This is a genomic window from Actinoplanes siamensis (assembly GCF_016862395.1).
Classification (GTDB): Bacteria; Actinomycetota; Actinomycetes; order Mycobacteriales; family Micromonosporaceae; genus Actinoplanes; species Actinoplanes siamensis.
Genome location: NZ_BOMW01000047.1, coordinates 1 through 53,932, shown reverse-complemented (window position 1 = coordinate 53,932; position 53,932 = coordinate 1). Strand labels below are relative to the sequence as shown.

55 protein-coding genes, 1 tRNA gene, 2 pseudogenes and 2 riboswitches are annotated in these 53,932 nt (G+C 72.0%); of the genes and pseudogenes, 22 read left to right on the top strand and 36 right to left on the bottom strand.

Features of this window, described 5'->3' with window-relative positions; genetic code table 11:
- Window positions 1-91: 91 nt before the first annotated feature.
- Window positions 92-469 (bottom strand): nuclear transport factor 2 family protein, encoded by a 378-nt coding sequence (locus tag Asi03nite_RS24390; protein WP_203682769.1) that lies wholly within the window; start codon window positions 467-469, stop codon window positions 92-94.
- Window positions 470-657: 188 nt separating this feature from the next.
- Here Asi03nite_RS24390 and Asi03nite_RS24385 point away from each other — a divergent pair, with 188 nt between their 5' ends.
- Window positions 658-1,206: a hypothetical protein gene (locus Asi03nite_RS24385; RefSeq protein ID WP_203682768.1), complete on the top strand. Its 549-nt coding sequence runs from the start codon at window positions 658-660 to the stop codon at window positions 1,204-1,206.
- On the opposite strand, the gene Asi03nite_RS24380 is transcribed toward Asi03nite_RS24385, so the two are convergent.
- A complete protein-coding gene (locus Asi03nite_RS24380) occupies window positions 1,196-1,672 on the bottom strand; it encodes a hypothetical protein (RefSeq protein WP_203682767.1) in 477 nt (158 codons plus the stop codon). The genes Asi03nite_RS24385 and Asi03nite_RS24380 overlap by 11 nt on opposite strands.
- A 74-nt stretch (window positions 1,673-1,746) precedes the next feature.
- Window positions 1,747-2,313, bottom strand: coding sequence for a hypothetical protein (locus Asi03nite_RS24375; protein WP_203682766.1), 567 nt, complete (start codon window positions 2,311-2,313; stop codon window positions 1,747-1,749).
- A 352-nt stretch (window positions 2,314-2,665) separates the two neighbouring features.
- Between Asi03nite_RS24375 and Asi03nite_RS24370 the strand changes: the two genes are divergently transcribed.
- Window positions 2,666-3,787, top strand: a complete 1,122-nt coding sequence (locus Asi03nite_RS24370) for a glutamate-cysteine ligase family protein (RefSeq protein WP_239102889.1) — start codon at window positions 2,666-2,668, stop codon at window positions 3,785-3,787.
- 237 nt (window positions 3,788-4,024) lie between these two features.
- Window positions 4,025-5,071, top strand: a complete 1,047-nt coding sequence (locus Asi03nite_RS38595; protein ID WP_203682765.1) for a DUF4190 domain-containing protein — start codon at window positions 4,025-4,027, stop codon at window positions 5,069-5,071.
- Between the two features lie 69 nt (window positions 5,072-5,140).
- Here the strand turns inward: Asi03nite_RS38595 and Asi03nite_RS24360 are convergent, their stop codons facing one another.
- From Asi03nite_RS24360 to Asi03nite_RS24345, 4 genes are all read right to left on the bottom strand, one after another.
- Complete coding sequence (locus Asi03nite_RS24360) at window positions 5,141-5,770, bottom strand: PilZ domain-containing protein (protein WP_203682764.1); 630 nt, start codon at window positions 5,768-5,770, stop codon at window positions 5,141-5,143.
- 94 nt (window positions 5,771-5,864) lie between these two features.
- A complete protein-coding gene (locus Asi03nite_RS24355) occupies window positions 5,865-6,746 on the bottom strand; it encodes a TIGR03560 family F420-dependent LLM class oxidoreductase (RefSeq protein WP_203682763.1) in 882 nt (293 codons plus the stop codon).
- 140 nt (window positions 6,747-6,886) lie between these two features.
- Window positions 6,887-7,507, bottom strand: coding sequence for a GNAT family N-acetyltransferase (locus tag Asi03nite_RS24350; protein ID WP_203682762.1), 621 nt, complete (start codon window positions 7,505-7,507; stop codon window positions 6,887-6,889).
- An 11-nt stretch (window positions 7,508-7,518) separates the two neighbouring features.
- Window positions 7,519-7,635: riboswitch (SAM riboswitch) on the bottom strand.
- A 27-nt stretch (window positions 7,636-7,662) separates the two neighbouring features.
- The gene (locus tag Asi03nite_RS24345) at window positions 7,663-7,839 is read right to left on the bottom strand and encodes a hypothetical protein (RefSeq protein ID WP_203682761.1); all 177 of its coding nucleotides are present in this window, start codon (window positions 7,837-7,839) and stop codon (window positions 7,663-7,665) included.
- 195 nt (window positions 7,840-8,034) lie between these two features.
- On the opposite strand from Asi03nite_RS24345, the gene Asi03nite_RS24340 reads away from it, so the two are divergent.
- A complete protein-coding gene (locus tag Asi03nite_RS24340; RefSeq protein ID WP_203682760.1) occupies window positions 8,035-8,376 on the top strand; it encodes an ArsR/SmtB family transcription factor in 342 nt (113 codons plus the stop codon).
- Window positions 8,373-8,846 carry an SRPBCC domain-containing protein gene (locus Asi03nite_RS24335; protein ID WP_203682759.1) on the top strand — a complete coding sequence of 158 codons (474 nt, stop codon included), beginning with the start codon at window positions 8,373-8,375 and terminating at the stop codon, window positions 8,844-8,846. The genes Asi03nite_RS24340 and Asi03nite_RS24335 overlap by 4 nt, the downstream gene beginning before the upstream one ends.
- A 46-nt stretch (window positions 8,847-8,892) precedes the next feature.
- Here the strand turns inward: Asi03nite_RS24335 and Asi03nite_RS24330 are convergent, their stop codons facing one another.
- From Asi03nite_RS24330 to Asi03nite_RS24320, 3 genes are all read right to left on the bottom strand, one after another.
- Window positions 8,893-10,143, bottom strand: coding sequence for a glycosyltransferase (locus Asi03nite_RS24330; protein WP_203682758.1), 1,251 nt, complete (start codon window positions 10,141-10,143; stop codon window positions 8,893-8,895).
- A 9-nt stretch (window positions 10,144-10,152) separates the two neighbouring features.
- A complete protein-coding gene (locus Asi03nite_RS24325) occupies window positions 10,153-12,372 on the bottom strand; it encodes a glycoside hydrolase domain-containing protein (protein ID WP_203682777.1) in 2,220 nt (739 codons plus the stop codon).
- A gap of 75 nt (window positions 12,373-12,447) precedes the next feature.
- A complete protein-coding gene (locus Asi03nite_RS24320) occupies window positions 12,448-13,641 on the bottom strand; it encodes an aminotransferase class V-fold PLP-dependent enzyme (RefSeq protein ID WP_239102891.1) in 1,194 nt (397 codons plus the stop codon).
- 48 nt (window positions 13,642-13,689) lie between these two features.
- Window positions 13,690-13,804, bottom strand: a riboswitch (SAM riboswitch).
- 72 nt (window positions 13,805-13,876) lie between these two features.
- On the opposite strand from Asi03nite_RS24320, the gene Asi03nite_RS24315 reads away from it, so the two are divergent.
- Both Asi03nite_RS24315 and Asi03nite_RS24310 read left to right on the top strand, forming a co-directional pair.
- On the top strand, window positions 13,877-14,650 hold the full coding sequence (locus tag Asi03nite_RS24315; protein ID WP_203682756.1) for a DUF1684 domain-containing protein: 774 nt from the start codon (window positions 13,877-13,879) through the stop codon (window positions 14,648-14,650).
- Between the two features lie 9 nt (window positions 14,651-14,659).
- Window positions 14,660-15,748 carry a M20 family metallopeptidase gene (locus Asi03nite_RS24310; RefSeq protein ID WP_203682755.1) on the top strand — a complete coding sequence of 363 codons (1,089 nt, stop codon included), beginning with the start codon at window positions 14,660-14,662 and terminating at the stop codon, window positions 15,746-15,748.
- Between the two features lie 179 nt (window positions 15,749-15,927).
- On the opposite strand, the gene Asi03nite_RS38020 is transcribed toward Asi03nite_RS24310, so the two are convergent.
- The 3 genes from Asi03nite_RS38020 to Asi03nite_RS24295 all read right to left on the bottom strand — a co-directional run bounded on the left by Asi03nite_RS38020 (window position 15,928) and on the right by Asi03nite_RS24295 (window position 18,354).
- Window positions 15,928-16,722 (bottom strand): HD domain-containing protein, encoded by a 795-nt coding sequence (locus tag Asi03nite_RS38020; protein ID WP_239102888.1) that lies wholly within the window; start codon window positions 16,720-16,722, stop codon window positions 15,928-15,930.
- A 104-nt stretch (window positions 16,723-16,826) separates the two neighbouring features.
- The gene (locus tag Asi03nite_RS24300; RefSeq protein WP_203682754.1) at window positions 16,827-18,059 is read right to left on the bottom strand and encodes an MFS transporter; all 1,233 of its coding nucleotides are present in this window, start codon (window positions 18,057-18,059) and stop codon (window positions 16,827-16,829) included.
- Between the two features lie 52 nt (window positions 18,060-18,111).
- Complete coding sequence (locus Asi03nite_RS24295) at window positions 18,112-18,354, bottom strand: hypothetical protein (RefSeq protein WP_203682753.1); 243 nt, start codon at window positions 18,352-18,354, stop codon at window positions 18,112-18,114.
- A 636-nt stretch (window positions 18,355-18,990) separates the two neighbouring features.
- Between Asi03nite_RS24295 and Asi03nite_RS24290 the strand changes: the two genes are divergently transcribed.
- Entirely contained in the window at window positions 18,991-19,311 is a 321-nt protein-coding gene (locus tag Asi03nite_RS24290) for a MerR family transcriptional regulator (protein WP_203682752.1), read from the top strand.
- A 92-nt stretch (window positions 19,312-19,403) separates the two neighbouring features.
- On the opposite strand, the gene Asi03nite_RS24285 is transcribed toward Asi03nite_RS24290, so the two are convergent.
- The 3 genes from Asi03nite_RS24285 to Asi03nite_RS24275 all read right to left on the bottom strand — a co-directional run bounded on the left by Asi03nite_RS24285 (window position 19,404) and on the right by Asi03nite_RS24275 (window position 23,193).
- Window positions 19,404-20,186, bottom strand: a complete 783-nt coding sequence (locus Asi03nite_RS24285) for a class I SAM-dependent methyltransferase (protein WP_203682751.1) — start codon at window positions 20,184-20,186, stop codon at window positions 19,404-19,406.
- Between the two features lie 138 nt (window positions 20,187-20,324).
- On the bottom strand, window positions 20,325-21,971 hold the full coding sequence (locus tag Asi03nite_RS24280) for a sensor histidine kinase (RefSeq protein ID WP_239102887.1): 1,647 nt from the start codon (window positions 21,969-21,971) through the stop codon (window positions 20,325-20,327).
- A gap of 7 nt (window positions 21,972-21,978) precedes the next feature.
- On the bottom strand, window positions 21,979-23,193 hold the full coding sequence (locus tag Asi03nite_RS24275) for a sensor histidine kinase (RefSeq protein ID WP_203682750.1): 1,215 nt from the start codon (window positions 23,191-23,193) through the stop codon (window positions 21,979-21,981).
- A gap of 52 nt (window positions 23,194-23,245) precedes the next feature.
- Here Asi03nite_RS24275 and Asi03nite_RS24270 point away from each other — a divergent pair, with 52 nt between their 5' ends.
- On the top strand, window positions 23,246-23,953 hold the full coding sequence (locus Asi03nite_RS24270) for a dienelactone hydrolase family protein (RefSeq protein ID WP_203682749.1): 708 nt from the start codon (window positions 23,246-23,248) through the stop codon (window positions 23,951-23,953).
- A 53-nt stretch (window positions 23,954-24,006) separates the two neighbouring features.
- Here the strand turns inward: Asi03nite_RS24270 and Asi03nite_RS24265 are convergent, their stop codons facing one another.
- The 6 genes from Asi03nite_RS24265 to Asi03nite_RS24240 form a co-directional block, all read right to left on the bottom strand.
- Window positions 24,007-25,758 (bottom strand): hypothetical protein, encoded by a 1,752-nt coding sequence (locus Asi03nite_RS24265; protein WP_203682748.1) that lies wholly within the window; start codon window positions 25,756-25,758, stop codon window positions 24,007-24,009.
- A 455-nt stretch (window positions 25,759-26,213) separates the two neighbouring features.
- A complete protein-coding gene (locus Asi03nite_RS24260) occupies window positions 26,214-28,547 on the bottom strand; it encodes a transglutaminase TgpA family protein (RefSeq protein WP_239102886.1) in 2,334 nt (777 codons plus the stop codon).
- Between the two features lie 131 nt (window positions 28,548-28,678).
- A complete protein-coding gene (locus Asi03nite_RS24255; protein WP_239102890.1) occupies window positions 28,679-29,770 on the bottom strand; it encodes a DUF58 domain-containing protein in 1,092 nt (363 codons plus the stop codon).
- A 158-nt stretch (window positions 29,771-29,928) separates the two neighbouring features.
- Window positions 29,929-30,903 carry an AAA family ATPase gene (locus tag Asi03nite_RS24250; protein ID WP_203682747.1) on the bottom strand — a complete coding sequence of 325 codons (975 nt, stop codon included), beginning with the start codon at window positions 30,901-30,903 and terminating at the stop codon, window positions 29,929-29,931.
- Between the two features lie 10 nt (window positions 30,904-30,913).
- The gene (locus Asi03nite_RS24245; RefSeq protein WP_203682746.1) at window positions 30,914-33,466 is read right to left on the bottom strand and encodes a fibronectin type III domain-containing protein; all 2,553 of its coding nucleotides are present in this window, start codon (window positions 33,464-33,466) and stop codon (window positions 30,914-30,916) included.
- Between the two features lie 184 nt (window positions 33,467-33,650).
- On the bottom strand, window positions 33,651-35,771 hold the full coding sequence (locus Asi03nite_RS24240) for a tetratricopeptide repeat protein (RefSeq protein ID WP_203682745.1): 2,121 nt from the start codon (window positions 35,769-35,771) through the stop codon (window positions 33,651-33,653).
- Window positions 35,772-35,970: 199 nt separating this feature from the next.
- Between Asi03nite_RS24240 and Asi03nite_RS24235 the strand changes: the two genes are divergently transcribed.
- The 3 genes from Asi03nite_RS24235 to Asi03nite_RS24225 all read left to right on the top strand — a co-directional run bounded on the left by Asi03nite_RS24235 (window position 35,971) and on the right by Asi03nite_RS24225 (window position 37,898).
- A tRNA-Leu gene (locus Asi03nite_RS24235) sits at window positions 35,971-36,053 on the top strand.
- 91 nt (window positions 36,054-36,144) lie between these two features.
- On the top strand, window positions 36,145-37,071 hold the full coding sequence (locus Asi03nite_RS24230) for an NAD(P)-binding domain-containing protein (protein WP_203682744.1): 927 nt from the start codon (window positions 36,145-36,147) through the stop codon (window positions 37,069-37,071).
- Entirely contained in the window at window positions 37,068-37,898 is an 831-nt protein-coding gene (locus tag Asi03nite_RS24225) for a bile acid:sodium symporter family protein (protein WP_203682743.1), read from the top strand. Before Asi03nite_RS24230 ends, Asi03nite_RS24225 begins: the two co-directional genes overlap by 4 nt.
- 11 nt (window positions 37,899-37,909) lie before the next feature.
- Here the strand turns inward: Asi03nite_RS24225 and Asi03nite_RS24220 are convergent, their stop codons facing one another.
- The 7 genes from Asi03nite_RS24220 to Asi03nite_RS24190 form a co-directional block, all read right to left on the bottom strand.
- Entirely contained in the window at window positions 37,910-39,181 is a 1,272-nt protein-coding gene (locus Asi03nite_RS24220; RefSeq protein ID WP_239102885.1) for an MFS transporter, read from the bottom strand.
- 5 nt (window positions 39,182-39,186) lie between these two features.
- Complete coding sequence (locus Asi03nite_RS24215; protein WP_203682742.1) at window positions 39,187-40,599, bottom strand: FAD-dependent oxidoreductase; 1,413 nt, start codon at window positions 40,597-40,599, stop codon at window positions 39,187-39,189.
- 72 nt (window positions 40,600-40,671) lie between these two features.
- Window positions 40,672-41,175 (bottom strand): GNAT family N-acetyltransferase, encoded by a 504-nt coding sequence (locus tag Asi03nite_RS24210; protein ID WP_203682741.1) that lies wholly within the window; start codon window positions 41,173-41,175, stop codon window positions 40,672-40,674.
- Window positions 41,172-41,501 (bottom strand): ArsR/SmtB family transcription factor, encoded by a 330-nt coding sequence (locus Asi03nite_RS24205; protein WP_203682740.1) that lies wholly within the window; start codon window positions 41,499-41,501, stop codon window positions 41,172-41,174. Before Asi03nite_RS24205 ends, Asi03nite_RS24210 begins: the two co-directional genes overlap by 4 nt.
- A 15-nt stretch (window positions 41,502-41,516) precedes the next feature.
- Window positions 41,517-42,593 (bottom strand): M28 family peptidase, encoded by a 1,077-nt coding sequence (locus Asi03nite_RS24200; RefSeq protein ID WP_203682739.1) that lies wholly within the window; start codon window positions 42,591-42,593, stop codon window positions 41,517-41,519.
- On the bottom strand, window positions 42,590-42,841 hold the full coding sequence (locus tag Asi03nite_RS24195; protein ID WP_203682738.1) for a hypothetical protein: 252 nt from the start codon (window positions 42,839-42,841) through the stop codon (window positions 42,590-42,592). The genes Asi03nite_RS24200 and Asi03nite_RS24195 overlap by 4 nt, the downstream gene beginning before the upstream one ends.
- A 34-nt stretch (window positions 42,842-42,875) precedes the next feature.
- Window positions 42,876-43,022, bottom strand: a complete 147-nt coding sequence (locus tag Asi03nite_RS24190) for a hypothetical protein (RefSeq protein ID WP_203682737.1) — start codon at window positions 43,020-43,022, stop codon at window positions 42,876-42,878.
- A gap of 96 nt (window positions 43,023-43,118) precedes the next feature.
- Between Asi03nite_RS24190 and Asi03nite_RS24185 the strand changes: the two genes are divergently transcribed.
- Both Asi03nite_RS24185 and Asi03nite_RS24180 read left to right on the top strand, forming a co-directional pair.
- Window positions 43,119-43,499 (top strand): ArsR/SmtB family transcription factor, encoded by a 381-nt coding sequence (locus Asi03nite_RS24185; protein WP_203682736.1) that lies wholly within the window; start codon window positions 43,119-43,121, stop codon window positions 43,497-43,499.
- A 38-nt stretch (window positions 43,500-43,537) separates the two neighbouring features.
- Window positions 43,538-43,750: pseudogene (locus Asi03nite_RS24180) on the top strand (cation transporter); the annotation flags it as partial.
- A gap of 87 nt (window positions 43,751-43,837) precedes the next feature.
- On the opposite strand, the gene Asi03nite_RS24175 reads toward Asi03nite_RS24180, so the two are convergent.
- From Asi03nite_RS24175 to Asi03nite_RS24160, 4 genes are read right to left on the bottom strand one after another with little or no spacing between them, the layout of a single operon-like run.
- Window positions 43,838-44,104, bottom strand: coding sequence for a hypothetical protein (locus Asi03nite_RS24175; RefSeq protein WP_203682779.1), 267 nt, complete (start codon window positions 44,102-44,104; stop codon window positions 43,838-43,840).
- Window positions 44,088-44,528 (bottom strand): MerR family transcriptional regulator, encoded by a 441-nt coding sequence (locus Asi03nite_RS24170; RefSeq protein WP_203682735.1) that lies wholly within the window; start codon window positions 44,526-44,528, stop codon window positions 44,088-44,090. The genes Asi03nite_RS24175 and Asi03nite_RS24170 overlap by 17 nt, the downstream gene beginning before the upstream one ends.
- Window positions 44,525-44,857 carry a hypothetical protein gene (locus Asi03nite_RS24165; RefSeq protein WP_203682734.1) on the bottom strand — a complete coding sequence of 111 codons (333 nt, stop codon included), beginning with the start codon at window positions 44,855-44,857 and terminating at the stop codon, window positions 44,525-44,527. The genes Asi03nite_RS24170 and Asi03nite_RS24165 overlap by 4 nt, the downstream gene beginning before the upstream one ends.
- Window positions 44,858-44,912: 55 nt before the next feature.
- Complete coding sequence (locus tag Asi03nite_RS24160) at window positions 44,913-45,719, bottom strand: sulfite exporter TauE/SafE family protein (RefSeq protein ID WP_239102884.1); 807 nt, start codon at window positions 45,717-45,719, stop codon at window positions 44,913-44,915.
- A gap of 106 nt (window positions 45,720-45,825) precedes the next feature.
- Here Asi03nite_RS24160 and Asi03nite_RS24155 point away from each other — a divergent pair, with 106 nt between their 5' ends.
- The 8 genes and pseudogenes from Asi03nite_RS24155 to Asi03nite_RS24120 all read left to right on the top strand — a co-directional run bounded on the left by Asi03nite_RS24155 (window position 45,826) and on the right by Asi03nite_RS24120 (window position 51,516).
- Window positions 45,826-46,515: an arsenate reductase/protein-tyrosine-phosphatase family protein gene (locus Asi03nite_RS24155; protein ID WP_203682733.1), complete on the top strand. Its 690-nt coding sequence runs from the start codon at window positions 45,826-45,828 to the stop codon at window positions 46,513-46,515.
- Window positions 46,508-47,167 carry an arsenate reductase ArsC gene (locus Asi03nite_RS24150; RefSeq protein WP_203682732.1) on the top strand — a complete coding sequence of 220 codons (660 nt, stop codon included), beginning with the start codon at window positions 46,508-46,510 and terminating at the stop codon, window positions 47,165-47,167. Before Asi03nite_RS24155 ends, Asi03nite_RS24150 begins: the two co-directional genes overlap by 8 nt.
- 60 nt (window positions 47,168-47,227) lie before the next feature.
- Window positions 47,228-47,968, top strand: coding sequence for an aquaporin (locus tag Asi03nite_RS24145; protein WP_203682731.1), 741 nt, complete (start codon window positions 47,228-47,230; stop codon window positions 47,966-47,968).
- A 49-nt stretch (window positions 47,969-48,017) separates the two neighbouring features.
- Complete coding sequence (locus tag Asi03nite_RS24140) at window positions 48,018-48,428, top strand: arsenate reductase ArsC (protein ID WP_203682730.1); 411 nt, start codon at window positions 48,018-48,020, stop codon at window positions 48,426-48,428.
- Window positions 48,428-49,387, top strand: a pseudogene (gene trxB, locus Asi03nite_RS24135) (thioredoxin-disulfide reductase). The gene Asi03nite_RS24140 and the pseudogene trxB overlap by 1 nt, the downstream one beginning before the upstream one ends.
- A gap of 295 nt (window positions 49,388-49,682) precedes the next feature.
- Complete coding sequence (locus tag Asi03nite_RS24130; RefSeq protein ID WP_203682729.1) at window positions 49,683-50,021, top strand: helix-turn-helix domain-containing protein; 339 nt, start codon at window positions 49,683-49,685, stop codon at window positions 50,019-50,021.
- A gap of 14 nt (window positions 50,022-50,035) precedes the next feature.
- On the top strand, window positions 50,036-50,899 hold the full coding sequence (locus tag Asi03nite_RS24125) for an ImmA/IrrE family metallo-endopeptidase (protein WP_203682728.1): 864 nt from the start codon (window positions 50,036-50,038) through the stop codon (window positions 50,897-50,899).
- Window positions 50,896-51,516 carry a PIN domain-containing protein gene (locus Asi03nite_RS24120; protein ID WP_203682727.1) on the top strand — a complete coding sequence of 207 codons (621 nt, stop codon included), beginning with the start codon at window positions 50,896-50,898 and terminating at the stop codon, window positions 51,514-51,516. Before Asi03nite_RS24125 ends, Asi03nite_RS24120 begins: the two co-directional genes overlap by 4 nt.
- A 150-nt stretch (window positions 51,517-51,666) precedes the next feature.
- On the opposite strand, the gene Asi03nite_RS24115 is transcribed toward Asi03nite_RS24120, so the two are convergent.
- The 3 genes from Asi03nite_RS24115 to Asi03nite_RS24105 all read right to left on the bottom strand — a co-directional run bounded on the left by Asi03nite_RS24115 (window position 51,667) and on the right by Asi03nite_RS24105 (window position 53,781).
- The gene (locus tag Asi03nite_RS24115; protein ID WP_239102883.1) at window positions 51,667-52,743 is read right to left on the bottom strand and encodes a tyrosine-type recombinase/integrase; all 1,077 of its coding nucleotides are present in this window, start codon (window positions 52,741-52,743) and stop codon (window positions 51,667-51,669) included.
- On the bottom strand, window positions 52,740-53,027 hold the full coding sequence (locus tag Asi03nite_RS24110; RefSeq protein ID WP_203682726.1) for an AbrB/MazE/SpoVT family DNA-binding domain-containing protein: 288 nt from the start codon (window positions 53,025-53,027) through the stop codon (window positions 52,740-52,742). Before Asi03nite_RS24110 ends, Asi03nite_RS24115 begins: the two co-directional genes overlap by 4 nt.
- Before the next feature lie 160 nt (window positions 53,028-53,187).
- Window positions 53,188-53,781 (bottom strand): hypothetical protein, encoded by a 594-nt coding sequence (locus Asi03nite_RS24105; RefSeq protein WP_203682725.1) that lies wholly within the window; start codon window positions 53,779-53,781, stop codon window positions 53,188-53,190.
- Between the last annotated feature and the right edge of the window lie 151 nt (window positions 53,782-53,932).

The following is a 53,932-nucleotide window of genomic DNA, read 5'->3' as shown; positions in this document are numbered from 1 at the left end:
GCTGCGGGCTGCGGGCTGCGGGCTGCGGGCTGCGGGCTGCGGGCTGCGGGCTGCGGGCTGCGGGCTGCGGGCTGCGGGCTGCGGCGGGAGCTTAGATGGCGCAGATGTGGGCGGCAACGATCCGCCAGCCGCTATTTTCGCTGTACGCCCAGGTCCGCGTATACCGCAAGCGGGCACTGACCGCCGCCCCGCCGAACGTCCCCGTCACCGCGCACACCGCGAACGTCACGCCGGTGCCGTCCACCACCAGCAGCTCGACGCTCTCCTCGGTCAGCGTGTCGATCACCGAGCTGCCGGTCCGATAAGCGTCCAGATCATGCTGCTTGCTGTAGCGCCCACCGTCCGGCCCGATCGCGACCAGCCGGTCGTCGAGCAGCAGGTCCAGCTCGCCCACGTCACCGGCCCGCTGCGCGTTCTGCAGCCGCCGCTCGGCCGCGAGCAGCTCGCCGGTCCGGTCCTGGTCGCTCATCCGCCCAGAATAGGAAGCCGCCGGCGCCACCGCCCGCCCCTCTGCCGTGGGCAGAAACTCCCTGCCGGAAAGCGACGGCCACTCGGGGGACGCCCTGTTCGCCGCCGGCCCGGCCGGCGGGGCAGCACCACCATCGCACCCTGACCCCGGACTTGCCCGCACAGGTAGGTCGGCTACCGTCCGTTGCCGTGAAGCGTTCCCGGATCGCCGCCACCGCCCTGCTCTGCGCCTGCCTGGCCGGCCTCGCCGCGTGCGGCGACGACACGCCCGCCGCGGCTCCCGCCGCTCCCAGCAGCACCGCGAACAACGGCGTCGCGAACGGCGCCACGAACAGCGGCGCCCCGAACGGCACGGCGAACGACGGCGCCACGAACAGCGGCGCCCCGAACGGCGGCGCGGTCCTCGACCCGCCCGGCGACAAGGCCGTCTGCGACACCGTGAACAAGGCCGGGAGCACCATGAAGAACGGCATCTCCGAGGCACAGAAGCAGGACGGTCACGTCGAGGCGGAGGACGCCCGGAAGGCGTTCAGCACCTTCCACACGACCGTCGACGAGGCGCTCGTCCTGGCCCGGGACACCGAGGTGACCGTCGCCGCGCGGGCGGTCGCCGACGAGGTGGCCAAGGCGGCCCGGTCGGCCGATCCGATCGGCACCGCGGCCGACGCCGGCTTCGCGGAGCTCAGCGAGAAGCTCACCGCCGCCTGCGGGACGGCCGGCGTCACGGTCAACTTCTGACCCCGGCCGGCTCCGGCGCGGCGGGGCCCAGCCAGTATTCCGCGGGGGCCACGCCGACGCCGTCGACGACCGGCCGCGGATCGTCCGGCGAGGCGGTGGGGTCGAGGTCGGTGGCGGCGCGGGTGCCCGTCGAGAAGATGGTGAAGCCGGCCCGGAACGTGTAGCCGATGTCGAACGGCTCGGCCCGGTGCCCCAGCGCGGCCAGCTCGGCGACCACGTCGTCCATGAACCTGTACGTCAACTGGACACCGTCCAGCGTGGCCTGTTCGCCGCCGTCCCCGCTGCAGCCCAGCTCGACCAGCTCGACGGTGTCGCCGTCGTAGTCGACCACGAGCGTCGGCTCGGTGTGGTAGACCGAGCGCGCCGCGATGCCGGGATGCGCGGGCGGGCCGAGTCGCGCCTCCACCGCGTCCCTCGACTCGCCGACCTTGACCAGTGCGACTCCCTCGCCGGGCAGAATCTCCATACTCGGATGCTGCCACCACCCGCCGACATTTTCGTGACGGCAGGGCTGCGCCGGGTACACGATCCGGGGCCGGATCAGTGCGCGAGCGTGGCCAGGCGGGGCCGCAGGAGCCCCGGACGGGTGACCCGGCGCAGCGGGGCCAGCGCGACCAGGATGGTGACAGCGGCGAACGGCAGCAGATCCAGATCGACGGTGATCGCGGCGATGCCGGCGCCGAAGAGCAACGGGGTCCGGACCGGCAGCCGGCGGGCGGCGACCAGCAGGCCGAAGAGGACGAGCACGCCGAGCGGGAACAGCATCGGGCCGGCGGCCCGCAGCGCGCCGGGCGGCGGGGCCGCCTTCCGGAACGCGGTGGACAGGTCCCCGGTGATCACCCAGAGGAAGCAGAGCACGCCGGCGACAGCGGCTACCGCGGCCGCCGTGGCGACCCGGCCGGGCGCCGGGAGCATGCCGCGCAGCGTCACGGCGAGCAGGCCGAACAGCGCCATGCCGGCGAAGAACGCCAGGTGGCCGGCGTCGCGGAGCGGGCCGGCTCCGCGATGGCCGTCGAGGCCGTCGGCGAACCGCAGGATTCCGTAGAGCAGCAGCAACACCGGGGCGGCGAGGGCGAGCCGGCGGACGGTGACCGAGTTCGGTGCCATGAGCTGACGCTATGGCCGCGGCGGTTTCGGCCGGGACCGGCGGTTTCCCGGAGCCGGCCCTGATCCCGTCCCCGGCACCACCCCTAAGGCTGCCTAGGAGGCTATCCCGGTCCACCTCGCTCCGGCATTCCTATCGGACAGATAGGAATGCTATGCTCGCTGCCACCGGGGCCGGTGACCGGAGCAGCGGAGACGCCGACAGGCGCTCCGACCGTGTCCGGCGCCGCCCCGCGGGCCGGGCGGTCCGGGCGCACGGCGGGAGCCGGAAGCGGCCGGGAGCCGAGCGGACCTCCGGGCGTACCGAAAGATCAAATCGACCGGCCCATCCCTCGAGCGCAAGCGGAGGCATCGCGTGACCATCCTGACCGAGCAGGCCGCCGGGGAGCACCTCGTGGCGCGGGCGTTCGCTCCCGGGATGCCGGGATTCGTGGGGATCGCGGTCGATCTGCTGCTCGATCCGGCGTGCGCGCCCACCGTCCGGCGCCCGCTGCGGCACGGCTTCCTGGACGCGCGGTCGCCACGGGTGGCCGTGGTCAGCGCTCCCCCGTCGCCCGGCCTGGAGGTGGCGCTGCGGCGCACGTCCGACGACCTGGCCGCCGCCACCCGGGTGATGGACCGGCACGGGCTCAGCGTGCTGCCGTTCGCCACCGATACCGTGCACCCGGAGGGGCCGGTCCACGCGTACGGCACGGCGACCGCGGGCATCCGGATCGGCCTGGAGGCGGGCCTGCACGGGGACGGGCCGCTCGGGATCGACCGGCGCTGGATCCTCGCGCACACCGTGGCGCCGGTGCTGGCCGCGGCGTTCGCCAACGCGCCGCTGCGGCAGGGCCGCCCGACCGGCTGGCGCAGCGTCCGCCAGGCGCTGCGCCGGGACCTCCCGGTCCTGCCCGGCCGCGCGGGCTCCGCCCCGCCGATCCAGCGCGTTCCGGACAACGTCGCGGAGGGTCTGGGGTCCAGGCCGGCGATCGATGCGCGTACGGCCTGGGTCGCGCACGTGCTGGACGCCCCCACGGTGACCGGCCGCAGCCTCCGCGACCGCCTCCGCACCGGCGCCCGCCTGACCGTTTCCGATCTCGACCGTCACCTGGCCGGCCTGCGCCCGCCGGTCGCCGCCCGAGGCCACCTGGAGATCGACGTGGCCGACCGTCAGCCCGGCGCCGGCTGGCGCGTCCCGGCCGCGGTGATCACCACCCTGCTCGACGACCCGCGCGCCGCCGAGGAGGCCTACGCCGCTACCGCGCACCTGGCCGCCGAGCCCCGCCTGTGGGAACGCGCCGCCCGCGACGCCCTCACCGACCCGGTTCTGGCCGACGCCGCCCGCGCGTGCTTCCTGGCCGCCTACGGCGCGCTGGCCCGCCAGGGCGCCAGCCGGGAATTGCGGAACGCGCTGGCCGACTTCACCGAGACCTACGTGAACCGCAACCGCTGCCCGGCCGACGACCTCCTGGACCGGACCGCCGGCCGGGTCTGACCCGCGTGGCGCCGGGCGCCGGCGGACGGGTGCCGGCTGCCCGGCGTACCCGATCCTGGGGTGGGCGGCAAACGGCGTGGTCGCCCCGGAGACCGCGGGGCGCACCGGGACCACCACCAGCGGCAAGGGCTTCGAGGGGCAGTCGTCGCGGGGAGGCCGGCCGCCCCCGGCACGTCGATACGGAATCGACACCGTCGGGGAACCGGAAAAGAAGTGTCCCCGGGTTAGCGTCCCGGGGTGAACGAGGAAATTCCCGGGCAGCCGAATCCGGCGTCCGGTCCGGCACCCCTACCGCCGCAGGCCGATCCGCTGGCCGCGCCGCCTTCGCCGGTGAGTGATCCGCTGGCCGCTCCGGTCCACAGCGCGCCGCCGGCGCAGCCGGACGCCCACCCCGCGCCCCCACCGCCCGACGCCTTCCCGGCCCCGGGCGCGTATCCGACCCAGCCCCACCAGCCCGCGCCGTCGTACGGCGGCCCGTTCCCGCTGCCGGCCCAGCCGGGGTATCCGGCCCAGCCGGGGTATCCGGCCCAGCCGGGGTATCCGGCCCAGCCGGGGTATCCGGCCCAGCCGGCCTACCCGGGATACGGCCAGCAGTACCCGCAGCCCGGTTACCCCTACCCGATGTTCGGCCCGCCGGCCCAGGGCCGGACCAACAGCTTCGCGATCGCCTCGCTGATCTTCGGCGTCCTCGGCGGCGTCCTGCTCAGCGTCATCTTCGGCATCGTGGCGCTGGTGCAGATCCCGAAGCGCGGCGACCGCGGCAAGGGCCTGGCCATCGCCGGCCTCAGCCTGTCCGCCTTCTGGGTCCTGGTCATCGCCGCGCTCATCACGATAGCCACGCTGACCGGCGACACCACCGAGCCGGCCGACTCCGGCTTCGTCGGCAGCCGGCCCACCGTCGAGGCGGCGCCCACGCCGACGCGCACCAGCGGCCCGGGCAGCCGGGCGACCGAGAACCTGCAGGTCGGCGACTGCATCTCGTACATCGACGAGGACAGCGACGCCGACCGGTTCACGGTGTCGCTCTGCTCGGTGCCGCACGGCGGCGAGGTGTACGCCGTCTCGGCCATGCCGAAGGGCGCCTACCCCGGCGACGCCGAGGTGGAGAAGGCGGCCGACAAGCTCTGCGGCGCCTCGCTGGACAAGTACGCGACGGGCAAGTTCGCCGACGCGCAGTTCTGGTACATCTACCCGTCGGAGACGTCCTGGTCCGACGACCGCAAGATCACCTGCATCGCGGTCCCGGAGTCCGGCCAGTGGACCGGGTCGATGGTCAACAAGTAGGGCGTCGCGGCCGGCCGCCCGGGACGCGGACAGCTCCCCCGGGCGGCCGAACGGCGGCGACGCTCCAGCTCAGTTCTGGCCGCGCTGGGCCTTCCGGCGCTCGCCGATCTCCCACGCGATCACGTACTGCCGGATCATCTGGGCGAGCGGGTCGACGGTCTTGAAGATCAGCACCACGTGGAAGCCGGGGCCGTCGTTGGCCGGGCGGACCGCGTACACCTTGCCCTTCAGTTCGGCCTCGCCGTTGCCCAGCCAGACCAGGGCGCGCATGTAGTCGCCCTCGCGGAACGCCGTCGCGTCGGGCACCCAGAACCGCAGGCCGCCCTCGCTGATGTCGAGCATCTTGCCCTGCAGGTACTGCGGGCCCCACTCGCCGAAGAGGCGGATCGGGGCGCCGGCGCCGCCGCGGGCGAACTCGCGGCGGTTGCTGATCACCGGCTCCGCGGTCGGGAACAACGCCCAGCGGAACGGCGCGCTGTCGCTGACCTGCTTGAGCAGGACCGGCATCACGATCCGGGTACGCGGCGGCACCCAGAACACCTCGAACTCGTAGCCGGGCAGGAAGCCCTCCGGGCCGGTGGTCTCGAGCGGGGCGGCCACGCTGAACGTGTCCTCGTCCACCGCCTCCAGCCGGGACCGGAAGTTCACGCCGTCCCCCAGCGCGAGGAACATCGGGGAACCGATCTCGGGCAACTCCATCACAGTGGGCCTTTCACGTCGCCTGAGCCCGCACCGCGCGGGTCGCCATGCCATGTCGGCGATCGCCCAGGCGACGTGAGGGGTCCGCTGGTTGCTATCCGCGTACCAGGCTCAGGACCGTGTCCATCGCCTTGAGCTTCTCGGCGCCCGTGCCGAGGAAACCGTCCGGGACGATCAGCTCGTCCAGGCCGGCCACGCGGTACTCCGCGATCGCGTCGGCCAGCCTCTCCGGGCTGCCGCCGATCGCCGGCAGCGCCAGACCCTCCGGCAGCGGCCCGTTCACCACGGTGAGCGCCTGCGCGGTGCGGGCGATCGACTTCGGGTCGCGGCCGCGTTCGGCGCAGAACCGGTCGAGCACCGCCGACTTGTGCGCGATCGTCTCCGGCAAACCCCAGGTGTTCCACTGGTCGGCGTACTCGGCGACGACGCCGAGCATCCGCTTCTCGCCCTTGGCGCCGATCATGATGGGCAGCCGGTCCTGCACCGGCTTCGGCTCGCAGATCGCGTCGGTGAGCTCGTAGTACCGGCCGTCGAAGGTGGTCCGGGGCGTGCGGAGCAGCCCGTGCAGCACCTGCAACGCCTCGACGAAGCGGTCCAGCAGCGCCTTGGTCGGGGGCAGCTCGATCCCGTACTGCTGGTGCTCGTTGACCTGCCAGCCGGCGCCGACGCCGAGCGTGAAGCGGCCGCCGCTGATGTGGTCGGTGGTGGCGGCCATGTTCGCCAGGACGGCCGGGTGCCGGTAGGTGTTGCCGTAGACCAGGGTGCCGATCCGCACCCGGGGAACCGCCGCGGCCAGCCCGGCGACCAGCGAGCCCGCCTCCAGGGTGGGGTGTTCCGGGTCGCGGCCGGAGTCGGCGTTCGGCATGAAGTGGTCGGCGATCCAGACACCGTCCCAGCCGGTCTCCTCCGCGTGACGGCTTACCTCGAGAATGTCGGACCAGGGCTGACCCGCACCCGGCCAGATGGAGATACGCATACCGCAACCCTATGTCGCTCAAGTCGTCGATGGACTACGAGCCGGCCCGATCCCCGGCAGGCGAGCGGGTGGCATTGTTCCGGTCTCCCTCGGCCCGAGCCGCGCACGCTCCCAGCTGGCACCGGGAGGTCCCTCGAACGTCAGAGCCGGGCGAGCCGAGCCTCCAGACGCGCCCGGCAGTGCGGCCACTCCGAAGCGATGATCGAATACATCGCCGAGTCCCGCAACCGCCCCTGCTCGCCCGGCGCCCACGATCGTGACCAGCACCGAAGGACGCCCTCGAAGCGCGCGCCGACCCGCTCGATCGCCGCCCGCGAACGTTCGTTGCGAGCATCCGTCTTCAGGTCCACACGAACCGCGTTCCACCGCTCGAAAGCGTGCCGGAACAGCAGGTACTTCGCTTCGGTATTGACCCCGGTGCCCTGCGCGCTCCGGCCGAGCCAGGTGAAACCCACCTCCACCGCGCACAGCTCGTCACGCTCCGGCCAGTGCCGCGGATCCCAGAAAGCGGTGACGCCGACGGCTTTGCCCGACTTCTTCGAGATTTGGGCGTACGGCCGGAGCACTCCCGCCGCGGCCCGCCCCAACTGTTCGTCGATGTAGCGCCCGATCTCACCGGCCGCCGGCACCCAGGTGTACCGATATGTCGCGCGGTCCTCCCCGGCCGCCACCGCGAGATCCGGCGCATGCCCGGCAGCCAAGGGCTCCAGGCGGACGAGGTGGCCGTCCAGCACCGGCGCGTCGAGTTCGTTGAGCAGCACGAGGTGGCCCCTTTCGCGGCTTACCCGGCACACCGTGCGCCGGGTCGGGTCATCACCCGGGGCACCCCACCCGCGAACTGGAGGGTTGCCGGCCAGCAAGCCGGGGCTTCGCGCTGGCGCTCATGACCTGGCCGCAACCCTAACAGCCGCGGTGCTCAGTGGACGGCCCGCACGCCGGCCTCCACGGTCAGGGTCGCCGCCGCGGTGTCGATCGTGGCGCGGGTGCCGAGCGGGACGGTGAGCTGGCCGTTCCCGTGTCCGACACCTGCCTGGGCGGGACCGCCGGCCGCCGCGGCCGTCGCTCCGATGCGGGTACGGCGAGGGATCGTCACCCGGCGAACGTTGCCCCGACGGGCCCGCACAGCCACCCCGCCGATCGATGGTTGAGAATTCCTCACCCACCACACGCAGCAGCTCCAGGTATTCCGCGGCGTCGCCTTGAGCTGCCCTTTCAACGTTTTGGTTGACAGTGCCACAGGGTCCGGTCTAGCGTCTCTTTCAACCGATGAGTTGAAACGAGGAACGGGATGCCGGCGGACGAGCTGTCACGGGTGTTCGCGGCCCTGGCCGACCCGACGCGGCGCGACATGGTGGCGCGGCTGGCCGACGGGGACGCGACGGTGAACCAGCTCGCCGAGCCGTACCGGATGTCGCTGCAGGCGGTCTACAAGCACCTCAAGGTGCTGGAGGAGGCCGGGCTGGTGACTCGGCCGCCGGGCCCGCAGCCGCGGGTCGTGCGGCTGGAGCGGGACGTGTTCGACGAGGTCGGTGGCTGGATCGAGCAGTACCGGCGCCGCGCCGAGGCGCGCTACCAGCGCCTGGACGCGGTGCTCCGGACCATGAACGAGGAGAAAGGCGGGGAGAGATGACCGAGGCCAAGATCGAGGCGGACAAGGAACTGCCGATCATCCGGACCACCCGGGACTTCGAGGGTACGGCCGAGCAACTGTTCCGGGCACACACCGACCCCGAGCTGTTCCAGCAGTGGTGCGGACCGGACTCGACAAGCGTCCGCATCGACCACTGGGACGCCCGCGACGGCGGCTCCTGGCGGTACGCCGCGGTCCGCGGCGACGAGGAGTACAGGTTCCGGGGCTGCTTCCACGAGGTGCGGCCGGACCGGATCGTGCAGACGTTCACGTTCGAGGGCGCCCCGGACGGGGTCGCCCTGGAGACGATGACCTTCGAGGAGCTGGGCGGCGGCCGCACCCGGCTGCACATCCAGTCCCTGGTGGACAGCTTCGAGGGCCGGGACGCCTGGCTGCGCGGCGGCATGCAGACCGGCGTCGACGAGGGCTACACCAAGCTGGACGGCCTGCTCGCAAGGGGCGCGCTCTGAGGACGAGGAGGCGGCCCGGCGGCCGCCTCCTCGCGCGACCGAGGCGTCAGGCGGGGAACAGCGAGTCGAAGACGGCGACGCGGTCGAAGGACATCGCATGGTCGCGGGCCCGGGCCTCCATCGCCCGCTTCTCCGGCTCCGGCATGTCCAGCACGACCCGGTCCAGCGCGTCCGCGAGTGCGTTGACGTCCCCCGCCGCAACGATGACAGCGGTGTCGCCGACCGCCTCGCCGGTGCCGCCGGTCAGCGTCGTGACGATCGGGCCGCCGCCGGCCAGCATCTTCTCGGCGAGCGCGATGCCGAAGGTCTCCACGAAGTCCGGCTCCGGCCTGGTCGGCAGGGCGTACGCCGCGCACCCCGCCATCAGCAGCGGCTTCTCGTCGTCGTCCACGTCGTTGAGGAAGATGATCCGGTCGTCCTCCTCGGCCATCGCGCGGACGTGTTCCAGGGCCGGTCCGGTGCCGGCGACGACGAGCGGCACCCGGTCCCGGGCGCGCATCTGGCCGTACGCGATGACCAGGTCGTAAATGCCCTTGGCGCGGGCCACCCGGGACAGGAAGAGCAGGTATTTTCCGCGCTCCAGGCCCCGCTTGGCGAGCGCTTGGCCGATCGCCTCGTCGTCCAGGCCGAGGAACGCGGACGAGTCGATCGGCAGGTAGCTGACCGTGACGCGTTCGCGGCACTGCCGAGCGAACGTGGTGCCGCAGTGCGCGTCGACCTCCTCGGCCGAGGCGACGATCTCGTCCTTGGTGTATTCCGAGACGGCCACCACCTCGTCGCTGGCCAGGAACGTGGTCATCAGCACGGTGGCGGCGCCGAAGCGGCCCTCGCGCAGGCAGGAGCGGATCACGTTGGTGACGTCCGAGCCGACCGCCTTGGCGATGGTGCGCACCTGCGGGTCGAAGCCGGCGGCCCGGGCCGCGGTGACCGCGTCGTTGATCACCTGGGTGTGCGGTACCAGGTACATCGACAGGCAGACCGTGGGCACGCCGTCGCTGATCAGCTCGACCAGCCGGCCGGTGAGACCGGCCAGGTGGCGGCCGTCCGGGACGCGGTAGTCGCCGACCGCCTCGGGGCGTTCGACGGTGATGCCGTCGCTGTACGGCAGCAGCCGGTCGAGCGGCTTGAGCGGCAGGCCGGCCGCCTGCAGCGTGGGGATCGGCCAGGTGAGCAGGCGTACGTCGTCGAAACCCCGGGTCAGGGCCACTTCGGCGAGGTTGCGTGCTTCACCCGAGTGTCCGCAGATCACCGGGTCGGCGCGGACCGCGATCACGAGTCTCCGCGTAGGACGGCTCATGGTCATTCCTTAGGTTGTGAAGGAGTGCGACGGTGGGCGGTTCTCGTGTCCCCACGTCGATGCCCGGGGGCCGAGTTCGAGGTGCAGCCGGCCCCCGCGGTGCACGTCGGTGGCGGACAGGTACGCCGCGTGCAGCGGTTTGCCGTTGAGCGTGGCGGCCTGGACGTACTGGGCCGGTGGTTCCTGGTCGAGACCGTCCATACTGATCGGCGTTTCTCGATGTCCGCTGGTCTCGATGACGAACTCCTCGTCACCGACCCGCAGCGCGGCTCTCGCGAACGCCGGGGCGTTGACCAGGAACAGGTTCTGGCCGGCGACCGGGAACAGGCCCAGCGACGCCCAGACGTACCACGCGCTCAGGCCGCCCGAGTCGTCGTTGCCCGGCAGCCCGCCGGGGCGAGTGCCGAACTGCCAAGTGAGCGCGGAGTGCACGATCCCGGCGGTGCGGTCCGGGCGGCCGGCGTAGTGGTACGCCCAGGGCGCCTCCATGTCCGGCTCGTTGTTCAGCCCCTCGAAGCGGTTCAGGGCGTAGCCGAGCGCCATCTCGGCCGGCTGCGGCCGGACCCCGGGCTGCTCCACCGGCTCGGCGCCGTACCCGAAGAAGCGGTCCAGCTGGTCGACGAAGCCGCGGTCGCCGCCGGACAGCGCGATCCGGGCAGCCATGTCGTGCAGCAGCCGGAACGAGTAGTTCCACTTACCGCCCTCGTAGAACTCCGAGTCGCGCAGCAGGCCGGTGGCCGGGTCGAACGCGTTGACCCACTGGTGGCCGCGGCGTTCCAGGTCGTCGGCGAGCCGGCGGTCGTTGAGCGCGCGGGCCACCTGGGCGGTGGCGTGGTGGGCGTACGCCAGGTCCAGGGTGTGCGTGATCGGATGGACCAGGCCGTGCTCGAAGAAGTCCTCGCCGTACATCCGGCGCAGGTCGTCGACCATGTGCACGAGCGCCCAGCCCCAGTCGACGCCGCCGCGTCCGAGCGCGTGGGCGTCGGCGATCGCGGTGTGCGCCAGCGCCGAGGCCTGCCGGAAGAACCGGTCGGCGCCGCGGGCCATCCGGTACCCGATCGGGAAGTTGCCCTCCTCCTCGCAGACCCGGATCAGCGACTCCAGCAGGTCCATGGCGCGGTCCGGGACGATCGCCTGCAGCAGCGGGAGCTGCGTCTTGTAGATGTCCCACATGGTGCAGATGTCGAACGCGTACGGCCCGGAGGTGGGCCAGAACGGGCTCTCGTCGTCGGCGAAGCACGGCTTGATCAGCGAGTGGTAGAGCGCTGTCGCCAGCACCGTACGCCGGGCCGGGGTGCCGCCCTCGACCTGGACCCGGTCGATGTGGTCGCGCCAGCGGTGCCGGGTACGGACCCGGATCGTCTCGAACGCCGGCTCTCCCGTGCCGCACTCCTGGTACAGATTCCGTCTGGCCTGCTCGCAGCCGCGCAGCGAGAACCCCATCCGCACCTCGACGCTCTGCCCGGCGCGGGCCGAGCCCACGAACAGCAGGCCGAACGGGCGCAACGTGGTGTGCCGGATGCTGTCGAAGTCGAGCCGGGTGCCGCCGGGGATCAGGCGCCTGTCGTACCACAGCATCTGCCGCCAGCCCGGAGTGTCGGCCTCCAGGTAGACCGAGAGCGGCACGCCCTCCATCACCACGGTGCCCTGCGCGGTGCCGCGGCCCATGCTCTCCACCTGGGCGCGCAGCGGGACCGTGCGGCCCAGGTCGATCGCCAGGCCGCCGCAGCTCAGGTCGATGACGACCCGGGCGCTGTGGTGGTCGGGGAACGTGTACCGGTGGACGGCGACCTTCTCCCCCACGGTGGTCTCGCAGCGCACCCCGGTGTCCAGGTTCGCGGCGTAGTAGCCGGGCTCGGCGCGCTCGTCGTGCAGCGCCCACGACTGGCCGAGGTCGTCCAGCGGCTGGACCATCGGGGTGACCCGCACGTAGTTGTAGTACTTGCGGATCGCGCCGGTGCCGGACTGCTGGAAGTGGGTGAAGCCGGACGCCTCGGTGCGCGCGAACATCTCCTCGGGCACGCCCTCGGTGTTCTTCGCGTACCTGCCGTAACCGGTCGGATAGGCGCCGGAGTAGGCGCAGGCGGAGACCATGCCCAGGGGCGAGGTCGCGCCGGGGTGCGTGTTGCCCACCTGCGGCTTGGGCCACCACCAGGTAGCGGCCAGACCATGTGCGCGAGGCAGGTCGGTCGCCGCGGTGCCGATGAAGGGATCAACGTTGTCTAGGATGGCGGGACTCTAACCGGCCGCGGGCACCTCTGTGGTTTCCATCAAGTGAACAGAGCCGCAGGAGTGACACACCGGTCAGGAGCGGAGCACGTCCGCCAGCGCCCCGGTGAAGCGGTCGATATCCTCGGTGGTGCTGCCCAGGCCGAAGCTGGCCCGCAGCAGGCCGGCGCCGGGCGCCGTACAGCCGTCCGCCCGATCGGCGTCGAGCAGCCGGCGCACCAGCGGATGCGCGCAGAACTGGCCGGCCCGGACGCCGATGCCGTGTTCCCGGCCCAGCCGGTGGGCGATCCGGGCGGGGTCGTGCCGGCCGAGGGCGAGGGAGACGATGCCGACCCGCGGATGATCCGGACCGAAAAGGCTTTGCTCCGGTACGCCGTCGAGCCCGTCCCGGAGTCGGGCCAGGAGATCCTGTTCCCGGCGGTGCAGGGCGTCCCGGTCGGCGACCAGCAGGGCGGCGCACACCGCGGCGATCGCCGCCGCGCCGAGCAGGTTGGGGGTGCCGCCCTCGTGCCGGGCCGGCCCCACCGCCCAGGTGAGGTCACCGGGCCGGTCGCCGACCGTGGCGCTGGCGCCGCCGCCGTAGAGGTACGGCTCGGCCGCGTCCAGCCAGTCGGCGCGCCCGGCCAGTACGCCGGCGCCGAACGGGGCGTACAGCTTGTGCCCGGAGAAGGCCAGGTAGTCGGCGCCCAGGTCGTCCAGGCCGACGGGGCGGTGCGGGGCGAGCTGGGCGGCGTCGACGACCACCCGGGCGCCGCTGGCGTGCGCGATGTCGGCCAGCTCGCGGACCGGCCAGATCTCGCCTGTCACGTTGCTGGCGCCGGTCACCGCGAGCACGCACCTTTCGTCGATGACCGCGCTGACGGCCGCCAACGCCTGCTCGGGCGACGACGGCGCGGGCAGGCGCACCGGGTCCGGCCAGGGCAGCAGGTTCGCGTGGTGCTCACCCTCGAACAGGATCGTCCGGGTACCCCCGGGCAACGCGCGGGCCAGCAGATTCAGCGAGTCCGTGGTGTTCCGCGTGAAGATCACCTCGTCTCCCGGGCGGGCCCCGACGAACTCCGCGACCACGTCCCGGGCCAACTCGTACGCCACGGTCGAGGTCTGCGAGCGCACCCCGGTCCCCCGGTGCACGCTGCCGTACCGCGGCAGCAGCTCGGCCACCGCCTCCGCCGCGGCCCGCACACAGGGCGCCGACGCCGCGTAGTCGAGGTACGTGAAGCGCACCGTCTCACCGCCGGGAAGCTCGGTCTTCAGGTCGTCGCCGATGATGTCGAGTGCCGACACGGCACACCTCCGCTGAGATCGGGGGACCCACCTGGTCCGCGCTTGCCGTCGTCGGTCGACGCCGGCCCGGTCCTCACCCGGGGCACCCCATCGCGAACGCAAGGGTTGCCGGTCAGCGAGCCGGGGCTTGACGCTGACACTCATGACCTGGTCACGAAGTTAGCAGACGTCACAGCGCGGCGCCATATCCCATAACGAGAGTAGGGATTATGGTCGATCCATGAGCAGCTTCGAACAGCAGTGGAAGCAGTGGCACGACGAGCACGAGGAACGGCGGGCCGCCCCGCACGGTTTCCTGGCGATCACCGGGCTGCACTGGCTGGACGAGACCCCGCGGCGGTTCCCGGACGCGCCGGGCGAGTGGCGCACCGGGCCGGACGGGGTGGTCGTGGTCCTGGCGCCCGGCGAGGAGCTGGACGGCGTCGCCGCCGGAGAGCACCACTTCGGGCCCATCGAGGAGCGCGGTGACATCACCGTGGGTTACGGCGATGCGAAGCTCGAGATCGCCCGGCGCGGTGGCTACGACGTGCTCCGGCCGCGGCACCCCTCGCACGAGACCCGGGTGCGGTACCCCGGCACGCCAACCTACAGCCCGGACGAGAAGTGGGTGGTGACCGGCCGGTTCGTGCCGTTCGACGAGCCGCGGCCGGTGACCGTGGGATCGGTCGCGGAGGGCCTGGAGCACGTGTACGAGTCGCCCGGACGGATCGAGTTCACCGTGGGCGGGCAGGAGCTGGCGCTGACCGCGTTCAACGGCGGCACTCCGGGCTCACTGTTCGTGTTGTTCACGGACGCGACCTCGGGCGTCACGACGTACCCGGCGAACCGGAGCCTGACCGTCGCCGCGCCGGCCGGGGACGGCACGGTGGTGCTCGACTTCAACCGGGCCACGAACCTGCCCTGCGCGTACACGGAGTTCGCCACCTGCCCGCTGCCGCCGCGCGAGAACAAGCTGCCGATCGCCGTGGAGGCAGGCGAGCAGCTCCCGCGGTAGCGTCGCCGGATGGAGGAGCTGCTGGCGTCCGCCGAGGCGCTGATCGCGATCCGGTCCACCGCCGACCGGCCCGGTGACCTGCACCGGGCCCTCGGTCTCGCCCTCGACCTGGTGGGGCCGGGCTTCGACGTCCGTCGCTTCGAGTCGCACGGCAAGCCCAGCGCGTTGATCACCCATCCCGACCGTCCAGGCCGTCCCCGGGTGATCCTCAACGGTCATCTGGACGTGGTTCCCGGTGCCCCGGAGCAGTTCCGGGCGCGCCGGGAGGGTGACCGTCTCTACGGCCGCGGGACGCACGACATGAAGGTGGCCGCGCTGGTGCTGGCCACGGTGTTCCGCGAGCTGGCCGGCGAGTTGCCGTACCCGATCGCGTTGCAGCTGGTCACCGACGAGGAGGTGGGCGGCTTCGACGGCACCGGGCACCAGGTGGCGCAGGGCGTCCGCGGCGACTTCGTGATCATCGGCGAGCAGAGCGGGCTGCGGGTGGTCACCGAGTCCAAGGGGCTGGTCCAGGCCCGCTTGATCGCTTCCGGTCAGGCGGCGCACGCGGCGTATCCGTGGCTCGGCGCCAACGCCCTGCTCTCGGTGATCACGGCGATCAACCGGCTGCTGGACCGCTATCCGGCGCCGGCCGGCGAGGCCTGGACGACAACGGTCAACGTGGCACGCATCGAAACCGGCAACGAGGCGGTCAACCAGGTGCCGGCGGACGCCACCGCGTGGCTGGACATCCGCTACCCGCCGGAGGACGCCGGGCTGACCGGCCGCTCCCCCGCCGAGATCGCGGAACGTCTGGGCGCGATCGCCGGGCCCGGGGTCGAGGTGGTGGTGGACGCGGTGGGCACGCCGCACCGGGCCGATCCGGAGACCGCTCAGGTACGGGCGCTGCGGGCGGCGGTCCAGGCGGCCGGCCATCCCGGGTCGCTGTTGCGCAAGCACGGCGCCGCCGACAGCCGGTTCTACTTCCCGCTCGGCATCGGCGCGGTCATTTTCGGTCCGACCGGCGACGGCCAGCACGGGCCGGACGAATACCTGGAGATCAGCTCGCTACGGCCGTACCACGAAGCCTTGTCCCGGTTCCTGACGTCACACCCCTGAATCCACTTTGCATGACGTCTGCCCCGTCCCCACCGGGAGCAGCGCGTCCCGTCCGTCCCGCGGGTCCTGACGGTGACCCCAGCCGGACGCAAACGGCTGGGACCGATGGTGGCCACCAGACCCCGATGACAACGATCACCCCAGCCGGACGCAAACGGCCGAGGGTGGTGGTTGTCGGATCAGTGGGGGTCGGGAAGAGTGAGCAGGTGTTCGATGCGGTCCGCGACGGCCGTCAGGTACGGTCCGCGGGCCGGATGGACGCGCGCGTTCCAGGAGCACGGGCCGTGCCGGTGGAGCATCTCGGCATACCGGGCCTTCGGATCCACGCGCCGACCGGCCGGGCCGACGGTCTGGTCGGCGTAGGTGAGGGCGTCGGCCAGCACGGTGCGCTCGTCCGGATACGCCGCGAGCAGCTCGCTCAGGCCCCGGGCCGCGGCGACGAACCGGGCGCCGGAGTGGTACGCGACCAGGCCCGCCACCCGGACCGGCCAGCCGTTGCCGGTCAGGTGGTCGGCGCCGTCCAGCGGGTGGAAGCCGGTGACCACTGTCGGTTCGGCGTACCCGATGTCGTGCAGCCAGGCCGCCGCGGTGAGCAGGTCGGCGTCGACGCCCAGCGGGCCGGCGAGGCCGGCGGCGCGTTCGGCGACGCCCTGGGTGTGCAGCCAGCGGTTGCCCATGTCGCCGAGCAGCGACGTGGCCAGCGTCCGGGCCGCGGTGGTCAGCGGCCCGGACGCAAGGGCGTCGCCGGCACCGGCGACGTGGACACCGGCCGCGCCCGCGAGATGAAGACCGGCCGTGCCGGCGAGGCCCGCGCCGTCGAAGGTGGACACGCAGGCAAGGCGAGCGCCGTCGGAGCCGGTGGTGCCGACGAGGTGGGCGCCGGCTTCCAGCGCGAGCGAGCCGGCGAGCGGATCGAGCGGCCCCGGCGACCTGAACGGATCGTCGGGTGCGGGCAGCAGGCTGGAAGCCGTCATCGCCGGATGGTAGGCCACCGATGGTGAACAGCAGGCCAACAACGCCTCAGCGGACCCTGAACGCCCCGGTGCGAGGGGGGGCGGGCCGGCAAGCGAACCGGGGTTCAACGTCGACCGGACGCACCGGCGGCGAGGTCGGCGACCGGCTGGCGGTCCAGCGCGAAGCTGGTCGCGGCCAGCGCCACCCCCACCACCGCCAGCGCGACGCCGGTCCAGGCCGGCGCCAGGTAGCCATAGCCACGGGCGATCACCAGGCCGCCGAGCGCCGCGCCCAGGCTGTTGGCCAGGTTCATCGCGGACTGGTTGACAGCGGCGCCCATCAGTTGCGCGCCCGGCGCCACCGTGATCAGCCGGGCCTGCAGGGCCGGGCCCAACGACAGGCTGGCCGCGCCGACCAGGAACGACGACACGAACAGCCCGACCGGTGAACCGGCCGACAGCGCGAAGATCACGATCGCGACGATGACCGAGCCGAACGAGACCAGCGTGGACCGGTGCAGGTTCCGGTCGGCGAACCAGCCGCCCGCGGCGTTCCCGACAGTCATGCCCAGGCCGACCGCGACCAGCACCCACGGCACCAGCCCGGAGGACAGCCCGGTCACCTCGGTGGTCACCGGCGCGATGTAGCTGTCCACCGCGAAGAACCCGGCGAACCCGATCGCGGCGGTCAGCGCCACCAGCCACACCTGCGGGCGGCGCAACGCGCGCAGCTCGGCCGCGACCGACGCGCCGGCAGCCATCGGCACCTCGGGCACGGTGGCCAGCACCGCGAAGAGCGCGAGCAGGAAGACCGCGGCGATCGCCAGGTACGCCACGCGCCACCCGGCGGACTGCCCGGCCAGCGTGATCAGCGGGACGCCGGCGACGTTGGAGAGCGTGAGACCACCGAGCACGGTGGCGAAGCCGCGCGCCTCGCTGCCCGGCCCCATCAGCGTGGCGGCGAGCAGGCCGGCCGCGCCGAAGTAGGCGCCGTGCGGCAGCGCCGCGACGAACCGGGCCACCAGCACCAGCCCGAACGTCGGGGCCACCGCGGACGCCACGGTTCCGGCCGTGAACAGCACGAGCAGGGCGACCACCAGCCGCTTGCGGGGCATGCGCGCGGAGAGCGCGGCGATCAGCGGTGCGCCGGCGACCACCCCGAGGGCGTACGCCGTGATGACCCACCCGGTCCGCGCGACCGCGTCCTCCCGCGAGCGGGCCCACGCGTCCGGCAACAGGTCGCGTGCCATGTCGGGAAGCAGGCCCATCGCCACGAACTCGGTCAGGCCGATCGCCACGCCACCCAGGGCCAGTGCCACCAGCGCAGTCCGTCGTTGCCGCCCGGTCAAGTGATCCACGGAACGACCCTAGAACCCACCGGACTTCCGGTTCGCGGCGAAGTGGGGCAGCTCACGGCCCGTAGTCGGGGTCTGAGCCACGGCAGCCCGCGGGCAGGCCGTCGGCGCGATGGTCGATGTCGGCGGCCGTCGCGGTGACCTCGTTCGCGACGCCGTGCAGCCGGGCCCGGGCCGCCGGGTCGGGCAGCGTCCGCGCGCTGTCGTGCATGGTCGCCTCGACCTGTTCCAGCTCCTCCGCGGTGGCGCGCATCGCCTCGGCGGTGCGCCGGCCGCTCTCCTCGTTCTTCGTGGCCATGCCGTTCCCCTACCCACGTCGCGCCCTTCCTGATCCGGCCCGCGGCGGGCGCATCCGAAAATTTGTTCCCGAAGGACTAGAATTTCTGATGGCAGTTGGCTAGAGTTCCTGTCGTTAACAGCAGAGATCCGGTGAAGACAAAGATCCGGTGAAGACGCCGACAGAGCGGTCGAGCTACAGCAGGGCCCGGCACCACGTCGTGGCTCGCTCGACGGCACGGCGACGCGATGCCCGCGTCGCCGCGAGATCAGGTAACACCGGGCGGGGCCAGTGCGGGTTCAGGGCCGTGCCCGGGAGCGAGAAGCTCGTCGCACGCGTGCGGCGCCATGAATTCGCGTGGGGCTCCGGCGCCGGCGAGCAGCACCACAGAAACAACGGAAACAGAGGAAAGGGAGGGCGAGAACACCGTTGGATCGCCCGCCACGGATCGCGTTCCGGATCCAGGGGCGGACACCGTAGTTGCCTTCGAAGAGAGGTGGTCTCCGGTCACGCTTATGCGATCCTCGCACCTCGCGCCGTCCATGACGGCGGGTGCGGACACGACAAACCGGCGAACGAGCCGGTGATGGTGTTTCAGTCCAGTAACCCCGGACCCCGGCGCAACCGCGCCGGGGTCCTCGTCATGGAGACTCGTATATGACCCGACCCGACGACATGTTCGGGGACGACGACTACCCCGCCTACACGATGGGCCGCGCCGCGGAGATCGCCGGCACGTCGCCGGACTTCCTGCGACGGCTCGACGAGGAAAGACTGTTCACCCCGTTCCGCTCGGCCGGTGGGCACCGCCGCTACTCGCGATACCAGCTGCGCCTCGCCGCACGCGCCCGGGAGATGGTCGATCAGGGCACCGCCCTGGAAGCCGCCTGCCGGATCATCATTCTCGAGGACCAGCTCGAGGAAGCCCTCGAACAGAACCGGAAACTCCAACGCCAACAGTCAGCCGACAGCGGCTGAGCCGCACCGCTCACGGTCCTTCCCACCCGGGAGGGGCCGTTCGTCGTCCCAGCTCACGACGCCGATCCGCCGGCCGGTGGCGTCCGCGGGCGTCACTTCACGGCCCGGATGACCATGCGGTGGTGCTCCGCGGTGAGCGGCCGCTCGTCCTCCCCGTACGCCGACACCTCGCCGAATCCGGCGGCGACGCACCAGTCGCGCAGTTCCGGGAAGCCGAACAGCCGCTTGAGGAACGTCAGCGTCCGCACCGTCCCGTCCCGGATCACCGTGCGCTCCACCTCGAAGCGGCCGGTCAGCGCGTCGAGGCGATGCCTGTCGACGAGCATGTCGCCGTTCTCCTTGGCGACCGTGACCCGCGACGGCGTCCAGGAGGTCAGGAACCTGATCTGGTTGTCCAGATCCATGGCGAGCCGGCCGCCGGGTCTGAGCACGCGCGCCATCTCGGCCAGCACCCGCCGGTTGGTGGGATCGTCGAAGTACCCGAACGCCGTGGACCAGTTGACCAGCCGGTCGAAGCGCCCGGTCCACTCCCGCGGGAGCTCGCGCATGTCTCCGGCCCGGTAGTCGACGTCCACGCCCTGCGCGGTGGCGTCCGATCGGGCCCGCTCCAGGAACACCGTGGAGAAGTCGAGTCCGGTCACCTGGCAGCCCCGTCCGGCCAGGGCGTTGGCGAGCGAGCCGTGGCCGCAGCCGACGTCGAGCACGCTCATCCCGGGCTCCAGGTCCAGCAGCCGCCAGAGGCGGTCGGCGGTCGGCGAGCCGCCGTGGTCGGTGGGCACCGCCGGGCCGTGGGTGACCTTCGCGGGCGGGCCGGCGAAGAAGTGCAGGTAGTCGTCGTCGTACATGGCGGACGCATCGAACAGATCCACTGTCACCTGGCCGAGGCTAGAAAGCTCCGCCCACAACGGCAACCGGAGGCAGCCCGGCCGCGCGAGCCCGGCTGGCGGCCAGAGGCCGCTCGAGGCGGCCGGCCGTCGTGGCCGAGCGCGTGCTTGGTCGTACCGAACCGGATTTCAGGCGCTCTGGTCCGGCAGGGTGAAGATGATCCGGGTGCCGCCGCCGGGGTTGTCCGCCACGCGGATCGTGCCGCCGTGCCGGTCCACGATGCGCAGGCAGCTGGACAGCCCGATCCCGTGCCCGGCCACGGCTGTCCCCTCCACGCGGGTGAACATGTCGAAGACCCGGTTCCGCTGGCCCTCCGGGATCCCCGTCCCGTTGTCCGCCACCGTCACCGCCCAGCCGGCCCCGTCCCGCTCCGCTGTCACCTCGACCCGTGGCAGACGGTCCGGATGGCGGTATTTGATCGCGTTCGCGATGAGGTTCTGGAGCAGTTGGCGGGCCAGCACCGGATCACAGGAGACCTGCGGCAGCGGCGTCGGAGCCAGCACCGCCGCCCGCGCCGCGTTGATCTCGGCGTGCAGGTCGGCGACAGCGCTGTCGAAGACCTCCCCGAGCTCGGCGCGGACACACCGGATCGGGGCGCTGCCGGCACGCGCGTACCCGAGCAGGGAGCCGATCAGGTCGCGCATCCGGGTGACCGCGCGCGACGCCGCGTCCACCCACTCCCGGGGCTGCCCCTGCACGACGTCCTCGAGCAGTTCCAGGTAGCCGCCGACGGCGCCGAGCGGGGCGACCAGATCGTGGCTGACCGCGCCGGCGAAGTTGTTCAGGTCGGTGTTGGAGCGGCGCAGCTCCTCGTTGGCGGCGGCCAGCTCCCGGCGGGCGTGCTCGATCACCCGCTGCTGGGCGCGGTCGATGGTGACGTCGTTCATCGCGACCACCGCGCCGAGCGGGGTGCCGTCCGGGCCGATCAGCGCGCGGCCGTTCGCGGTGACGTGCATGCTTTCGCCGGAGCTGCGGCGAATGATCATCTCGGCGTTGCTGACCGTGCCCTCCCGCAGCGCGCGCAGCAGCGGGATGCGCTCGGCCGGCAGCGGGGTGTCGCCGTCGGGCTCGAAGAGCGAGTACCTGCTCGCATACTCGCTCGGGTCGGCGGACGGATCCGCGTCCAGCCCGTGCCACTGCCGGGCGGCGCGGTTGAACAGGTTGAGCCGCCCGTCACGGTCGCAGGCGACGACCGCCACGTCGATGGTGTCCAGCAGCGTGTCGGTCCAGCGCTGCCGGGCCTCGGCGATCTCGGCCAGCTCCGCGTTGATGCGGGCCTGCCGGCGGCGCTCGAACAGCGCCACGATCACCTGGGCCAGGTCCTTGAGCCGGGCCACCTGCCCGGCGTCCAGGGTGTGCGGCTGGTCGTGGAAGACGCAGAGCGAGCCGAGCGCGTACCCGTCCGGGGTGACCAGCGGTGCGGAGGCGTAGAAGCGCACGCCGGCGAGCACGCCGGTGACCCACGGGTTGGCGCGGTAGGCCGGGTCGAGGCGGGCGTCCGGGACGTAGGTGAACTCGCCGCTCTCGAACCGGACCGCGCACATCGAGTCGGAGCGGGCCGAGATCCCGCCTTCGAAGCCGACAGTGGTGAGCTGGCACTGCCGGTTCTCGTCGATCAGGTTGAGCGTGGCGGTCGGCACGCGGGCCACCGTGGCCGCGACCCGGACCACCGCCTCCAGCTCGTCGCCGGCTGGCGCGTCGAGCAGGCGGTACTCGTGCAACACGGCCAGCCGCCGCTTCTCGCGATCACCCACCCGCTGCTCGACCAGATCCACCTCTCCCCTATCGGCGACCAGCCGCCGATCCTGAAGCGCCGGCCGCCATTCCCGAAGCGCGGGCGGCCGCGGCCGAGGAACGGGCCGCGAGCGCGTCGGCCAGCAGGCCGTCGATCACGTCCCGCATCCTGGCCACCTCGGCCGACCCCTTCGCCGCCTCCGGATACCCCTCGAGGGCCAGCAGTTCCAGGAACCCGCCGACCGCGGAGAGCGGGGCGATCAGGTCGTGGCTGACCGCGGCGGCGAAGTTGGTCAGGTCCGCGTTCGAACGTTCCAGCTCGGCGTTGGCCGCGGCGAGCCGTTCCCGGGCCTGCTCGACCAGGCGGCGGCGCAGCCGGTCGGTGGTCACGTCGACCTGGGCCAGGACCGCACCGTTGATCTCGCCGTGGGGGCCGCGCAGCGGGCTGGCGTTGGCCCGCACGTGGACCGGGTCGCCGGCCGGGCGGCGGATCACCATCTCCCGCCCGGTGACGGTGACGCCCTTGGTGAGGGCGACCCACAGAGGCAGTTCGGGATCCGGGATCGGCGTCGTCCCGTCCGCCTCGTACAGGCCGAATCGCTCGGCGATGCCGACCGGAGGGTCGGCCTCGCCCTCGCCGCTCTTGCCGTGCCACTCGCGGGCGGCGCGGTTCCAGAACGTCACCCGGAAGTGCTCGTCGCAGGCGATCACCGCGGCGTCGACCGTGTCGAGCAGGGTCTCGGTCCACTGCTGCCTGGTGCGCGCGGCGGTGGCCAGGTCGGCGGTGAGGCGGCCCTGCCTGCGCCGTTCGAAGAACGCCACGACGATCCCGGCCAGGTCGGTGAGCTCGGCGATCTGGGTGGCGGTCAGCTCGTGCGGGTGGTCGCCGAAGACGCAGAGCGTGCCGAGCGCGTACCCCTCCGGGGTGATCAGCGGCGCCGAGGCGTAGAAGCGGATCCGGCCCAGGCCGCCGGTGACCCACGGGTTGTGCTGGTAGAGCGGGTCCGCCCGGGCGTCGGGCACGTGCACGAAGGCGCCCGCCTCGAACCGCACCGCGCACATCGAGTCGGAGCGGGCGCACTCGACAGGGGCCCCGCCGATCCGGATCAGCTGGTACTGGCGGTGCTCGTCGATCAGGTTGAGGCTGGCCGAGCCCACTCCGGCCACGGTCGCGGCGACCCGCAGCACGGCCTGCAGCTCGGCCTCCGGCGGGGTGTCGAGCAGCCGGTACTCGTGCAGCGCCCCGAGTCGCTCCTCCTCCACCACTGTTTGATCGGCCGGCCCGGCCACTTCCTTAAGAAGTTAGGATCTGTCGATGGACTTCCTGAAGCCCTTCGTTCTTCCGGTCGATGCCCGCACTCCCGAACGCCACGAGTTCCTGGACCTCTACCTGCCCGACGAGGTCACCGAACCGCGGCCGGCGGTCCTCGTCGTGCCCGGCGGGCCGTTGCCCGCCGAGGTGCGCCCGACGCAGCGCGACTGGCCGGTCTTCCAGGGGTACGCCCGGCTCGCCGCCGCCCGCGGGGCGGTCGGCGCGGTGGTCGACCACCGCCTGCACACCCCCGAGGAGTACCCGGTGGGCTCGGCCAACGTCGAGGCCGCGCTGGAGACGCTGCGCAGCGATCCGCGGGTGGACGAGAACCGCCTGGCCCTCTGGTTCTACTCCGGCAGCGGCCTGTTCGCGGCGGACTGGTTCCGCGAGCCGCCGTCCTGGCTGCGCGTGGTGGCGCTGAGCTATCCGCTGCTGGCGCCGTTCCCGGGGTGGCCGGCGGATCCGCGGTTCGACCCGATCACGGCGGTGGCCGGCGCCGGGGAGTTGCCGATCGTGCTGACCCGGGTGGGCCGGGAGAACCCCGGGATCGCGGGCGCGGTCGACGCGTTCGTGACCGCGGCGGCCAAGGCGAACCTGACCATCGTCGACGTGCCGGAGGGGCAGCACTCGTTCGACATCAAGGACGACACCGACGAGTCCCGGGCGGCGCTCACCCGGGCGATCGACCTGGTGATGGCCGAGCTGGCCTGAGCGCGGCGCTGCCGCCCGGGGCCCTGGGCGGCAGCGCCGTTCACCCTGGCTCGCTAGCCGACGTCGTGCTTGTCCTTCCGCTCGCCTGCGGCGATCCGGCCGGCCTGCTGGTCCGCTTGCGCTTGCCGCTGGTCCGGCAGTGCCGATTGCGGTGGTACGCCGTGAGCGTCGCGCCCGGTTTCGTGGCGTCCGTCCCGGTGCGGCCGGGCGCCGTCGGCCCGGTCGCCGTGCACACGGTCGTCCGCCCGGTCACGGTCAGCGCGATCGTCCTCCGCCCGGTCACGGTGAGCGTGGTGTTCGTGGGATCGCGCCTGGTGGCCGTGGCCGTTCGGGGCCCGGCGCCCGTAGTCGACGCCGAACAGGCCGCCGCCCAGGGCGTTGTCCAGCGCTTCGTCGACCACGCCGTCCACGGCGTCGGCGATCCCGAAGTCGTCGTCCCAGTCGTCGATGCGGGTGCGCTGGCTCCACGAGCCGTCGTAGTCGGCGCGCGGCATCGCGAACGGCATCCCGGTCTTCAGCAGGTACCCCGCGTTGTCGCGGGTGTCGAAGCACATGGCCGACTTGCCGAGCAGACCGCTCATCAGCCTGATGTCGGTGATCCCGCTGTGGAAACGGTCGCACTGGAGGTCGGCGCTGATCGGCGTGTCCACGTCGCGTACCCAGGCCGGGCGGTTCCAGGTGGGCCGGTTCTGGCGGTGCCGGTCGTCGCCGCGGTGCCGGTTGGCATTGACCGTGGTCCGGCGGTCGTCGTCCCGGTGCCGGTTGCCGTTGCCCGCGGGCCGACCGCCGTTCACCTTGACCGGGCGGTCCGGCTTCGGCCGGTGCACGATCACGGCCGGCTTGACCACCGGACGCGCGGCGACCGGCGGCGCGGCGACCGGGTGGTGGGCGGGCGGCACGACGCCGATCGGCCCGCGAAGCGGCGGCACAGCCGTGAACGGTCCCCGAACCGGCGGATGGACCGTGATCGGGCCCCGGACCGGCGGCACGATGGCGTCCGGGCGACGGACCGGCACCACGGCGCCCGGACGGTCGGCCGGGGGCACGACGGCGACCGGGCGGCTGCCCGACGGGGTCACCACCGGCGCGGTGTGTGCGCTCACCGGCTGGGCCAGTACCGGCGGGCGGATCGGCCGGACTCCGCCGGGGTTCGCCCCGCCCGGGACAGGCTGGCCGTTCGCGCCGGCCAGGGCCGGACCGGGCCGGCGGACCGGTGGCTGGCCGGCGCCCGGCTGGCCCGGGGCCGCCGGGCTGGGACCGCCGAGGCCAGGCCCGCCGACCACCGTTCCGGCGATGCCCGGGGTGTGGACGACTGTTCCGCCCAGGCCGAGGGCGCCGCCCGGGGCGTCGGCTCCCGGGGTGGCCACGACGTTCCCGGCCGGGCCCAGCGCGCGGGTGCCGCTCCGGTGGCCGGCACCTGTCGTACCACCATTGGCTGTTGATTGTCCGGCATGTCCGGAACCGGCGCCGCCGAGCGGCGCGCCGATTCCGCCGGAGCCGCTGCCTGCCTGGCCGAAGCCGCCCCGGCCGGGCCCGCCCTGACCGTTGCCGGCCTGGCCGGGACCGCCCTGCTGCCGGCCGGTCGTGCCGCCGGGCTGCTCCGGCTGCGGCACGGCGCCGTCGCCGGCCACGTCCGGCAGCGGCGGCTCCAGCGTCTCCCAGATCGCGCCGGGCGGCGGCAGCTCTCCCGCGAACGGCTTCTCGTCGTCCCCGGTGCAGCCACCGGCGACGGTCATCAACATCGCCGCTCCCAGCGCGGCACCGATCCGGCGCGGCCGTACGGGCGTGATTTCGGCGCTTTCCATGTGTAGGTCCACTCCCACTCCGTGGACGCCATGATCAGCATCCGGGCGGGTTCACTATCCACTGCGCGCCGCCACCGCCCCCCGCGATTGAATCGTCGACACACCGGCGACCAGCCCCACGGGTGACCAGCCGAAATACGATGCCCTCCAAGATCGTTAACCGGCCGCGGCGGCCACTGCCGCCGCTCGGATCACCCCCGCCGGCGCCACTCGGATCACCCCCGCCGCTCGGTCACCGCCGCCGGCGCCACTCGGATCGCCCCCGCCGCTCGGTCACCGCCACCGGCGCCACTCGATCGCCGGCGCCCTCGACCATCGCGACTGCCGCGACTTCCGGGCCGCCGGAACTCCCGGCGTCACAGCAGCCTCCCGGCGCCACCGCGAGCTCCGGCGTCACCGCACCTTCCCGGTCGGACCGCGGATCCCGGCGGCGCCGCGGCCCGACCGGACAGCACTCAGCGGTGCCAGCGCAGCGGCCCCGGGTGGACGGTCCACCACAGTTTCCGCAACCACGAGCGCCGCTCCCGCAGCGCCGCCGCATACGCGAGCGCCTGCGCCCCCGCCCGATCCGCCTGCCCGGCGTCCGCCGCCCCCGGCGCGAATCCGACCGTGTTCAGCGCACCGACCAACTCGTCCAGCGGCGGAAGCGGCGCCAGCGGCGCGCCCGGGCCCCGGTCGGCTGCCACGCCGGCCCGGGGGTCATCTTCCGCGCTCCCGGCCGGTGCCCCGTCGAGCACCGCCACCACGGACTCCGGAGCCGCCCTCCGCAACAGGCCGCCGCGCGCCGGGACCGGCGGCCGCGCCGCGTACGACGCCATCTCGGTGGCCGACAGATGAGCCGGCACCGGCTGCCCGGCCAGCCGCAACGCGTCGGTGAACTCCAGCCACGCCCCGGCGATCCGATGATCCGGGCTGCCCTCGTACAGCCGCCTGCGCCGCAACCCGCGCCGCAGCTGGACCACCGCCAGGGCGGCGACCACCAGCACCGCCAGCACCGCCCCGGCTGCCCCGCCGGCCACCACCCCGGCCGGCACGCCACCCGCGGCCCGGCTCGGCGCGACGACCGTGGACACCGACGGCGCCGGCGCCTGAGCGGCGGCGCTCGACTGCGGCGGCGTGGTGGGCGGCGTGCTCGGCTTCGGGATGAAGTCCTGCTCCACCGGAGTCGGATCGTCGCTGCTCGGCATCGGGTCGAACGGCACCCAGCCCAGCCCGTCGAACAGCACCTCCGGCCACGCGATCGCGTCCCCGCCGGTCACCTCGCCCCCGGCCGCCGGCGCGTCGAACCCGACCACCACCCGGCTGGGCAGCCCGGTGAGCCGCGCGAGCAGCGCGAACGACGCCGCGAACTGCTCCGACGTGCCCTCCTGGCCGCCCTGGCCGCGCGGCCCGAAGAGAAAATACGCGAGGTTGGGAAACGCGTGCCCGCTCGGCGCGTCCGCGGTCTCCCGGTAGTGCCGGGCGAGGAACTCCTGGATCGCGACGGCCCTGTCGTAGGAGGCGCCGTTCCCGTCCGCGAGATGCTCGGCGAGCCGCTGGATCGGGTCCGGCACACCGGTGCCCACGGTGAGGTGGCGCACCACCGCGTCGCCGGCCGGCGACTGCGCGGTGGGCAGCATGTTCAGGTCGGGCGCCGGCACCCTGGACGTGACGGTGTAGGTCAGCCCGTTGATCAGGCTCTCCGGCCGGATCAGGGTCCCGGTGTCCGCGTCGTAGGCCACGCGCGTGCCGGTCAGCTCGGCCGGGGTCGCCACGGCCGGCAGCAGGCGGCCGGTCAGCCCGGCGATGGTGATCCGCTGCCGCACCTCGGTGACCTCCGCGCCGGGCAGGGCGACCGCTTCCGGCAGCACCCGTCCGGCGTTGCGGTAGACCCCGCCCACCTTCCAGGTCACTCCGTCGTAGTCGGAGAGCACCGCGAGGCGCACCCTGGCCGTTTTCGACCGGCCGGTCGGTGGGGTCTCCGGCTGGTAGGCGAAGAGCCGCTGCCCGGGCGTGAGCATCCAACCGGAGATCCGGTTCAGCGGGCTCTCGTCGAGGCTGTCGACCTGCGGGGGCTCGACGTACTGCCGGGGGTCGACCGGCGCGGTGGCGACCTGGCCGCTGATCCACGGGCCGGCCACCGCGGCGAGCCCGATGACCGCGGCCAGCCCGGCCGCCGCGCCACCGAACGCCCCTCTCGTCCCGGAGGCCGCGCCGGCCGTCCCGGCGCGGCGGTCGCCGTGCGGGGCGCCGGGCGTCCCGGCGCGGCGGGCCGAGACCGCGAGCGCGACGGCCACCAGCGCCACGAACCCCAGGGTGGGTCCCACCGCGGCGCCCGCGTTCGGCCCGACCACGTAGAGCGCGCCGGCATAGAGCAGCAGCGGCGTCACCGAGCCGAGCAGCACGCGCCGGGCGCGGATCCCGACCTCGGCCGCGGCCAGTCCGGCGAGCCAGGTGGCGATCACCGGGACGACCACCGTGTCCGGGGTGGACTCGACCGGGATCATCGCGGTGAGCAGCCGGGGGATGCCGTTGACCAGGGCGTCGCGGACCATGGCCGGGAACGCCGTGGTCACCCCGGCATGGCCTGCGGCCATTTTCAGAGCGATTGAGGTGCACGCGACGAGCAGTCCCGTGGAGATCGGCGCGGCGGTCCACGACGGCAGCCGTCTGGTCGCCAGCCCGGCGCCGACCGAGCCGACCGCGGCGCCCGCGACCAGCTGGAGCAGCAGCCCGTCGGCATAGATGCGGCCCAGCACCACGCCGGCGAGGACCAGCATGCCGGCGATGGCAGGCGGGACGACGTACACCCGTGGGTCTTTGGAAGGCCGCACCCTCAACCGCGCGCCTCCGGACGGCGTCACTCTTGCCCGCGGGTCTTCGGGAGGCGTCACCACCCGCGGGTCCATGGAAGGCGTCACCCGCGGGTCTTCGGGGGGTGTCACCATCCGCGCACCCCGTCCCAGGCGGCGGCGAACTCGGCGCCGTCTGCGGCCTCGATGACGATCAGGCGGTCGCCGGCCGGGACCGGAGCCGCGTCCCGGTCGCCGAAGAGCGCGGCCAGCACCACCGGGTACGTCCCGCGCAGCGAACTGACCGTGCCCAGGTCGGCGCGCCCGCCCGGCCCGGTCAGGAAGACCAGCGTGTCGCCGAGCCGCTGGGCCCGCAGCCGCCGCAGCGTCGCGTCCAGGTCGCCCGGCCGCGGCTGCACCTCGGTGAGCACGTCCAGGTAGGGGCCGACGGCCACGGTGGTGACCAGGTGCAGCCCGACCGGCAGATCCTCGCGGACGGCCGCCGCGACGATCGACGCGGCCGCCTCGCAGGCCGACTCGAACGCCTCCGGATCGGGGTAGGCCCCGGCACGGTCGTCGAGCAGCACCACGATCGTCGGTTCCGCGGTGTCCAGCTGCTCGCGGACCATCAACTCGCCGACCTTGGCGGAGCTGCGCCAGTGCACCCGCCGCAGCTCGTCGCCGAGCACGTATTCGCGCAGCGCGTCGAACGTGATCGTGCCCTGCGGCACCTTGTCGACGCGCCCGTCGAGGCTGCGGGCCATCCCGGCCGGCGTGGCACGGAGCAGGTGGATCCGCGGGTGCACCCAGACGTGGGCCACCTCGCCGTACGTCCGGCTCAGCGTGACCAGGCCGAGCGGGTCGCCGCGGGTGATCCGCAGCGGTCCGATCGGGACGATGCCGCGGCGCGTGGTCGGCACCGGGTAGGCGACGCTGGTGTCCATGCCGGGCCGCAGGCGCAGCAGCGGCACCGGGACGCTGCCGCCGCCGCACCTGTCGGTGGCGATCATGCTGGCCGCGCGCAGCCGGCTGGTGTTGCTGACGGTCAGTTCCATCCGCGCCGGTTCGCCGCGCGCCACCCGGTCGGGTTCGGCGACGCGGCGCACCCCGAGCCGCGGCCGCCAGTAGGCGAAGGCGAGCGCGCAGCCGGCCGCGCCCAGCGCGGCCGTGCCGAGCAGGGCCAGATCCGGGTAGCCGAACCCGAAGCCGGCGACGAGCAGGACCAGCGCCGCGCCCAGCAGCCCGACGCCACGAGCGGTGAGCGGAACCGCCGCCGCGACCCGCTCCCCGACGCCACGAGCGGTGAGCGGAACCGCCTCCGCGACCACCTTCCCGACGCCACGAGCGGTGAGCGGAACCGCCGCCGCGACCCGCTCCCCGGCGTCGCGCCCGCGAGTGGTCACGCGCCCGCCGGCAGCGGCACCGGCACCGAGGTGATGGCGTCGGCGAGCACCTCGGTCGCGGTGACGCCGCGCAGCTGGGCGTCGGCGGACAGCAGCACGCGATGCGCGAAGACCGGCTCGACCAGCGCTTTCAAATCCTCCGGGAGGACGTAGCCGCGGCCGTTGATCAGCGCGTAGGCGCACGCCGCGCGGGTCAGGGCGATCACGCCGCGGGGACTGACGCCGACCCGGACCTGCGGGTGGTTGCGGGTGGCGGCGGCCAGGCGCACCGCGTACGCGTACAGCGGGTCGGCCACGTGGACCTGCAGCGCCATCTTGACCATCTCGCCGACGGTGGTGGTGTCGGTGACCGGTTCCAGCGAGTCGGGCGAGCGGACCGCGGCGCCGCGCAGCACCTCGATCTCGACCTCCTCGTCGGGGTAGCCGACGGAGAGCTTGACCAGGAAGCGGTCCAGCTGGGCCTCGGGAAGCCGGTAGGTGCCGTCCATCTCGACCGGGTTCTGCGTGGCGACCACCAGGAACGGCTGCGGCACCGGGTGCGGCACGCCGTCCACCGTGACCCGGCGTTCCTCCATCACCTCGAGCAGCGCGGACTGGGTCTTCGGCGACGCCCGGTTGATCTCGTCGGCGATCACGATGTTGGCGAACACCGGACCGGGGTGGAACTCGAAGGCGCGGCTCGACTGGTTGAAGATCGTGACGCCGGAGACGTCCGACGGCAGCAGGTCGGGGGTGAACTGGATGCGCCGCCACTGCCCGCGGATCGACGCGGCCAGCGCCCGGGCCAGGGTGGTCTTGCCGACGCCGGGCACGTCCTCGAGCAGGACGTGCCCCTGCGCGAACAGCGCGGTCAGGGCGAGCCGGACGACCTCCGGCTTGCCCAGCACGATCGAGCCGATCCGCTCGGCGAGCTGCCCGGCGACCTGGGCGAAGCCGGAGACGTACGACGGGGGCAGCGGTTCGGGGCTCACGGGTTCCTCATCAGCAGGGCGGCAGGTTGTCCAGGTCGTCGCCACCGTCCAGATTCAGCCAGGCCCAGGGGATGTAGGTCTTCCCCTTGTAGTCGATCTGGATCCACCAGGTGCTCTGTTTCTGGTTGTTGTAGACGTAGGAGTCGACGTTCTCGCCGGTCTTCTTGCAGTACGCCTTCAGGCGGGTGCCGTTCTCCACCCAGCCGGCCTGCTGGTCGTTGTCCTGCCGGGTGACCTTGAAGATCTCGTTGCCGTTGCGGCCCGGCACATCCTCGTCGCAATATGTCCGCTGGTCGCCGCTGTCACCGTTGATGCAGGTCGCGGTGCCGTAGAGGTCCGCGGTGGACTTGGTGCTCTGCTTGGTGACCGTGCCGGCCGCGTTCTTCGCCGTCACCTTGAACGTGTAGCTGGTGCCCGGTTTGAGCTTGGTGGCCTTGAGGCTGCTGCAGCTGCCGCTCGACCCGGTGCCCCCGGTGACCGCCAGCGAGCAGGTGGCCGTGCCGCCGCCGGCGTTCACGCTGAGGCCCACGGTCGCGCTGTTGAAGGTGGTGGTCGTGCCGGTGATGGTGACCGTCGGCGCGGCCACCGTGCGGGCGGTCGCCGTCGCCGGCTCGCTCTCCCCGCCCTCGTTCACCGCGACGACCTGGACCTGCACGTTCTGGCCGGCGCCGAAGCCGTTCAGCGTGGCGTCGGTGCCGTCCGCGACGTCGACGCTCTTCTCGCCGGCCCGCACCACGTACCTGCTGATGGCGCGGCCGTTGTCGGCGGGCGGGGACCAGGTGACCCGGATGGCGCCGGCCTGGTCGGCGACCGTGGTGGCGTTCAGGTCCGCCGGCCTGGCCGGCTTGGTGAACGGCACCACGCTGTTGCTCACGCCGGACGCCTTCGAGCCGGCGCCGCGCTCGTTCACCGAGACGACGGTGAACGCGTACTGCTTGCCGTAGTCGAGCTGGCCGGCCGCGATGCTCATCGACGGCTCCTCGGCGTCGCCGACCGGGGACGTGCCGCCCTCGGTCACCGCGGTCACCGTGTACCGCTCGATGGCCAGGCCCTGCCCGTTCGCCGCGGGCCAGGTGACCGTCACCGAACCGTCCGCCCTGGCCTCGGCGACCGGCGTGCCCGGCGGGTCGGGGACCTCGGAGGTCGGCTTGACCGGGTTGCTGGCCCGGTCCGGGCCGGCGCCCCTGGCGTTCACCGCGTGCACCCGGAAAATGTAGGTCTCGCCGTTGGTCAGGCCGGTGACCAGCAGGGAGCGCTGGTCGGCGCCGACGTCGACGGTCCTGCCGCCGCCGGTCACCACGTACTTCGTGATGGCCGCGCCGTTGTCCGGCGCCGCCTGCCAGGTGACCCGGGCCTCGGCGTTGCCGGCCGCGGCGCGCACGTTGCGCGGGGCGCCCGGCTTGGTGATCGCCGGCTTCGCCGGCTTCTTCTTCTTCGGCGGGGCCGGTGGCGTCTTCACCTTCGGCGGGTCGCCGCCGAGCACGTCGTCGGCGTACTTGTCGACCGGGCGGACACCGTGCTGGTTGTCCACCACCTGCGCGACCGGGGAGCCGGGCGCGTTGATGAACAGGTAGCTCTCCCGGACGTCGAGCTCCAGCGAGCCCCCGGGACTCCGGAAGGTGATCGGCTTCTGCTCCTGGCCACCCTGGTCGAAGACGTGCACCGTGCCGCCGTCGGTGTCGGCGACGTAGTAGAAGCCCTCCCAGCTCACCGCGGGCTGCAGCGACGACGCGGCGCCGGGCACGGTGAACCTGGCCTTGACGGCGCCCTGCGGGTCGACGCCGATCACCTGGCGCGTCTGCGGCACGGTGACCGCGACGGTGCTGCCGTCGGTGTGCTCGGGCAGGGTGCCCGGCCCGGTGAGCGGCAGCGTGGCCCGCGAGGTGGGGGTGTCACCGAGCCGGACCAGCTCGTTGGTCGTGCGGTCGAGGACCGCGACACCGTCGTCCAGAGTGGTCAGCTGGAAGTCGTGGCTGGCGCCGCCGACCGGCTCGGTGCGCAGGATCCGCGGCTCGCCGGTAGTCCCGCCGTCCTTCGCCGGAGCGGGCGCGATCGCGGTGACGGTGCCCTCGCCGGGCGCCACGATCCAGAGCCGGCCCTTGCCGTCGAACCGGCCGCCGGTGATGCCCGGCGGAAGGCTGATCGGCTGCCCGACCGCCTGCAGGCTGGCCGGGTCGACCTGCTGGACCTTGCCCTGCACCGAGTCCACGACGAACGCCGAGCCGTCGTGCAGCGCGACGCTCACGCCGAGACCCGGGGACATCTGCTGGTTCCAGAAGGTCTGCAGGTCGGTGAGATCCATCGAACCGATCGCGCCGGTGTTGACGTCGCGCAGGATGACGAACCGGTCGCTCTGGCTGACCTCCAGCCCGTGCCCGCGGGCCTGGCCCACGTCGACCCGGGTGTCGATCTTCGCCGTCACGCCGTTGACCCGGGAGACCTCACCCTTGGCCCGGCTCCACACCCAGGAGGCCGCGTCGAAACTGGCCACGGCCTCGTCCGCCGTGCCGAGCCCGAACACGGTCAGGCCGAGACCACCGGCGAGCGCCAGCACCGTTCCCATCGTGACGAGATATCCACGACCTGGTAACCGACGCTTGCGAGCGCCTGCCGGCGCTGCGTCTGTGCTGCTCACTGCGGTTGTCCCCCCGTTAGCAGAGCTTGGCGTGTCAAGGACGCAGGCCATCATAGGGGGATCGCGGCGGGCGTCGATACCCACCGTTCCCGCCTGTGGACAGCCAGCTAGATCACTTCTTGCCCCGGTCGGTGCAGACCTGTGGAGAGGTGGCGAACTTGTCGGTCGCGTAGACGGCGACGACGGCGAAGCAGTAGTCGAGTGCCGGGCTGAGCCCTTCGATGCGCCGGGAGGTCTGTCCAGGACCCACGGTGCTGACCGGTTTCAACTGCTCTCCGGGATGCGCCATGGTGACCATGAAGCTCACTGTGGAGCCGGACGGGTCGGTCCAGGTCACGTCGATCTTGCTACCCAGATCGGACAGCTTGACGTCCCCGGGCGGGGATCCGGCGAGTGTCGGGGCGCCGGGCGGGTCGTCGCCCTCGTCACCCTTGCGGCTTCCCTGCGCGAGGCTGAAGACCAACGCCGCTACCGCGACGATCGCGGCGAGGGTCGCGGCGATCACGGCGAAGAGGGCCATGCCGCGTTTTTTATTGCCTTTGTACGACCGGTCAGCGGCGCTCGTGGGGATCGGGTCCGGTAGCGGATCCGCCGCCGGCCCCGGGCCGCCCTGCCAGGTCCCGTCCGTTCCCTGGTGGTAGACGCCCTGGTGGACGGTGGGCTGGTGGTAGACGCCGGGTTGGGCGGTCGGCTGGTAGGGGGCGGCACGGGACGCGGACCGCACCGGTGCCAGCGGCTCGGGGGCCGGGTGTGGCGGCGGCTCTGGACTCGGCTGCTGGCGCAGCCGTGGTTGCCGGCGCTGCTCCGGCTCCGGCCGCGTCCACCGATCCAGCTGCGGCCGCGGATCCGGTAACGGCTCCGGCTCTTCGGGCCAGCTGTTGAAATCGGACCACGGGGTGAACGGCTTCGGCTCCGCGGGGGCTTCCCGGTCCACTGTCGGCAGAGTCGTGGTGGCTTCGTCGGCCAGCGGCGGCGTGACCGATTCTGGTCGTGGCGTGGCCGCCGGCCGTACCGGCGGATCCAGATGAGCCGGCGGCTGCTCGCCCGGGATGACCTCAGGGGCGGTTCCGGGCTCCGTCCGGCGGAGCGGCATGACGACCGGGTCGGGGCGCTGGACGACCACGGCGTCATTGGCACCGTGGTAGAGCGGTCGGGCGGCCTCGGCGCCCGGTGTTCCGAAGACTCCCGGCTTGAGCTGCTGGAACGGGTTCTCGGCGGGTTCTCTGGTGATCCTCGGGGCGGGGCCCCACGGGGACTCCGGGGGGAATGTGTCCTTCGTCTCTCGTTCGGGCTCCGCGTCCGTCACGTCGCGGCGCGTTCCTGTTTCAGGGCGCGTTCCGAGCTCACCTTCGGGTTGATTCCCGGGCCGGCTCGGCGGGGACGGAAACGGGCCGGTCGGCAGCGGGTTCGCCGGCTCGCGCGACGGCAGCTTCAGCGCGCTCGGCGGCGGGAGCAGGCCGAACGGCCGCGGCGGCGCGGGCTGGGCATCCGGTTCTCCCCGGCGCGGGCCGGGGATCGGCGGCGGCGTGGGCTGGGCATCCGGTTCCGCCCGGCGTTGCCCGGGGTTTGGCGGCGGCGTGGGCTGGGCGTCTGATTCCGGCTGGCGCGGCTCGGGGACCGGCGGCGGCGCGGGAGGCCGGCGGGGCTCTCCCGACCAGGGATTACCTTGGGGCCGGAAGTCGGGTTCCCGCGGCTGCGGCAGCGCCGGCCACAACACCGTCGGGTGATTGTCGGGCGGCAGATCCGGCATCGCCGGTGCGCTGCGCGGCGCCTGGGGGCCGGGCTCCGCCCGTACCGCCGGATCGGAATCCTGCCCCAGATAAGCCTGCGCCCGGGTGACCGCCCAGTGCCCCGCCCCGAGCATCATCGGTCCGAAATCGGCCACCCTGCCGAACGCGGCCCGCGCCTCTTCCCGCTCCCCCAGTTCCTCCGCGACCACCCCGAGGTCGTAGGAGATCTGCAGCATCAGCGGATCATCGTCGCCAAGCCCGAACCGCCCCGCCTGGTACGCCGCCTGGAGCACCCGCCGGGCCGCCGCCGCATCCCCGGCCTGGCGACGCACCGAGGCCAGCTCCCGCTGCGTCGCCAGCACATCCGGATCATCCTGGCTCAGCGTTGCCTGACCGATTTCGATTGCACGTTCCAGCACCTCGGCCGCCCCCGCCGGATCACCAGCGGCAACCAGCGAGTGCGCGCGTTCCAGGGCCGGAGTCAACGGGGAGGGGTGGGACACCCCGCCATGCTGCCCGCTACTCCTCCGCAAAACCAGGCCGAATCCCCTTCTGCCCCACCATGCCCGCAATGTCCGCTCACCCACCCCTACTGCGGGCGGCTCCGGGGACCGTGTACTGTTCTCACCTGTGCGGCCGACGAGGCAGCCGAAACCCCCGGCAAACAGCGGGGAAACGGATGCCGCTAAGCTGTATGGGCAAGTCCGGGTGGCGGAATGGCAGACGCGCTAGCTTGAGGTGCTAGTGCCCGCAAGGGCATGGGGGTTCAAGTCCCCCTCCGGACACGTTAAACCCCATGCAGGTTATTCACGTTCTACGTGGAGCCTGGTGGGGTTTTCTGCTGTCTGCCTATTGCCCACCGGGGCCGTCACCGGCATGACCCGCAGGCTGCGGGGCCGCGGCTCCGCGAACGGCAACGCCAGCTGCACCGGCCCCCGCGGTATCGCCACCGGAGTACCGGCGGTGGGTTGCTCACCGGCAGCCGGGATCGCAAACTCCGGCGCCTCCACCGCGGCGGGCTCGATCGAGCGGGTCACCGCCGGGAACGGCGCTTTCACGATCTCGGTGGCGGACGGCTCGGTGGTGCGGGCACCGGTGGTGGTGGCGGCAAGCGGCGGATTCGGCACCCCGATGTGGCCGGCGTTGCCGGGCTTGGACTCGTTCAGTGGCAGGGTGCTGCACGCGGCGCAGTACCGGAATACCGACGGGTTCGCCGGTGAGCGGGTGGTGGTGGTCGGTGGCGGTAACTCGGCGGCGCAGGTCGCGGTGGAACTCGCGCAGGTGGCGGCGGTGAGTCTCACGACGCGGGGGCCGCTGCGCTTCCAGGCACAGCGGATCTTGGGCCGGGACTTCCATTGGTGGCTGGCCCGGACCGGTCTCGACACCTCGCGGTGGGGTCCGCGGCTGGTGACGGGTACGGTGCCGGTGATCGACGACGGCCGGTACCGGGCGGCGATCCGTGTCGGGCGCCCGGATCATCGACCGTTGTTCATACGGCTCGAGGGTGACCGGGTGGTGTGGGCCGATGGCATGGCCGAGCAGGTCGACGTTGTCTTGCTGGCGACCGGTTACCGCCCGGATCTGCCGTATCTGGCCGGTACGGGAGCCCTCGATGAGGATGGTGTCCCGGTGCATGCGGGCGGGCTGTCGACGTCGGTCGCGGGGCTGGGGTTCGTGGGGTTGGAGCGGCAGCGCAGCTTCGCCTCGGCCACGCTGCGGGGAGTCGGCCGGGACGCCGCCCACGTGCTCGATGGGCTGCTGCAGCGTTCGGGCCGGCACGCGGTGCGGCGGGTGGCGCGGTGAGCACGGTCGTGGTCGCGGTGCTGTTGGTCGCGTCGATGCTGGCGGTCGGTACGGCCGCGACAGTGGACGATTTTCGTGGTCTCGCGGCCCGGCGCGGCCTCGTGGTGATCGCGGTTGCCGCCAATGTGATCGTGTTGCCGGGGCTGGCCGTCGTGCTGGTGACGGTTGCAAGTCTGCGGCCGGAGGTTTCCCTGGGGGTGCTGCTGGCGGCTGCCGCACCCGGTGGTGGCACAGAGGCGCTGTTGACGTTGCATGCCCGCGGGGATCTGGCGGTCAGTGCCGGCCTGCAGGTGGTTCTCGCTCCGGTCGGGTTGCTCTGTGTCCCGGTGTGGGCGGCGGTGGCGGGTCAGGGTGTGGTTCCGTCCGGCGCTGCCGGGGTGCTGGTGGTGGGTGGTGGTCTGCTCGGACAGGTGGTGCCACTGGCCGTGGGGATGTGGCTGCGCCGGACGAGGCCCGGCGCCGCGGCTCGGCTGCACGGGTGGGCGCGGCGGGTGGCGGACGTGCTCCTCGCCGGTCTCGTCCTGTATTTCGTGATCACGGGGGTGGGTCGGTTGCCGCAGGTGGGATGGGCCGGTGTCGCCGTGATCGCCGTGCTGGTGGGCGCCAGCCTGACGCCGGCCGTTGTGCCCGGGCTGGGTGCTGCCGCGCAGCGGCGGGCGGTCGCGATGACGACCGGGGTGCGGAATCTGACGCTGGGGTTGTTCTTCGCGGCCGCGGCCTCGCCGACGGTCACGCTGACACTGCTGGCGTACGGCCTGCTCATGTATGGGTTTTGTGTTCCGGTGGCGTGGGCGCTGGCCCGGACCCGCCCAGTGCCGGTGCCGTAAGCGCCGGGTGGTCAGGCACGCCCGGCCGCGGCCTCCGCAACGGTTTGCGCCTCGGTGGGTCGTGGATCGTCGGCGCGGGTGAGGATGCTGCCGCCGGCGATCAGGCAGGCGGTGCCGATGGCGGCCACCGCGATCAGGTAGCCGCCGGTGCTGGTGAGCAGGCCGGCGGCGGCAAGCGGGGCGCAGGCTTTGGCGAGGGTGACGAACGTGGCGAGGGTGCCGGCGATGCTGGCGTAGGCGGTGGTGCCGTAGCGGTCGGCGAGCAGTTGCGGGGTGGCGAGGCTGGAGATGCCGAAGCCGAGCCCGAACGCGGTCACGGCGAGGATCGCCCCGGGGCGGGTGCCGGCGAGCAGGGGCAGGCTGAACGCGGCGACGGCTTGCAGGGCGAAGATGGCGGCGACGAGGCGGTGCAGCCGGATACGGCGTCCGGTGGCGGTGAGCAGGAGCCGGCCGGTGACGGAGAGGACACCGAGCAGCCCGGCGATAGTGGCGGCGAAGGTGGCCGGGTGGCCGCGGCTGGTGAGGTAGCCGACGAGGTGGACGGTCATGGTGGTCATCGCGGCGGCGTGGGCGACGAACGCGGCGGCCAGCCACCAGAACCGGCTATCCCGTACCGCGGCGAGAATCAGGATCCGGCGGTACGCGGAGGTGCTGTGGCGCGACGCGCGTGGGGCTGATGGTGGGCGGCGGACGACGAGCGCGTGCAGCGGGACCGCGACGCTCGCATAGAAGGCGGCGAGCAGCATCAGGGTGATGCGCCAGCCGTTCCGGTCATTGAGCCAGCCGGTCAGCGGCATGAAGACAGTGCTGGCAAATCCGGCAACGACGATCATGCCGAGGATCGCGCGGGGGCGGCGGCCGGCGTCGAACCAGGAGACGAGTACGGCGGTGGCGGGTTCGTAGAGGGCCATCGCCATGGCCACGCCGAGTCCGGCGAAGACCGGGTACAGCTGCCACACTGCCTGGACCTGGGACCAGGCGATGAGCATGCCGGCGCCGAGGACGCTGCCGGCGGTCATCAGGGCGCGGCCGCCGTGCCGGTCGAGCAGACGTCCGACCGGCATCGCCATGGCCGCCTGGACGAGGATCGCCGTGGTGAGCGCTCCGGTCACCGCCGCCGGGGTGGTGTGCAGGCTGGCGGCGATCGGGTGTAGCAGGACGGCGAACGAGTAGTAGAGGGTCCCGTACCCGATGGTCTGGGTGATGGCGAAGGTGGCGACGAGCCACCAGCCGTAGAACACCCGCCGGCCACCTCGGGTGGCCGGCGGGTCGATGCTGTTCACCGGGGTCAGCAGCAGGAGCCGGGCTGTCCCTCGGCCGGCTCCTGCTCGAGGGTGATCAGGTTCAGCGGTGCGGTGAGCAGGCCGCCGGAGATGCCGGTGGCGAGCCCGCGCCCGGGCGGTTCCGCAACGGCGGCGGGGGTGCCGCAGCAGCCGCCTGCCGTGGCGGTCTCCTGCGCGTCAAGCAGGTCGGTGCTGCAGACGCCGGTCTCGGGCAGGTCCAACTGCACGTCCCGGGCGGCCTCCCAGTCGCCGGCCAGAGCCGCGACGACGGAGCGGGCCTGTTCGTAGCCGGTGGCCAGCAGGAACGTCGGCGCCCGCCCGTAGCTCTTGACGCCGATCGCGTAGTAGCCCGGCTCGGGGTGGCCCAGTTCGTCGGCGCCGTGCGGCGGGACGGTGCCGCAGGAGTGCTCGTTCGGGTCGATCAGCGGGGCCAGGGCCCGGGTGGAGCCGAGGACCGGGTCCAGGTCGAGCCGCAACTCTCCGGTGATCGTGTGGTCCGGGCGGAAGCCGGTCGCCGACACGATCCGGTCGGCGGTGACGGAGCGTTCGCCGTCGGAGACCGTCACGGTGTCCCCGCTCGTGGTGACGGTCTGGACGGAGAAGCCGGACAGCAGCGTGATGGTGCCGTTCTCGACGTGCTCGCGCAGCCGGGAACCGAGCGCACCACGGGCGGGCAGGGCGTCGGCCGCCTCACCGCCGTACGTGCGGGCCGGGCCGCTCGCGCGGATCGCCCACGTCACGGTGGTGCCGGGCGCTTGCTCAGCGAGTTCGGCTAGCGCGAGAAGGGTGTTTGCGGCGGAGTGACCGGCGCCGACAACCAGCGTGTGACGCGCGGCGAAGCGGTCCCGGTCGCCGGCCAGGACGTCCGGAAGGGCGGACTCGAGGAACCGGGCTGCCGCGGTCTCGCCGTGCGCGGGGATGCCGGAGGCGCCGAGCACATTCGGGGTGCTCCAGGTGCCAGAGGCGTCGATCACGGCCTGGGCGAGGACGTCCTGGCCATCGGCAAGGCGCACCAGGAACGGGGTCTGCTCCCGGCCGGCGCTGCGGACCCGGTCCAGACCGAGCCGCGTCACCGCCACGACCCGTGATTCGTAGCGGACGTGCGGCTTCAGGGTGGGCAGGTCGGCGAGCGGCTGGAGATAGTCGGCGGCGAGCTCGGCGCCGGTGGGCAGCCAGTCGTCGTCGGGCCGCACCCACCCGGCGGCGGCCAGCAGCCGGGCGGCGGCCGCGTCGATGTTGTACCGCCATGGGGAGAACAGCCGCACGTGCCCCCACGCTCGTACCGCGGCGGCCGGGTTGTCGCCTGATTCCAGGACGAGGAACGGCAGGCCGCGTTCGGTGAGCTGGGCGGCGGCGGCTAGGCCGACGGGTCCGGCGCCGATGACCACGACGGGCAGTTCGGGGAAGTTGCTGGTCACGGGAGAACTCCTTGCTGAAATGTGGTCACGGTGACCGTGTGCGGTGCCGGCTTCGTGGCCGGTCAGGGGTGGTCAGAGGTGTGGGCTGCGGCGTTCGATGAAGACGACGTCGCGCCAGCGGTTGCCTTGCGCGGCGTGCCGGCCGATGCGTTCGCGGATGCCGACGACGCGGAATCCGCAGGTGGTGTGGAGGTTGAGGCTGGCGGTGTTCTCGGGGAAAACTCCGGATTGGATCGTCCAGATCCCGGCCGACTCCGTCGAGGCGATCAGCGCCCGGAGCAGGGCCCGTCCGACGCCGAGGCCCTGCGTGGCAGGGTCGACGTAGACGGAGTGCTCGACGACGCCGGCATAGACGGCGCGAGCGGAGACCGGTGAGACGGCGACCCAGCCAAGCACCGTGTCCGTGTCGTCGACGGCGACGAACCGGTGGTCGGATAGCTTCGCCGCGTCGAAGGCCTCCCATTGTGGTGCAGCGGGTTCGAAGCTGGCGTTGCCGCTGTCGATGCCGGCCTGGAAGATCGCCAGAACGGCTTTGGCGTCGCCGGCTCGCATCGGTCGTACGGTCACGGGGTTCATTCGCAGCCTCCGGTCGCCCGCGGGGCGGGTCTGCCCATCACGACGTCGGCGGCGGACGGGAAGCAGTCGATGCAGCGGGTGTTGATCCGGTAGTAGCGGGCGTTGCCGACCGGCTCCACGAGCACGAACCGGACCTCGGTGAGGATCTTCAGGTGCTGCGAGACGGTGGATTGGGCCAGTCCGACCGCGGCGACGATCTCGCCCACCGGCATCGGCCGGTTCTGGCGGGCCAGGTACTCGACGATCTGCACCCGGGACGGGTCGGCCAGGGCACGGAACCAGGAGGCGTACTGCTGCGCCACGTCGCGATCGAGGAGTTCGGCCATCCGCCATCACACTCATCATCGTTTATCGCCGATCGACGATAAAAGCGTAGCCGGTGCGGTGGCGGCGAGCCAGGCGGTCGCCACGACCAGCCGGGCTATCGCGGTCAGGGTGGCGGTTTCGACGCGGTCGGTAGTGTCGGCCGGGCTGTGGTAGCCGGCCATGCCGGCGCCGATCCCGACGGCAGCCAGTCCGGCGGCGGCGTAGCGGCGGTTGTCGGAGGCGACCGGCCCGGCGGCCAGCAGCGCCACCTGCAGCCCGACGCCTTCCGGCAGGACCGGGGCGAGCAGCCGGGCGGCTTCGCAGACGACGGCGACGCCGCTGCCGTTGTCCGCCGCCGCCGGTTGACGCAGCCCGGGATGGTCGCCGACGCCGTCGTAGTGGGCGGTGAGCAGCAGGTTCAGTCCGTCGGGCGAAGCCTGCCGGTAGCGGGCATGCAGGTTGGTGGCGGTGACCTCGGTGCGGCGGATCGGGGCGGCCGCGGTTAGCAACTCGTCGTGGTCGGCGCGGCGCGCGGCGGCGGTCATCCGCTGATGCAGGCCGGTCTCCATGGACAGCACCGGCAGCGGGCCCGGATCGGGGCCGGCCAGCATCGTGTAGTGCCAGCCGTCGGCGTCCACGCCGCGGGCCAGCAGCAGCCCGGCCGCACCGTCGGCGTGACCGTAGGCATCGAACAGGCTGGTGCCGGGCGCGACGAGCAGCCACCGGCCGGCCGGGTCGCCGTAACCGGCGACCGCGAGCGGAGCCCGCAGCGGCCGGGCATGATCGGCGGAGGCGAGATGCACGGCGATGTCGCGGCCGAACACCAGCGGCACCGTCTGTCCGTCGTGCTGCCACAACGGCGTCGGCGGCGCGTAAACCTGCGGCACGTTGCCGACGGTGAACCCCTTCTGGGTGACCGTGGCTCCGGTCGCGGTCAGCAGTTCCGTGAGCCAGGCGCGGGCGGCCGCGCCGCCGGGGCTGCCGACGCGGCGGCCGGTGAACGCCTTGCCGGCCAGGGCAGTCACCGTGGCCGCCATTCGCTCGCCCGAGACTCGCTCGAGCAGGGCGTCCAGGCCGGCCAGCGGGCCGGCCTGGATCGGCGGGCTGGTCATCCGCAGCAGCCTTGTCCGGAGGCGACTGCTTCCTGCTTGGCGGCCGTGCCGCAGCAGGAGCCTGCCTGCTGGGCTTCGGCGGTGCTGCCGCAGCACGGGGCGCTGGTCTCGGCGTCCGGGGCGGGAAGGGTGAGGCTGCCCTGGGGCGGGTTGCCGCAGCAGCCGCCGGTACCGGCCACGGTGAGGGCGGCGGCAGGGTCACCGGTGAAGCCGCCCGTGGCCGGGGTCGTGCTGGTGGTGTCGCTCATCGTCGGGCTCCTTCGTGGTTGCGGGGCTGGTTGGTCAGCGGGGCAGGCCGAGCGGCTGCCACCGGGCATGGGCGCGTTCGTAGTGGCGCTCGGCGCGCTGGGCGGCGGTGGCGACTTCGGCGCAGCCGTCGCAGAAGCGGACACTCTCGGTGACGCGGGCACGGCGGGTGAAACGGAACATGGTGAACCCCTCAAACTCGTCTCGACACCTGTCGAATTCGATGTTTCTCGAAACAGAGATTTTGCACACGGCTTAGATGGATGTCAACCTAGACTCATGTCGAAATCAGCCGGGTCGCTCACCCTCACCGACCTCAACGCCGAGACGCCGTGCTGCCCGCCCCTGGCACAGCAGCGCGTTCCCGCAGACACGGCCGCCCTGCTGGCGCCGGCGTTCAAGGCGCTCGGAGACCCGGTCCGGCTGCAGCTGATGTCGATGATCGCGTCCGCGCCCGGCGGAGAAGCCTGCGTGTGCGACCTGACCCCGGCATTCGAGCTGTCCGGACCGACGATCTCGCATCACCTGAAGACACTGCGCGAAGCCGGCCTGGTCGACGCCGAACGGCGCGGCTCATGGGTGTACTACCGGGCCCGACCCGGCATCATGCGCCAACTCGCCACACTACTCACGATGGAAGCCGCCTCGACGCAGGCATAAACAGGATCCGCTGCGGCCCCTTCGCCATCTATACAGGTTTGTCCTACGCGCAGCGTCACGCCGGCCGGGAACTCGGCTCCCGCACCGCCGTGGCCGACTCGAAGCAGACCCTGCTGTGCACCTACCTGCCCGCCGTCCTGCTCGCCGGCCTACTACTGAACAGCCTGTTCGGCTGGTCGTGGGCGGATCCGGCCGCCGCGCTGGTCATCGCCGTGGTCGCGGTCAAGGAAGGGCGCGAGGCCTGGCACGGCGGGCCCGTCCCTGGCCATGCCTCAGATCAGCGAGCCGGCAGTACGGTCACGCCCTGCACCGCGTCCCTGCGGCGCCGAAGCTGGCGATCACGAGGTGCTGCAGGCGCAGGTCCCGCCCGCGCAGCCGGTGCGATGGCGCCGGCGGCTGGTCCACCACCATGCGGCTGCGGCCAGGGTGGTGAGCCCGATGGCGATACCGGGCAGCCAGGCCGCGGCGGCAGCCCAGCCCGTACCGGAAAGCACGCCGGCGGCCACCAGTGCCGGCATCAGGCAGCACGCGGCGCAGGCGGCCCCGGCAAGGCCGGTCAAACCTGATGGGAGCAGGCCGCGGACGCGGTCACCGAGGGTCGGCATCGGGGGCTCCTACGGCGATCGTGGCGAACGGGATCGGGCAGCACGGCTGCCCGGCGCAGGCGACCAGGTCGTCGCAGCCTGCGTCGACGGCGGCGCGCAGGGTTCCGGCGATGACCTGAAGGTCGTCGATCTTCTGCTGCACCTCGGCCAGTTTGGCCTGTGCCCGGGCACGTAGCCCGGTGTCCGTGGAACTGTGGCGGTGCCCGCCTGCTTCGAGCAGGTCGGCAACCTCGTCGAGGGTGAATCCGAGCCGCTGCGCCGCCTTGATGACCCGCAGCACGGTGACCGTCTCGGCCGGATACAGCCGATGCCCGCCGAGAGTGCGATCCGGCTCGGCCAGCAGCCCGCGGCGCTCGTAGTAGCGCAGCGTCTGCAAGTTCACGCCGGCCGCGGCGGCGACCTGGCTGCTACGCAACCCGCTCACTGCCGCATCCCGGCGGCAGCCCGTACGGCGAGAGCCTCGAGAGCCCCGGCGTGCGCCGGCGGAACCTCGACGTCCAGGCACAGAGTTCCACCGTCAGCAGCGAAAGAAAACGAGAAGAAGGAGCAGCACGCTGTCTCCCGGGCGGTCAGGTCTCGGGCGACGGCCTCGGCGGCCGGGTCGAGGTGCCAGCGCAACCGGGTCACCGACAGACGCTGCTGACGCCGCAGCGCCGTGGTGAACAGGTCGTCGAACTCGGCCACCCGCAGCGGCCGGTCGACGCTCGGCAGGGTGCAGGCCTCGGGTGCCCAGGCCAGGTCATCGATGGTCATGCGATGACGGTAAGCCTGTACGTGGGTACCGGATGCAAGCCCGAATGCCGGGCGCTCAGGTCAGCGTCTGGACCAGGTACAGCACCGCCAAGCCTGTTGCCAGCACGCCCAGCAGCATCCGAAGGGCCTGTTCCGGCAGGCGCGGTTGCAGGCGGGCGCCCAGGTAGCCACCGATCAGCCCGCCGAGCCCGCACAGCAACCCGAGCGCCCAGTGTGGGGCGATGTCCCCGCTGGTGGTCAGCGCAATCATCCCGTAAGTGGCCGCACCGGCGATCGAGGTGACGAAGGTCGACGCCAGCGCCGCCGGTGCGACCTGTGTCATCGGAACACCCCTGCCGGCCAGGATCGGCCCGAGGATGCTGCCGCCACCGATCCCGTAGATCCCACCGACGCTGCCGACCAGGACTCCGAGCGCGAGGATCGTGTGCCGCGACAGCGGCGGCCGGTCCACCACGGTCCCGCGTAGCGCCCGTACACACAGCCACACCCCGAGCGGCAGCAACACCGCCGCGACCACCAGCCGGAAGACCCTCGGTCCCGGGATGGCGAACACCCGGATGAACGCGCCCAGCACAACGCCGGGCAGCGTGCCGGCCAACAGCAGCCGGGTCAACGCGCCGCCGAGCTGACCGTTGCGGCGGTAGCGCAGCAGAGCGCCCGGCCCGGCGACAACGTTGAACAGCAGATTGGTCGGCGTGACCGCCGGGCTGGGCACGTGAAGAACGCTGAGCTGCACCGGCAGCAGGAACACCGCCCCCGAAACCCCGACGGGCGCCGTGACCACGGAGATCAGCAGGCCGGCAGCGAACCCCAGGAGCCCGGCTTCCCAGGTCACCGCGTGCAGATCGGCGAGAACAGGCACGGCACGGTCGACACCGTAGCGGCAGATTGTTGCGTGATCCCCGAGCCGCCCCGTTCATCCGCTGTTCGCTTGCCAAACCTGAAATACATCAGCAATCATTGAGTCAATGAACGCTGAAGCTTTGTCGCTGGGGGCGCGGGCCCGGGTGCACGCCGCCCTCGGCGACCCCGCACGCCTCGCCATCGTCGACGCGCTCATCCTCGGCGACGCCTCCCCCGGCGAGATCGCCGCCGACCTCGACATGCCCACCAACCTCGTCGCCCACCACGTCAAGGTCCTGCAAGAAGCAGGCCTTCTCGCGCGGACCCGTTCCGAGGGCGACCGCCGCCGCACCTACCTGCGCCTGATCCCCGGTGTGCTGTCCTCGCTCACCGCGCCACGGCTCGACACCGCGGACCGGGTCGTGTTCGTCTGCACCCACAACTCCGCCCGATCGCAGCTCGCCGCCGCCCTATGGCGCGACCGGGTCGGCGGCCAGGTCGCCTCCGCCGGCACACTGCCCGCCCAGCGAGTGCACCCCCGCGCGGTCCGGGTCGCCCACCAGCACGGCCTCGCCCTCGATCCGACCGGCACCCACCACGTCGACGACGTCGTCGGTGACGGCGACCTGATCATCGCCGTCTGCGACAACGCCCACGAAGACCTCACCGGCGAAATCCGGCCCCGCCTGCACTGGTCCGTGCCCGACCCCGCCCGCGTCGACACCGACGAAGCATTCGAGGCCGCCTACACCGACCTGGCCGACCGCATCGACCGGATCGCCCCCGTCATCGACACCGGAGTCGACCATGGCTGACCTCGTCCACCCCGACATCCCCGACCTGTCCATCGACCAGGACCTCGCGCTGCGCACCGCCGCTACCCGACTCGCAAGCGAATTCGCGAGTATCTACGGCCCGGAGACCATCGAGCGGTTCCTGCACACCAGCTACGAGCAGTTCGCCACCGCCCACACCGTGCCGAACTACTTGCCGCTGCTGGCCGAACGCTTCGCCCGCCAGCGCCTGCAAATACTGGCCCGCGTCGAAGGCCACCACCGCGACGGCAAACCGGTCGTGCTGTTCCTGTGCACCCACAACGCCGGCCGCTCACAGATGGCCCTCGGCTTCTTCACCACCCTCGCCGGCGACCACGCGGTCGCCTGGTCCGGCGGCTCCGAACCCGGTACCACGATCAACCCGGCCGCGATCACCGCCATGACCGAACGCGGCATCGACATCACCGGCGAATACCCGAAACCGTGGACCGACGAGATCGTCCGCGCCGCCGACGTGGTCATCACCATGGGCTGCGGCGACGCCTGCCCGGTCTTCCCCGGCACCCGGTATGAGAACTGGGACGTGGACGACCCCGCCGACCTCACCGTCGAGCAGGTCCGCCCGATCCGCGACGACCTCGAACGCCGCGTGCACCGCCTGCTCGACCAGCTCGCCATCCCGGCCCGCTGACCCGGTCACCGCACCCAGCACCAACCCACCGTCACCGACACGACCCGGAGTCACGTCTTCATGCCCCAAATCACCCTGTGGCGGCGACTGCTCGCCGAGTTCCTCGGCACCGCGCTGCTGGTCACCGCCGTCGTCGGCTCCGGCATCATGGCCACCACCCTCTCCCCGAACGATGTAGGCCTGCAGCTGCTGGAGAACTCGGTCGCGACCGCGTTCGCCCTCGGCGCGCTCATCCTGACGTTCGGGCCGGTCTCCGGCGCCCACTTCAACCCGGTCGTCTCGGCCGCCGACTGGTTCCTCGGCCGCCGCGCCGGCACCGGCCTGACAATCAAGGACCTCTGCGGGTACGCCGTCGCGCAGACCATCGGAGCGATCGCCGGCTCAATCCTGGCGAACCTGATGTTCGACCTCGCCCCGGTCACCTTCTCGACAAAGGAACGCGCCGCCGGCAACCTGTGGCTCGGCGAGATCGTCGCCGTCACCGGCCTGCTCCTGCTGATCTTCGCCCTCGGCCGGTCCGGCCGCGCCTCCGTCGCCCCGGCCGCGGTCGGCGCCTACATCGGCGCCGCCTACTGGTTCACCAGCAGCACCAGCTTCGCGAACCCGGCCGTCACCATCGGCCGCGCCTTCACCGACACCTTCGCCGGCATCGCCCCCGGCTCGGTGCCCGGCTTCGTCATCGCACAGCTCGCCGGCTTGATCATCGGCGTCGGCCTGCTCCTCGCCCTCTACCCCACCGTTGGTGAGACCGCGGACAAGGTCGTCGTGGAGCACCCGGCCGACGAGCCTCGCACCGCCTGACCCTGTCACATCCCACCTGTCACCAGCCCTTCGAAGGAAGACCGAACTCATGAGCGACGCCAAGCCCACCGTCCTGTTCGTCTGCGTCCACAACGCCGGCCGCTCCCAGATGGCCGCCGGCTGGCTGCGCCACCTCGCCGGCGACCAGGTCGAAGTCCGCTCCGCTGGCTCCGCCCCCGCCGAAACCATCAACCCCGCCGCTGTCGAGGCAATGAAGGAGGTCGGCATCGACATCACCGACCAGACCCCGACCAAGCTCACCTTCGAAGGCGCCCAGGAATCCGACGTCATCATCACCATGGGCTGCGGCGACGCCTGCCCCGTCTTCCCCGGCAAACGCTACGAGGACTGGAAACTCGAAGACCCCGCCGGTAAGGGCGTCGACGCGGTCCGGCCGATCCGTGACGAGATTAAGGCCCGCATCGGGGTGCTGCTCGCCGATCTGCTCCCGGCCGCCTGATGGAGTCGATTCGCGATCTGATCATCATCGGTTCCGGGCCGTCCGGCTACACGGCGGCACTCTACGCCGCCCGTGCCAACCTCAAGCCTCTGGTGATCGAGGGTGTGCAGTCCGGTGGTTCGCTGATGACGACCACCGAGGTGGAGAACTTCCCCGGCTTCCGCGACGGCGTCATGGGTCCCGAGCTGATGGACAACATGCGGGCCCAGGCCGAGAAGTTCGGCGCGGAGTTCCTGACCGACGACGTCAGCCGCGTCGAGCTCACCGACAAGCCGACCGAGGCCGGCACCGAGGGCCTCAAGACGGTCTGGGTCGGCGAGCAGTAGTTCTTCGCCCGCGCCGTGATCCTGTCGACCGGCTCCGCGTGGCGCCCGATCGGCGTCCCCGGCGAGCAGGAGCTGCTCGGCCACGGCGTCTCGTCCTGCGCCACCTGTGACGGGTTCTTCTTCCGCGGCCAGCACATCGTGGTGGTCGGCGGCGGCGACTCGGCGATGGAGGAGGCCACGTTCCTCACCCGGTTAGCCGAGTCCGTGACCATCGTGCACCGCCGGGACACGTTCCGGGCCAGCAAGGTCATGCAGAAGCGGGCGCTCGACAATGAGAAGATCAAGGTCGAGTGGAACTCGGTGGTCGAGGAGATCCTCGGAGCCGACGGCAAGGTCGTCGGTGTCCGGCTCCGCAACCTGGTCTCGGGCGAGACCAAGGTGCTCGACGTGACCGGCGTGTTCGTGGCGATCGGCCACGACCCGCGCAGTGAGCTGTTCAAGGGCCAGATCGAGCTGGACGACGAGGGCTACGTCAAGGTCGACGCGCCCAGCACCCGGACCAACGTCCCCGGCGTGTTCGCCGCGGGTGACCTGGTCGACCACACGTACCGGCAGGCCATCACCGCCGCCGGCACCGGCTGCGCGGCGGCGTTGGACGCCGAACGCTTCATCGCCTCATTCCTCAAAAACTGATCAGCAAGGGCCGGCCGGGGAAGCCCTTCCCTGTCCGGCTCCAGGTCACCCGGCGCTGGCGTGGCGCCAGACCTTGCTCGAGGAGAGCATCAACAGCACCGCGACAAACAGAACCAGCACCGCTTCGGGGCGACGCCGAGCAGCAGATCACGACGAGATCCTGCTAACAGATCCTGCGGCGAGCACTGCGGTCTGCCGGGCGTGGCGGCACAGTGGCAGCGATGGCGTCAGCTTGATGGATCACGTAGACTGAATCACGGGAAGCGATCGTGATTCAGTCCGGGGGTAAGGAGTCATGACCAGCATCAACATCGGCTCGCTGATAGAGAAAGCACGGGTGACCGCAGGATTCAGCCAGCGAGCACTCGCCGACGCCACCGGCATCTCACAACCCACGCTGTCGCGGATCATCTCCGGTGATCGCGTGGCGAAACTGCCAGAGATCGTGGCGATCTCCTGGGCAACCGGCTTCACCGTTGCCCAACTCACCGGCATCAGCACGGTGGCTGATCGGGTCCAGTGCGCGGCCCGAGCCACCAACGGCTCCGGCATGCAGGACATGCGTGACGCGCTCCTGCACTTCCTCGAACTCGACGACTACCTGGACGAGCAGGCCATCCCGGCCACGATCTGACGGCGGTTAGAACCGTGAACGCAGAGGTAGAAGGACGCGCCGCTGCCGAAAAGTTCCGGCAGGACCACAGGCTCGGACAGCAGCCGCTGGGTGACCTGGTGGCTTTGATCGAACAGTCGGCCAAGGTCGACGTGGCCGTTCTCGACGTAGGACCCGATGAACACGGCCTGACGATGTGCGACCCACAGCGCGGAACCGTGTTCATCGGCGTCGCACGGACCCGGCACCCGATGCGGCAACGAAGCACCCTCGCGCATGAGCTCGCCCACGTCGTCTTCGGCGACTGGGCCGACAACACCGGCGGCGACTGGAGCACACCCTCACCCACAGAGAGCCGAGCAAACGCCTTCGCCCGGCACCTGCTACTGCCCGTCAAAGGGCTGAAGACGTTCGTCGCCGACGTCGCCGAGACCAATCTGGCAACGCTGTCGGCCATCGTCCAACGCTTCCTGGTCTCGCCACAGATCGCCGCCATCGCGCTTGAACAGGCGGGACGCATCAACGCCGACACCAAACGCGAGTGGATGTCCGCGACCGCCCCCCAACTCGCCGTGCGTTTCGGCTGGAGCGACCAATACCACGCGCTGCAGGCCGACTCAGACCAACGGCGCGCACCACAGCGGCTGCTTGCCCGCGCTATTCAGGGCTACGCCGAAGGGGTGATCTCCGTACAGGCGATCGCGACCCTGCGCGGCATCACGCCCGAGCAGGCCACCACCGAACTACGCGAAGCCGGCATCTCCCCCGCGCAGCATCCGGTCCCCTGGACGGATCCCGGTGAGCTTCCCGAGGTACGGGTCGATCTCGATGCCCTGGATGACGCGCTCAACGCCATGGACGAATCCCTCGAGACGGCAACGGAGCCGAATGCGAGATGACGCAGCGACCCATCATCGACGCCGGCCCCGGCCTGAACTTCCTCTCGATCAATCAGGAACGTCTGCTCATCGCCATGCTGGGCCAACTCAGCGCGCCGGCCTCAGTGGAGGCCGAGGTCCTCCGCAAAGCCGATCAGGATCTTCGATTCCGCCCAGCGGCGGCAATCTGGAAGAAACTCACCCCGACCTGGATCCAAATCCTGTCCGACGACTTCACACCCGAGCTCGCGCAGGTCGTCCACCGGATCACCCAGCAGCCCATGGCCGAGCGCCTGAAACGGTCCAAGGACCTGGGCGAGACGATGGTGATCGCCCACGCCGTGGTCGCCGCAGAAGCAGGTGCGGACGTCATCGTCCTGATCGACGACGGCCTCGGCACAGAAACCGCCACCCGCGAGATCCGGCGACTGACCCGCATGCGTCACAACGACAGCACGATCGGATCGATCAGACTGGCAAGCACGCTGACCGTCCTGGAAAAGGCCGTGGGCACGCGATACATCCCGGACAAAGCCAAGATGCGCGACATCTACCAACGCCTCCGCAGCCTCGACGACGGGCTCCCTCCGATTGACAAGACCACGCTGCTGACCACGACCCGCTGGAAGGACAAATAGGCCCTTCACCCACGCCGGCCAGGCCGGATGCGGATTCAAATAGCCGCCGCGCGAAGGACAGCAGCCGTCGGTGGTTGAGATCGCCGAGGATGTGCTTCAGTAGTCGGTCTGGCGGCGGGACGGCGTCCCGTCGCCAGACCTCATACCTGGTTAGTCGTACTCACCGACCAACGCATCGCTGGCAATGGTGCGCACCGCCAGTGTGTCGGGCAGCGCCAGCGGGTGCGGTTCCCCGGTCAGCCCGGCCAGCGCGGTGGCGACTTCCTGCAGCGTCGCCTTCACGTACCGGGCGGTGGTGCCGGCATCGCTCGGCGTTTCGGCGTGGCCAGCGTAGGCGAGAGCGACGGCGTACCCATAGACGCGTTCGACCCAGGTAAGGGTCGTGTGCCGTAGCCAGTGCGCGGAGATCATCTGGGTTCTGGCCCAGGGCAGGAGTTCGCCGACGCGGGTGAACAGGTAGTCGTAGCGGCGTCGGCCGACGGGTTTGCCGTTGCGATACCGCAGCAGCGTCCCGCTTTGCGGGGAGCCGCGTTCCTGGGCGTGCTGTCGTAGGAACGTCATCAGGGTCGGGGAGATCGGCTGCCACCGGAACGTCTCGCCTTTCTCCCGCAGCAGCACCAGGCACTGTTCGACGTCGAGGTCCATCGGCCGTAGCCCGAGCAGGCCGCCGCGGCGGCAGGCCGTCTCGATGTGGAACCGCAGGATCAGCGTGTCGAGCTCCGGGTCGTTGCCGGACGTGCCCGCCGTCGCAGTCAACTCGGCAAGCCGGCCGTGGGCCAGCGCCGAACGGGTGGAGGCGTGCCGGGCCGGTTTCGGGACCTTGCGGGCTGGGTTGTCGCTCTCGCCGATGTAACCGTCGGCGACCGCTCTCTTGTAGAAGCAGCGCATGGCGGAGATGAAATGCTCGGCGGCGCTGCGGCCGCCGCGGTTGTTACGCCGTCGCAGCGCGTTGGCTTGGATTTCGCGCATCGCGACTTCGATCTCGGACGGGATCACCTCGTCGATGTGCCGGTCGGCCCAGCGTTCGACGGCTTTGGCCCAGTAGGTGCCATACATGCGCTGGGAGCCGGGCGCGACCGCCGCGGCCACGATCGGCACATACTCGGCGAACGTCGGCGTCGACCTTCCCGGCACCGCGGTGTTGAGCAGATCCGCGGGCGTGATGCCCATCTGCTGCAACAACGTACGCGCCGCCTGCACCACCTCCGGCTTCGCCGCGGCGCTCACAGCTGCCCACCGAGCGCGGCGGTGTGAACGGCCAGGGTCAGCTGGCCCAGCAGGGCGGGCGGATGCACGATCAGCCGCTGCCGGCCCGGCAGTGCGGCCAGCACCACCCGCTGCGTACCGTCGAGCCGGCAGGCTCGGCGCACTCGCATCGGGAGCAGGACGTGACAGCGTTCATCCAAGGTGCGGCAGCCCGCCTCGTCGGCGGCGACCACGATCAGCCCTTCACGGATCGTGAACTCCACATGCAAGCCAGGCGTCCAGCCCAGGATGTCCACGGTGCTCATGCACCGCTATGACACAGAAAGAGGTTTTACGTGCTCGGTGCGGCATTTGGGGGGCCATGTCCCCCTCCGGACACAGATCAACGATCTATGAAGGTACAGGTCAGGCCCGGTCTCTCGACCGGGCCTGATGCCGTTTAGGGAACTGGTAGGGGAATCGACTCTAGGAGTCGCGTACCGCGATCCCGTCGAGGTACCCGTCCGAGTACCCCTCTCGCTGCCCGATGATCCGACCGGCCACCTGCCCCTCCCAGGCGGCCGCCGCTACGTCCTCGCGCCACACTCGATCGACGACGTAGACGATGAACGGAACCCAGGCGGCGAGCGCTGTCCACACCAGCCCGTACAGCGGCCCCTCGTAGCCCAGCTCGCCGGTTTCGAGCAGCACCCACATGACGCCCGCGACGGCCGTTGCGGCGATCTGCGTCCACGCCGCCTGCCGGCGGTTGATCCGCCACCGGGCCGGCTTGCGGTGCCGGCCCGGGGTGACGCGCTCGCGGGCAATCTCCACTGCCGTCTGCGCAATCCTCCGGGTGTCCTCCCCTACCACTTCGGGGGGCATCGGACCGGCGTGCTCGGGGCGGGCGAGGACCACCACGACGCCCTGGAGCATCTCCCGCAGGGCTTCACCCCAGTTCCCCCAGATGACGCGCGGCGGAAGTGGCCGGGTGCAGTGCGCCATGGCGTGTCGAACATCGTCGTCTGCGTCCGTGTCACTGGCGCCGGGGGGCACGAAGACGACGGCTGGTTGGGTCACGATGATCTCCCCTCTGATCAAACGCGTGGGGTGGTGGAGCTGGTGCTACCCCTGCGCTTTCCCGACCCGGGACTGTGAGAGATCCACTCAACCGCATGTAACACCGTGCGCACATGGCCGTAACAGGCTGCGAGTTTCGACGCCCGTCTAA

Bases quoted from the DNA above. Each gene is read 5' to 3' on its own strand.
- Asi03nite_RS24390 (WP_203682769.1), bottom strand. From the start codon at position 469: ATGAGCGACCAGGACCGGACCGGCGAGCTGCTCGCGGCCGAGCGGCGG.
- Asi03nite_RS24380 (WP_203682767.1), bottom strand. From the start codon at position 1,672: ATGGAGATTCTGCCCGGCGAGGGAGTCGCACTGGTCAAGGTCGGCGAG.
- Asi03nite_RS24375 (WP_203682766.1), bottom strand. From the start codon at position 2,313: ATGGCACCGAACTCGGTCACCGTCCGCCGGCTCGCCCTCGCCGCCCCG.
- Asi03nite_RS24360 (WP_203682764.1), bottom strand. From the start codon at position 5,770: ATGGAGTTGCCCGAGATCGGTTCCCCGATGTTCCTCGCGCTGGGGGAC.
- Asi03nite_RS24355 (WP_203682763.1), bottom strand. From the start codon at position 6,746: ATGCGTATCTCCATCTGGCCGGGTGCGGGTCAGCCCTGGTCCGACATT.
- Asi03nite_RS24340 (WP_203682760.1), top strand. From the start codon at position 8,035: ATGCCGGCGGACGAGCTGTCACGGGTGTTCGCGGCCCTGGCCGACCCG.
- Asi03nite_RS24335 (WP_203682759.1), top strand. From the start codon at position 8,373: ATGACCGAGGCCAAGATCGAGGCGGACAAGGAACTGCCGATCATCCGG.
- Asi03nite_RS24330 (WP_203682758.1), bottom strand. From the start codon at position 10,143: ATGAGCCGTCCTACGCGGAGACTCGTGATCGCGGTCCGCGCCGACCCG.
- Asi03nite_RS24315 (WP_203682756.1), top strand. From the start codon at position 13,877: ATGAGCAGCTTCGAACAGCAGTGGAAGCAGTGGCACGACGAGCACGAG.
- Asi03nite_RS24310 (WP_203682755.1), top strand. From the start codon at position 14,660: ATGGAGGAGCTGCTGGCGTCCGCCGAGGCGCTGATCGCGATCCGGTCC.
- Asi03nite_RS38020 (WP_239102888.1), bottom strand. From the start codon at position 16,722: ATGACGGCTTCCAGCCTGCTGCCCGCACCCGACGATCCGTTCAGGTCG.
- Asi03nite_RS24295 (WP_203682753.1), bottom strand. From the start codon at position 18,354: ATGGCCACGAAGAACGAGGAGAGCGGCCGGCGCACCGCCGAGGCGATG.
- Asi03nite_RS24290 (WP_203682752.1), top strand. From the start codon at position 18,991: ATGACCCGACCCGACGACATGTTCGGGGACGACGACTACCCCGCCTAC.
- Asi03nite_RS24270 (WP_203682749.1), top strand. From the start codon at position 23,246: ATGGACTTCCTGAAGCCCTTCGTTCTTCCGGTCGATGCCCGCACTCCC.
- Asi03nite_RS24265 (WP_203682748.1), bottom strand. From the start codon at position 25,758: ATGGAAAGCGCCGAAATCACGCCCGTACGGCCGCGCCGGATCGGTGCC.
- Asi03nite_RS24245 (WP_203682746.1), bottom strand. From the start codon at position 33,466: ATGGGAACGGTGCTGGCGCTCGCCGGTGGTCTCGGCCTGACCGTGTTC.
- Asi03nite_RS24230 (WP_203682744.1), top strand. From the start codon at position 36,145: ATGACCCGCAGGCTGCGGGGCCGCGGCTCCGCGAACGGCAACGCCAGC.
- Asi03nite_RS24210 (WP_203682741.1), bottom strand. From the start codon at position 41,175: ATGAACCCCGTGACCGTACGACCGATGCGAGCCGGCGACGCCAAAGCC.
- Asi03nite_RS24205 (WP_203682740.1), bottom strand. From the start codon at position 41,501: ATGGCCGAACTCCTCGATCGCGACGTGGCGCAGCAGTACGCCTCCTGG.
- Asi03nite_RS24200 (WP_203682739.1), bottom strand. From the start codon at position 42,593: ATGACCAGCCCGCCGATCCAGGCCGGCCCGCTGGCCGGCCTGGACGCC.
- Asi03nite_RS24195 (WP_203682738.1), bottom strand. From the start codon at position 42,841: ATGAGCGACACCACCAGCACGACCCCGGCCACGGGCGGCTTCACCGGT.
- Asi03nite_RS24190 (WP_203682737.1), bottom strand. From the start codon at position 43,022: ATGTTCCGTTTCACCCGCCGTGCCCGCGTCACCGAGAGTGTCCGCTTC.
- Asi03nite_RS24185 (WP_203682736.1), top strand. From the start codon at position 43,119: ATGTCGAAATCAGCCGGGTCGCTCACCCTCACCGACCTCAACGCCGAG.
- Asi03nite_RS24175 (WP_203682779.1), bottom strand. From the start codon at position 44,104: ATGCCGACCCTCGGTGACCGCGTCCGCGGCCTGCTCCCATCAGGTTTG.
- Asi03nite_RS24165 (WP_203682734.1), bottom strand. From the start codon at position 44,857: ATGACCATCGATGACCTGGCCTGGGCACCCGAGGCCTGCACCCTGCCG.
- Asi03nite_RS24155 (WP_203682733.1), top strand. From the start codon at position 45,826: ATGAACGCTGAAGCTTTGTCGCTGGGGGCGCGGGCCCGGGTGCACGCC.
- Asi03nite_RS24150 (WP_203682732.1), top strand. From the start codon at position 46,508: ATGGCTGACCTCGTCCACCCCGACATCCCCGACCTGTCCATCGACCAG.
- Asi03nite_RS24145 (WP_203682731.1), top strand. From the start codon at position 47,228: ATGCCCCAAATCACCCTGTGGCGGCGACTGCTCGCCGAGTTCCTCGGC.
- Asi03nite_RS24140 (WP_203682730.1), top strand. From the start codon at position 48,018: ATGAGCGACGCCAAGCCCACCGTCCTGTTCGTCTGCGTCCACAACGCC.
- Asi03nite_RS24130 (WP_203682729.1), top strand. From the start codon at position 49,683: ATGACCAGCATCAACATCGGCTCGCTGATAGAGAAAGCACGGGTGACC.
- Asi03nite_RS24120 (WP_203682727.1), top strand. From the start codon at position 50,896: ATGACGCAGCGACCCATCATCGACGCCGGCCCCGGCCTGAACTTCCTC.
- Asi03nite_RS24110 (WP_203682726.1), bottom strand. From the start codon at position 53,027: ATGAGCACCGTGGACATCCTGGGCTGGACGCCTGGCTTGCATGTGGAG.